At 65.3% G+C, this 53,845-nt stretch carries 47 protein-coding genes and 1 pseudogene (1 of these 48 running past the window's edge); 20 read left to right on the forward strand and 28 right to left on the reverse strand.

Annotated elements, in window-relative coordinates:
• The 14 genes from nuoC to cspD form a co-directional block, all read right to left on the reverse strand.
• Positions 1 to 1,606, reverse strand: the 5' portion of a protein-coding gene (gene nuoC, locus EV691_RS13420) for an NADH-quinone oxidoreductase subunit C/D (RefSeq protein ID WP_089168244.1). 176 nt of this gene lie to the left of the window's left edge; only the first 1,606 of its 1,782 coding nucleotides appear in the window; the start codon lies at positions 1,604 to 1,606; its stop codon lies off the left edge, out of view.
• A gap of 73 nt (positions 1,607 to 1,679) precedes the next feature.
• Positions 1,680 to 2,354 carry a NuoB/complex I 20 kDa subunit family protein gene (locus EV691_RS13425; protein ID WP_039803889.1) on the reverse strand — a complete coding sequence of 225 codons (675 nt, stop codon included), beginning with the start codon at positions 2,352 to 2,354 and terminating at the stop codon, positions 1,680 to 1,682.
• Between the two features lie 10 nt (positions 2,355 to 2,364).
• A complete protein-coding gene (locus EV691_RS13430; RefSeq protein WP_039803892.1) occupies positions 2,365 to 2,778 on the reverse strand; it encodes an NADH-quinone oxidoreductase subunit A in 414 nt (137 codons plus the stop codon).
• Positions 2,779 to 3,226: 448 nt separating this feature from the next.
• Positions 3,227 to 5,215 carry a PhoX family protein gene (locus EV691_RS13435; RefSeq protein WP_131297413.1) on the reverse strand — a complete coding sequence of 663 codons (1,989 nt, stop codon included), beginning with the start codon at positions 5,213 to 5,215 and terminating at the stop codon, positions 3,227 to 3,229.
• A 173-nt stretch (positions 5,216 to 5,388) separates the two neighbouring features.
• A complete protein-coding gene (locus tag EV691_RS13440) occupies positions 5,389 to 6,984 on the reverse strand; it encodes an isocitrate lyase (protein ID WP_131254017.1) in 1,596 nt (531 codons plus the stop codon).
• 282 nt (positions 6,985 to 7,266) lie between these two features.
• Complete coding sequence (locus tag EV691_RS13445) at positions 7,267 to 8,076, reverse strand: secretin N-terminal domain-containing protein (protein WP_131297414.1); 810 nt, start codon at positions 8,074 to 8,076, stop codon at positions 7,267 to 7,269.
• Between the two features lie 128 nt (positions 8,077 to 8,204).
• Complete coding sequence (locus EV691_RS13450) at positions 8,205 to 8,630, reverse strand: GNAT family N-acetyltransferase (RefSeq protein WP_089168240.1); 426 nt, start codon at positions 8,628 to 8,630, stop codon at positions 8,205 to 8,207.
• Positions 8,623 to 9,789, reverse strand: coding sequence for a ribosomal protein uL16 3-hydroxylase (locus EV691_RS13455; protein WP_089168239.1), 1,167 nt, complete (start codon positions 9,787 to 9,789; stop codon positions 8,623 to 8,625). The genes EV691_RS13450 and EV691_RS13455 overlap by 8 nt, the downstream gene beginning before the upstream one ends.
• Positions 9,790 to 9,867: 78 nt before the next feature.
• A complete protein-coding gene (gene purB, locus EV691_RS13460; RefSeq protein ID WP_131297415.1) occupies positions 9,868 to 11,238 on the reverse strand; it encodes an adenylosuccinate lyase in 1,371 nt (456 codons plus the stop codon).
• 95 nt (positions 11,239 to 11,333) lie between these two features.
• Entirely contained in the window at positions 11,334 to 11,957 is a 624-nt protein-coding gene (gene hflD, locus EV691_RS13465) for a high frequency lysogenization protein HflD (protein WP_039803906.1), read from the reverse strand.
• Positions 11,954 to 13,072 (reverse strand): tRNA 2-thiouridine(34) synthase MnmA, encoded by a 1,119-nt coding sequence (gene mnmA, locus EV691_RS13470; protein ID WP_131297416.1) that lies wholly within the window; start codon positions 13,070 to 13,072, stop codon positions 11,954 to 11,956. The genes hflD and mnmA overlap by 4 nt, the downstream gene beginning before the upstream one ends.
• Before the next feature lie 71 nt (positions 13,073 to 13,143).
• On the reverse strand, positions 13,144 to 13,578 hold the full coding sequence (locus tag EV691_RS13475; protein WP_131297417.1) for an NUDIX hydrolase: 435 nt from the start codon (positions 13,576 to 13,578) through the stop codon (positions 13,144 to 13,146).
• A gap of 244 nt (positions 13,579 to 13,822) precedes the next feature.
• The gene (locus EV691_RS13480; RefSeq protein WP_131297418.1) at positions 13,823 to 16,048 is read right to left on the reverse strand and encodes an NADP-dependent isocitrate dehydrogenase; all 2,226 of its coding nucleotides are present in this window, start codon (positions 16,046 to 16,048) and stop codon (positions 13,823 to 13,825) included.
• 591 nt (positions 16,049 to 16,639) lie between these two features.
• Positions 16,640 to 16,918 (reverse strand): cold shock domain-containing protein CspD, encoded by a 279-nt coding sequence (gene cspD, locus EV691_RS13485; RefSeq protein WP_039807723.1) that lies wholly within the window; start codon positions 16,916 to 16,918, stop codon positions 16,640 to 16,642.
• 227 nt (positions 16,919 to 17,145) lie between these two features.
• On the opposite strand from cspD, the gene clpS reads away from it, so the two are divergent.
• Together clpS and clpA are read left to right on the forward strand one after the other, a co-directional pair.
• Positions 17,146 to 17,508 (forward strand): ATP-dependent Clp protease adapter ClpS, encoded by a 363-nt coding sequence (gene clpS / locus EV691_RS13490; protein WP_039803910.1) that lies wholly within the window; start codon positions 17,146 to 17,148, stop codon positions 17,506 to 17,508.
• Between the two features lie 29 nt (positions 17,509 to 17,537).
• Entirely contained in the window at positions 17,538 to 19,808 is a 2,271-nt protein-coding gene (clpA, locus tag EV691_RS13495; protein ID WP_131297419.1) for an ATP-dependent Clp protease ATP-binding subunit ClpA, read from the forward strand.
• Positions 19,809 to 19,880: 72 nt separating this feature from the next.
• Here clpA and infA read toward each other — a convergent pair whose 3' ends face one another.
• From infA to trxB, 4 genes are all read right to left on the reverse strand, one after another.
• Complete coding sequence (infA, locus tag EV691_RS13500) at positions 19,881 to 20,099, reverse strand: translation initiation factor IF-1 (protein ID WP_002553999.1); 219 nt, start codon at positions 20,097 to 20,099, stop codon at positions 19,881 to 19,883.
• Positions 20,100 to 20,201: 102 nt separating this feature from the next.
• Entirely contained in the window at positions 20,202 to 20,909 is a 708-nt protein-coding gene (locus tag EV691_RS13505) for an arginyltransferase (RefSeq protein ID WP_039803915.1), read from the reverse strand.
• Positions 20,910 to 20,989: 80 nt separating this feature from the next.
• Positions 20,990 to 21,670: a leucyl/phenylalanyl-tRNA--protein transferase gene (aat, locus tag EV691_RS13510; protein WP_131297420.1), complete on the reverse strand. Its 681-nt coding sequence runs from the start codon at positions 21,668 to 21,670 to the stop codon at positions 20,990 to 20,992.
• Between the two features lie 54 nt (positions 21,671 to 21,724).
• Positions 21,725 to 22,672 carry a thioredoxin-disulfide reductase gene (gene trxB / locus EV691_RS13515; RefSeq protein WP_131297421.1) on the reverse strand — a complete coding sequence of 316 codons (948 nt, stop codon included), beginning with the start codon at positions 22,670 to 22,672 and terminating at the stop codon, positions 21,725 to 21,727.
• Positions 22,673 to 23,111: 439 nt separating this feature from the next.
• Here trxB and EV691_RS13520 point away from each other — a divergent pair, with 439 nt between their 5' ends.
• The 6 genes from EV691_RS13520 (at position 23,112) to cysG (ending at position 31,127) form a co-directional block, all read left to right on the forward strand.
• A complete protein-coding gene (locus EV691_RS13520) occupies positions 23,112 to 25,997 on the forward strand; it encodes a DNA translocase FtsK (protein ID WP_131297422.1) in 2,886 nt (961 codons plus the stop codon).
• A 27-nt stretch (positions 25,998 to 26,024) separates the two neighbouring features.
• On the forward strand, positions 26,025 to 26,648 hold the full coding sequence (gene lolA / locus EV691_RS13525) for an outer membrane lipoprotein periplasmic chaperone LolA (RefSeq protein ID WP_131297423.1): 624 nt from the start codon (positions 26,025 to 26,027) through the stop codon (positions 26,646 to 26,648).
• Positions 26,649 to 26,660: 12 nt separating this feature from the next.
• Complete coding sequence (locus EV691_RS13530) at positions 26,661 to 27,986, forward strand: replication-associated recombination protein A (RefSeq protein WP_131297424.1); 1,326 nt, start codon at positions 26,661 to 26,663, stop codon at positions 27,984 to 27,986.
• Positions 27,983 to 28,357, forward strand: coding sequence for a fluoride efflux transporter CrcB (gene crcB / locus EV691_RS13535; protein WP_039803926.1), 375 nt, complete (start codon positions 27,983 to 27,985; stop codon positions 28,355 to 28,357). Before EV691_RS13530 ends, crcB begins: the two co-directional genes overlap by 4 nt.
• 20 nt (positions 28,358 to 28,377) lie before the next feature.
• Positions 28,378 to 29,658 carry a serine--tRNA ligase gene (gene serS, locus EV691_RS13540; protein ID WP_131297425.1) on the forward strand — a complete coding sequence of 427 codons (1,281 nt, stop codon included), beginning with the start codon at positions 28,378 to 28,380 and terminating at the stop codon, positions 29,656 to 29,658.
• 74 nt (positions 29,659 to 29,732) lie between these two features.
• Entirely contained in the window at positions 29,733 to 31,127 is a 1,395-nt protein-coding gene (cysG, locus tag EV691_RS13545) for a siroheme synthase CysG (protein ID WP_131297426.1), read from the forward strand.
• A 36-nt stretch (positions 31,128 to 31,163) separates the two neighbouring features.
• Here the strand turns inward: cysG and EV691_RS13550 are convergent, their stop codons facing one another.
• The 7 genes from EV691_RS13550 to EV691_RS23370 all read right to left on the reverse strand — a co-directional run bounded on the left by EV691_RS13550 (position 31,164) and on the right by EV691_RS23370 (position 34,600).
• Positions 31,164 to 32,150 carry a glycosyl transferase family protein gene (locus EV691_RS13550; protein WP_131297427.1) on the reverse strand — a complete coding sequence of 329 codons (987 nt, stop codon included), beginning with the start codon at positions 32,148 to 32,150 and terminating at the stop codon, positions 31,164 to 31,166.
• Complete coding sequence (locus EV691_RS13555) at positions 32,147 to 32,482, reverse strand: TusE/DsrC/DsvC family sulfur relay protein (RefSeq protein ID WP_131297428.1); 336 nt, start codon at positions 32,480 to 32,482, stop codon at positions 32,147 to 32,149. Before EV691_RS13555 ends, EV691_RS13550 begins: the two co-directional genes overlap by 4 nt.
• The gene (gene tusB / locus EV691_RS13560) at positions 32,479 to 32,775 is read right to left on the reverse strand and encodes a sulfurtransferase complex subunit TusB (protein ID WP_131297429.1); all 297 of its coding nucleotides are present in this window, start codon (positions 32,773 to 32,775) and stop codon (positions 32,479 to 32,481) included. The genes EV691_RS13555 and tusB overlap by 4 nt, the downstream gene beginning before the upstream one ends.
• Entirely contained in the window at positions 32,775 to 33,134 is a 360-nt protein-coding gene (gene tusC, locus EV691_RS13565) for a sulfurtransferase complex subunit TusC (RefSeq protein ID WP_131297430.1), read from the reverse strand. Before tusC ends, tusB begins: the two co-directional genes overlap by 1 nt.
• Position 33,135: 1 nt before the next feature.
• Positions 33,136 to 33,528 carry a sulfurtransferase complex subunit TusD gene (gene tusD / locus EV691_RS13570; RefSeq protein ID WP_089168228.1) on the reverse strand — a complete coding sequence of 131 codons (393 nt, stop codon included), beginning with the start codon at positions 33,526 to 33,528 and terminating at the stop codon, positions 33,136 to 33,138.
• Positions 33,529 to 33,618: 90 nt separating this feature from the next.
• Complete coding sequence (locus EV691_RS13575) at positions 33,619 to 34,290, reverse strand: Bax inhibitor-1/YccA family protein (RefSeq protein WP_039803943.1); 672 nt, start codon at positions 34,288 to 34,290, stop codon at positions 33,619 to 33,621.
• Positions 34,291 to 34,438: 148 nt separating this feature from the next.
• The gene (locus EV691_RS23370) at positions 34,439 to 34,600 is read right to left on the reverse strand and encodes a hypothetical protein (protein ID WP_165493833.1); all 162 of its coding nucleotides are present in this window, start codon (positions 34,598 to 34,600) and stop codon (positions 34,439 to 34,441) included.
• Between the two features lie 221 nt (positions 34,601 to 34,821).
• Between EV691_RS23370 and EV691_RS13580 the strand changes: the two genes are divergently transcribed.
• From EV691_RS13580 to EV691_RS13595, 4 genes are all read left to right on the forward strand, one after another.
• On the forward strand, positions 34,822 to 36,840 hold the full coding sequence (locus EV691_RS13580; protein ID WP_131297431.1) for an alpha-1,4-glucan--maltose-1-phosphate maltosyltransferase: 2,019 nt from the start codon (positions 34,822 to 34,824) through the stop codon (positions 36,838 to 36,840).
• 27 nt (positions 36,841 to 36,867) lie between these two features.
• The gene (treS, locus tag EV691_RS13585) at positions 36,868 to 40,194 is read left to right on the forward strand and encodes a maltose alpha-D-glucosyltransferase (RefSeq protein ID WP_131297432.1); all 3,327 of its coding nucleotides are present in this window, start codon (positions 36,868 to 36,870) and stop codon (positions 40,192 to 40,194) included.
• On the forward strand, positions 40,191 to 42,398 hold the full coding sequence (gene glgB / locus EV691_RS13590) for a 1,4-alpha-glucan branching protein GlgB (RefSeq protein WP_131297433.1): 2,208 nt from the start codon (positions 40,191 to 40,193) through the stop codon (positions 42,396 to 42,398). Before treS ends, glgB begins: the two co-directional genes overlap by 4 nt.
• A 107-nt stretch (positions 42,399 to 42,505) precedes the next feature.
• Positions 42,506 to 43,045: a hemerythrin domain-containing protein gene (locus EV691_RS13595; protein WP_165496516.1), complete on the forward strand. Its 540-nt coding sequence runs from the start codon at positions 42,506 to 42,508 to the stop codon at positions 43,043 to 43,045.
• Between the two features lie 14 nt (positions 43,046 to 43,059).
• Here EV691_RS13595 and EV691_RS13600 read toward each other — a convergent pair whose 3' ends face one another.
• Both EV691_RS13600 and cadR read right to left on the reverse strand, forming a co-directional pair.
• The gene (locus EV691_RS13600; protein ID WP_131297435.1) at positions 43,060 to 43,755 is read right to left on the reverse strand and encodes a P-loop NTPase family protein; all 696 of its coding nucleotides are present in this window, start codon (positions 43,753 to 43,755) and stop codon (positions 43,060 to 43,062) included.
• Between the two features lie 94 nt (positions 43,756 to 43,849).
• Positions 43,850 to 44,272, reverse strand: coding sequence for a Cd(II)/Pb(II)-responsive transcriptional regulator (gene cadR / locus EV691_RS13605; protein WP_131297436.1), 423 nt, complete (start codon positions 44,270 to 44,272; stop codon positions 43,850 to 43,852).
• A 105-nt stretch (positions 44,273 to 44,377) separates the two neighbouring features.
• On the opposite strand from cadR, the gene EV691_RS13610 reads away from it, so the two are divergent.
• The 7 genes from EV691_RS13610 (at position 44,378) to EV691_RS13640 (ending at position 52,482) form a co-directional block, all read left to right on the forward strand.
• On the forward strand, positions 44,378 to 45,013 hold the full coding sequence (locus EV691_RS13610) for a cation efflux transmembrane domain-containing protein (RefSeq protein ID WP_131297437.1): 636 nt from the start codon (positions 44,378 to 44,380) through the stop codon (positions 45,011 to 45,013).
• Positions 45,014 to 45,143: 130 nt separating this feature from the next.
• Entirely contained in the window at positions 45,144 to 45,461 is a 318-nt protein-coding gene (locus tag EV691_RS13615) for a DUF6482 family protein (RefSeq protein ID WP_131297438.1), read from the forward strand.
• Positions 45,454 to 47,004, forward strand: a complete 1,551-nt coding sequence (locus EV691_RS13620) for a cryptochrome/photolyase family protein (protein WP_131297439.1) — start codon at positions 45,454 to 45,456, stop codon at positions 47,002 to 47,004. Before EV691_RS13615 ends, EV691_RS13620 begins: the two co-directional genes overlap by 8 nt.
• Complete coding sequence (locus tag EV691_RS13625; protein ID WP_131297440.1) at positions 47,001 to 47,120, forward strand: DUF2256 domain-containing protein; 120 nt, start codon at positions 47,001 to 47,003, stop codon at positions 47,118 to 47,120. Before EV691_RS13620 ends, EV691_RS13625 begins: the two co-directional genes overlap by 4 nt.
• 94 nt (positions 47,121 to 47,214) lie before the next feature.
• Positions 47,215 to 49,833 carry an ATP-binding protein gene (locus tag EV691_RS13630; protein ID WP_131297441.1) on the forward strand — a complete coding sequence of 873 codons (2,619 nt, stop codon included), beginning with the start codon at positions 47,215 to 47,217 and terminating at the stop codon, positions 49,831 to 49,833.
• A complete protein-coding gene (locus EV691_RS13635) occupies positions 49,830 to 50,528 on the forward strand; it encodes a response regulator (protein ID WP_131297442.1) in 699 nt (232 codons plus the stop codon). The genes EV691_RS13630 and EV691_RS13635 overlap by 4 nt, the downstream gene beginning before the upstream one ends.
• A 55-nt stretch (positions 50,529 to 50,583) precedes the next feature.
• A complete protein-coding gene (locus tag EV691_RS13640; protein ID WP_131297443.1) occupies positions 50,584 to 52,482 on the forward strand; it encodes a potassium transporter Kup in 1,899 nt (632 codons plus the stop codon).
• Between the two features lie 210 nt (positions 52,483 to 52,692).
• Here EV691_RS13640 and EV691_RS13645 read toward each other — a convergent pair whose 3' ends face one another.
• On the reverse strand, positions 52,693 to 53,553 hold the full coding sequence (locus tag EV691_RS13645) for a tetratricopeptide repeat protein (RefSeq protein ID WP_242672478.1): 861 nt from the start codon (positions 53,551 to 53,553) through the stop codon (positions 52,693 to 52,695).
• Positions 53,554 to 53,713: 160 nt separating this feature from the next.
• Here EV691_RS13645 and EV691_RS13650 point away from each other — a divergent pair.
• Positions 53,714 to 53,845: pseudogene (locus tag EV691_RS13650) on the forward strand (IS4 family transposase); the annotation flags it as partial.

Here is a 53,845-nt window from a genome sequence, read left to right on the forward strand (position 1 = left end):
TGCCCTTGGTCGCCTCGATCATCTGGAAGGACTCGTTGGCCGGCATCACCGGACCCCAGGACACCTGCAGGAAGTGGGTGATCAGGGTCTCGATGTGCTGCAGCGTGCGCTCTTTCGGTGGCGGCGTGGTCAGCGGATGGTCGGCCTTGTAGGGGCCTTCCGGCATGTTCTTCAGGCACTGCTCGATGATCCGCAGGCTCTGGCGCATCTCGCCCATCTTGACCATGCAGCGGTCGTAGGCATCGCCGTTGTGCGCCAGCGGGACCTCGAACTCGAAGTTTTCATAGCCGGAATAGGGGCGCGCCTTGCGCAGGTCGAAGTCGAGCCCGGTGGCGCGCAGACCGGCGCCGGTGACGCCCCACTCCAGTGCCTGCCTGGTGTCGTACTGGGCCACGCCCATGGTCCGGCCGCGCAGGATGCTGTTCTGCAGCGCCGCCTTCTCGTACTCGTCGAGGCGCTTGGGCATCCACTCGATGAACTCCCTGACCAGACCGTCCCAGCCGCGCGGCAGGTCGTGGGCGACCCCGCCGATGCGGTACCAGGCCGGGTGCAGGCGGAAGCCGGTGATGGCCTCGACCACCTTGTAGGCGCGCTGACGGTCGGTGAAGGTGAAGAACACCGGCGTCATGGCACCGACGTCCTGGATGTAGGTGCCGAGGTAGAGCAGGTGGTTCAGGATGCGGAAGAACTCCGCCATCATGATGCGGATGACGTCGACCCGTTGTGGCACCTTGATGCCGGCCAGCTTCTCGACTGCCAGCACGTAGGGCAGGTTATTCATCACCCCGCCGAGGTAGTCGATGCGGTCGGTGTAGGGGATGAAGCTGTGCCAGCTCTGCCGCTCGGCCATCTTCTCGGCGCCGCGGTGGTGGTAGCCGATCTCCGGCACGCAGTCGACGATTTCCTCGCCGTCCAGTTGCAGGATGATGCGGAAGGCACCGTGGGCGGAGGGGTGGTTGGGGCCGAGGTTGAGGAACATGAAGTCCTCGTGCTCGCCGCCGCGCTTCATGCCCCACTCCTCGGGCTTGAAGCGCAGGGCTTCCTGCTCAAGGTCCTGTTTGGCCGCCGACAGGCTGTAGGGATCGAATTCGGTGGCGCGGGCCGGGTAGTCCTTGCGCAGCGGATGGCCTTCCCAGGTCGGCGGCATCAGGATGCGGGTCAGGTGCGGGTGGCCGGCGAAATCGATGCCGTACATGTCCCAGACCTCGCGCTCGTGCCAGTTGGCGTTCGGCCAGATGCCGGTGGCGCTGGGCAGCCTGAGATCGCCTTCCTTCAAGGCGACTTTGATCATCACGTCGCTGTTTCGTTCGATCGACAGCAGGTGATAGAAGACGCTGAAGTCGGCTTCCGGCAGGCCGCGGCGCTGGGTGCGCAGGCGCTCGTCGACGCCATGCAGGTCATAGAGCATGACGTAGGGGCGCGGCAGATTGCGCAAGAAGCGCAGGACTTCGATGAGTTGTTCCCGTGCTACCCAAAGTACGGGCATACCCGTGCGGGTGCTTTGTACGGTGAAGGTTTCAGCACCAAAACGGGAATTGAGTTCGGCGACCACATCGTGGTCGTCGGCCTTGTACGGCGGAATGGACAGAACGCTGTCTGCAGTCATGGTCTCGGTCGCTTTCGGTCAACGGACAGAATGAGCCTGGGCTTGCCGCGCGGATGGGCGCGGAAAGGCCGGCTCAGACTTCGTCGGGGCTGCGCAGGTTGGTGACCTGGATACGCTGTTCGCGGCGCAGTTCCCGTTGCGAGGGCATCTCGGCACGATAGATGCCTTGGTCGCCGACGACCCAGGAAAGCGGCCGGCGCTCCTGGCCGATGGATTCCTGCAGCAGCATCAATCCCTGCAGGAAGGCTTCGGGGCGCGGGGGACAGCCGGGTATGTAGACGTCTACGGGGAGGAACTTGTCGACACCCTGGACCACGGAATAGATGTCATACATGCCGCCGGAGTTGGCGCAGGAACCCATGGAGATGACCCACTTGGGTTCAAGCATCTGCTCGTAGAGGCGCTGGATGATCGGCGCCATCTTGATGAAGCAGGTTCCGGCAATGACCATGAAGTCGGCCTGTCGCGGTGAAGCGCGAATCACTTCGGCACCGAAACGGGCGATATCGTGGGGAGCGGTGAAGGCGGTGGTCATCTCCACGTAGCAGCAGGAAAGGCCGAAGTTGTAGGGCCACAGGGAGTTCTTGCGTCCCCAGTTGACCGCACCACTCAGCACGTCTTCCAGCTTGCCCATGAAAATGCTGCGGTTGACCTGGCCCTCTGTCGGGTCGGTTACGGTCTCCCGCTCGCCGATCGGATATTGCTCGTAGGAGGCATCCGGATCGATCCTGGTGAGTTTGTATTGCATTGCCAAAGCCTCATTGTTTCAGCTTCGCCTGCCGATTGCGGCGGCCTTCCGGAGCCCAGTCGAGGGCTCCGATCCGCCAGAGATAGACAAGACCCGCCAACAGAATTGCTATGAAAATCGTTGCTTCGATGAAACCGGCCCAGCCGCTTTCGCGAACCGATACCGCCCATGCGAAGAGAAATAGGGCTTCGACGTCGAAGATCACGAAGAGCATCGCGACCAGATAGAATTTTGCCGAGAGGCGCAGACGCGCACCGCCGGTGGGAACGATGCCGGATTCGAAGGGCTCGTTCTTGCTGCGTCCGACTGCCTTGCTGCCGAGCAGGCGGGAAACGCCGAGCATGAAGGCGCACAGGCCTGCGACGCCTAGCAGGAAAACTGCAAATCCCCAGTTGTGAGACAGCGTGGCGACGGCTTCAGGCATGCCGGGACTCCTCGGTCGAACGGCTCAAAGGGCGGATGGCTGCGGCAAAATGTAGCAGCTGCTTTGGGTGGCTACTCTATATTTGGGTGACCTCGGAAATATTGCTCCAGATCAATTTTTTGTTACAAAAGCATCCGCCGCGCACTCTTTTGGCGTGATGCCAATCACTGTGCACGGTGATTCGATAGGCTTGCCGCGTCGTTTTGCCATTACGCAGAAGCGCCGAGGAGCGAGCCTCAATTTTCCGATGTGGCCGGCGCTTCCTGTTCAACGATAGCTCATCCATGGGAAATGCAAGTTCAAGCTGCTAGGCGTCCGAACGGGCGAACGCGGGATTCCCGCTTGTCATGATCGAGGCGGTTGGTTCGCTGTCGCTGACGGGGCTGCGCAATGAATGAAGGCATGACCGGACTGGGGCCGGTCATGCAGCCGTTGGCCCTGAAGGGGGTTACAGCACCTTGCGCCAGCCGTCACGGGTAATGACCACCGTCGCGGCGCGCGGACGCTTGCCCGGGCCGTCCGGCCAGGTGCTGAGCAGGTTGCTCGGAGTCGAGCCTTCGCCGGGGTGCTGGATGTTGACGAACAGCGTGCGGAAATCCGGAGTGGCGGTGATGCCGGTGACCTCGCAGCCGCTGGGGCCGACCAGGAAACGCTTCACTTCGCCGCTTTCGGGGTCGGCCACCAGCATCTGGTTGTTGCCGAAGGGACCTGAACTCAGCTGGCTGCCGCTCATGTCGGTCTGGATCCACAGACGTCCCTCGGGGTCGAACCAGAGGCCGTCCGGGCTGGCGTGGATGCTGTCGGCGGTGAGCGCTTCTCCGTCCGGTCCGCGGCTGTCGCTCTGCGGGCCGCCCAGGAGGAAGATATTCCAGCCGAAGCGGGTGCCGGAGTGGTCCTGGTTCTCTTCCTTCCAGCGGATGATGTGGCCGTAGGCGTTGTTGGTCCGCGGGTTGGCCGCATCGGCTTCGGTCCGGTTGGTGTTATTGGTGAGGGTGAAGTAGATCTCGCCGGTTTCCGGATGTACGGCGCCCCATTCCGGACGATCCATCTTGGTCGCGCCCACGGTGTCGGCGGCCGTGCGGGTGTTGATCAGGACGTCGCCCTGGTCGGCGAAGCTGATGCCCTTGGCGGTGCAGGCAGCCTGGAAGGCCGGGTCCTGGATGTCCAGGGGCAGCCAGTCGCCTGAGCCGTCGGCATTGAAGCGGGCGACATAGAGGATGCCCTCGTCGAGCAGGCGGCTGTTGTCGGGATGGCTCGGGCGGAACTTGTCGCGGCTGACGTATTTGTAGACGTATTCGTTGCGCGAGTCGTCGCCCGAGTAGCAGACCACGGGCTTGCCGGGCTGGGTGGGGGCAAAGATCACCCCCTCGTGGGCGAAGCGGCCGAGGGCGGTGTGCTTGACCGGCACGGACTTCGGATCGAAGGGGTCGATCTCGACGATCCAGCCAAAGTGGTTGGGTTCGTTGCGATAGTCGCCGCTGGCCATGCCGGCCTTGCGGGTGGCATCGAAGCGCTGGAATTCGTCGCCTTCCAGGGTTTCCCAGGCATAGCGGCTGTTGCTGCCCACACCATAGCGGCTCAGTTCGCGGGGTTTTTCGCTGTCCTTGCTGGCGAAATAGCCTGCCCAGTTCTCCTCGCAGGTCAGGTAGGTTCCCCAGGGGGTGAAGCCGTTGGCGCAGTTGTTCTGGGTGCCACGGGTGGCCGTGCCCTCGGGGCTGTAACGGGTGCTCAGCAGGGCATGGCCGCGTGCTGGGCCCTGGATCTCCATCGGGGTGGCGGCGGTGATGCGGCGGCCGAACTTCGAGTTGCCGACCACTTCCCAGTCACCATTGGGGTTGCGACGGATTTCCACCACCGAGACACCGTGGGCGTTGATTTCCTTGCGGACTTCTTCAGGCATCGTGCGCTTGCCATCGACCACGGTCGGGCCGTTGGGGTGCAGCAGCGGTGCGTCGATGTATTCGTGGTTGAGCACTAGCAGACCGTGCTCGCTGTTGTGACCTTTGCCGTTCTGGGCATCGATAGGGAAGTAGTGCATGCCGTCGTGGTGCATGCCGGTCTGTTCGGCCTGGTCCTGGGCGCTGTTGGTGCCGTCCTCGCGATAGGCCGGATAGCTGCCGCAAATTGGCGTGCCCCAGGGAATCAAGGCCCTGGCCTGGAAGCCCTCGGGCACGGTGACGGTATCGGCACGGGTCACAGCCACCGGAGTAAACGGCAGGCGTCCGGGGCGTTTCAGCAGGCCGTTGGCCTGACCGGCGAGGCCTGCGCCCGGCATGGTTACGCCGAGGAAGGCCAGCATGCCCATGGCCATTCCGCCGCCAATCACCTGGCGACGGCTGATGCCCTCGAGCAGGTCGTTGATGTGCGGATTGTCCGAGTGATTGCTGGGCAGTTCGTCGCCATTGCCAAACAGGGTGGTGTCTTTATCGGTTGTCACGGGAAGCTCCGTCTAAGGGGGGGCGAACGGAGATGAACCTAACGGCTGTGTGCGACAGGAGAGTGACACGCGTCGGGGGCGAGGCTCGGACTTTCGGCGTGTGTCGTGAAAAAAGACATCCCCCGGCAGGGCCGGGGGATGTCGGTGTTGTGCTAGCTGCGAACGGGTTCCAATCAGTGGAACTGGTTCATGGTGTTGTCCTTGCCACCCGCCTTCAGAGCGGCTTCACCAGCGAAGTATTCCTTGTGGTTGTCGCCGATGTCGGAGCCAGCCATGTTCTGGTGCTTGACGCAGGCGATGCCCTGACGGATTTCCTGACGCTGCACGCCCTTCACGTAGGCCAGCATGCCTTCTTCGGCGAAGTAGCCCTTGGCCAGGTTGTCGGTGGACAGCGCGGCGGTGTGGTAGGTCGGCAGGGTGATCAGGTGGTGGAAGATGCCAGCCTGAGCGGAACCGTCACGCTGGAAGGTACGGATCTTCTCGTCGGCGATCTGGGCCAGTTCGCTGTTGTCGTACTCGACGCTCATCAGCTTGGCGCGATCGTAGGCGGAAACGTCCTTGCCTTCGGCGGCCATGGTATCGAACACCTGCTGACGGAAGTTCAGGGTCCAGTTGAACGACGGGCTGTTGTTGTACACCAGCTTGGCGTTCGGGATCACCTTGCGAACTTCGTTCATCATGGCGGCGATCTGACCAACGTGCGGCTTCTCAGTTTCGATCCACAGCAGGTCGGCACCGTTCTGCAGCGAGGTGATGCTGTCCAGGACGCAGCGAGCTTCGCCAGTGCCCTTGCGGAACTGGAACAGGTTGCTCGGCAGACGCTTCGGACGCAGCAGTTTGCCTTCGCGCTTGATCACGACGTCACCGTTGCCCAGTTCGGCTTCGCTGATTTCTTCGCAATCCAGGAAGGCGTTGTACTGGTCGCCCAGGTCGCCCGGCTCGTTGGTCACGGCGATCTGCTTGGTCAGGCCGGCGCCCAGGGAGTCGGTGCGGGCAACGATCACGCCGTCGTCCACGCCCAGTTCGAGGAACGCGTAGCGCACGGCGTTGATCTTGGCGAGGAAGTCGGCGTGCGGAACGGTAACCTTGCCGTCCTGGTGGCCGCACTGCTTCTCATCGGAAACCTGGTTCTCGATCTGGATGCAGCAGGCACCGGCTTCGATCATCTTCTTGGCCAGCAGGTAGGTGGCTTCCGGGTTGCCGAAGCCGGCGTCGATGTCGGCGATGATCGGCACCACGTGGGTTTCGAAGTTGTCGATTTGAGCCTGAAGCTCGGCTTCCTTGGCCTTGTCGCCAGCAGCACGGGCAGCGTCCAGAGCGCTAAACAGCAGGTCCAGCTCACGGGCGTCAGCCTGGCGCAGGAAAGTGTACAGCTCTTCGATCAGACCGGAAACGGCGGTCTTCTCGTGCATGGACTGGTCCGGCAGCGGGCCGAAGTCGGAGCGCAAGGCAGCAACCATCCAGCCGGACAGGTACAGGTAGCGCTTGTTGGTGGTCTTCAGATGCTTCTTGATGGAGATCAGCTTCTGCTGGCCGATGAAGCCGTGCCAGCAGCCCAGGGACTGGGTGTAGACGGAGGAGTCGGCATCGTACTCGGCCATATCCTTGCGCATGATGGCTGCGGTGTACTTGGCAATGTCCAGACCGGTCTTGAAGCGGTTCTGGATGCGCATGCGAGCGGCGTATTCCGGGTTGATGGCGCTCCAGCTGCTGCCGTACTTCTCTTTCAGGGCAGCAACGGCCTTGATCTCGTTTTGGTAAGCGGACATGGTCAATCCTTAAGAGTTGAAAAATGGTTGAGCACTGACTTTTCCCACCTGAACCTGCGTGTAGTCGATGATCGATGCGGACAACACGCGGCAGAGCGTCGAACCTTGTGGGTAGTACAGGCACGGAACCGACTCGGCTGGTTGGCTGGAGCGGGCTCCGGAGACCCTTGCCAGGGCCCCTGGTTAGCGGGAGCGAGGCCATGATGCCTAGGGTGAAATTCGCAGTCAACGAATTTGTAGTGTGATTTTGTGTGCACTACACAAAAGTATGATGCCCACCATTCAGTCCAGTGCCTCTACCTTCAAGCGCATGGAAAGCTCTTCCTGGGTGGACTCGGAGCGCTGGCGCAGCAGTCCCTGTTGATCGCTCTGACGGCTTTTGCGGGCATTGCCGAGCTCGATCCATTCGCCCAGGTGTCCGCTGACCTGGGTGTCCAGGCGCTGGACATCGATCACGCCGGGATGGGAGCGATCCACTCGATCATTATTGCTACTGAGGGTGATGTGCACGATATCGCCAGAAATCCTCGCAATAATGTAGACACCATGGGTGACATCGCGGTAGTAGGTTTCACGATGGAGCCGCCCGTAGGGGGCGATGTGGGTACTGTGCAGCGGCACGCTCTGGCCGGTCTGGATCAGTGCCGGGTAGCCCTCGGTGGCCTGGATCTGCTGCAGGGCATCGCCCCGCCTGTCGGTACTGCGATTCAGGATGCGTATCCGGTTCTCGCCGTGAATGGGGCCGCGGCCTGCCTCGATCTCCACGTTACCGACATCGACCGAGCCATCCACGGCATAGCCACGCCGTTCGCCGGTTCTCGCTTCGCCGCTGTCGATGCTGATCAGCAGGCGTCTGGGGGGCGTGTCCAACTGCTCGAGCAATTCGCGCAGTTCTCGCAGTTGTGCCGCTGGGGCATTGACGATGAGCTGGTTGCCATGGGCATGAATCCGCCCGTCGTCACCGATCACCGATTGCGCCATGGGCAGCAGTTCGTCGGCCATCCGGTAATTCAGCTGGATGATCTCAGTGACGGCCAGTGCGTGGGTAGCGGAAAGCATCAGCGACACGGCGAGCAAGCTGCGGATCTTCATGGTGGGGACTCGGCAGGAAAACCATTCATGCCGACATTCTAGGGGGCAGGGCGGGTGGCGTCTGTGGAGTCGTGCAGGTCTACCCGGGACGTCCTGCCTCGGCAGGGGCAGGACGTCCGCAGGCTGGGTCAGCCGGCCTGACGCACCATCTCCACATGAGGAATGCCGGCATCGAGGTATTCGTCGCTGACGACCACGAACCCGAGGCGTTCGTAGAAGCGCGTGGCATGCACCTGGGCGCTCAGGACCAGGCGGTGGAGCCCGCGGCGCTCGGCCTCGGCGATCACCACACGCATCAGGGCGTCGCCGATCTTCAGGCCGCGCCAGTCCTTGAGGACGGCGACTCGGCCGATGTGTCCGTCGCGCAGCAGGCGAGCCGTGCCCGCGGCAAATCCTCCTTCGAAGGCAAGAAAGTGGATGGCCTCGGCATCCTCGCCATCCCATTCCAGTTCGGCAGGAACGGCCTGTTCGGCGATGAAGACGCTGTCGCGGATCCGCCGGATGTCGGCATTGTCCTTCTGCCAGTCGGCGATCCGCACATGGATTTCAGTCATCGGTGAACTCCAGGCTGCCCTGCACGAGCAGTTGCCAGAGAAGTCGACGGCCTTCCTCGTCGGCCAGCCAGGAGGCAAGGTTGTCGGTATGCAGGGCGTCGGCGCTGCAGATCAGCTTGAGCAGCTCGCGCAGGTGGCCAGGGAGCAGGCGGCTCTGACCGCTGGCGAACAGCACTAGATCCTCGCCGACCTCAGACCAGGCCAGGCGGGCACTGGGGTTGCGGACCAGCACGCCGCCTTCCTGCAGGCTGGCCAGGAAGTCCTGTTCGGGCATTTCCGCGCCGGCGACCAGCTCGGGGTAGCGCGGTTCGGTCATGAACTGACCGAACCAGGTTAGCAGCAGGCGTTCATCGCCCATGTGTTCCTGGATCAGGCCCTTGAGGCGCTCCAGGGCATCGAGCTGGATCTGGTGCGGATCCTCGCAGGGACGTATGTCCGGATCGCCGTAGCGCTCCTCGTCGGGGAGGAACTGGGCAAGGAAGTCGGTGAAATGGGTCAGCACCTCGGCCGCGCTGGGGGCACGGAAGCCCACCGAATAGGTCATGCAATCGTCGACCGCGGTACCAAAGTGGGCCAGGCGGGGCGGCAGATAGAGCATGTCGCCAGGCTCCAGCACCCAGTCCTCGCCGCTCTGGAACTCGGCGAGGATGCGCAGGTCGGCATGTTTCAGCAGGGGGCTGTCGCTGTCGCACATCTGGCCAATCCGCCAGCGCCGCTGGCCGTAGCCCTGCAGCAGGAACACGTCGTAGTTGTCATAGTGCGGACCCACGCCACCCCCGGGCGCGGCATAGCTGATCATCACGTCGTCGATGCGCCAGCTGGGTAGAAAGCGGAAGTTTTCCAGCAGTTCGGCGACTTCCGGAACGAACTGGTCGACGGCCTGGACCAGCAGGGTCCAGTCGCGTTCGGGCAGGTTCTGGTAGGTTTCCTCATCGAACGGGCCACGGCGTAGCTCCCACGGATGATTGCCATGCTCGACGATCAGGCGCGATTCGACTTCCTCCTCGAGCGACAGGCCAGCCAGCTCGTCCGGCGAGATGGGGCTTTCGAAGCCGGGGATGGCCTGACGGATCAGCAGGGGCTTCTTCTGCCAGTAGTCGCGCAGGAATTCGCGTGCGCTGATGCCGCCCAGGAATTGAAGAGGAATATCAGAAGTCATGGCTAAACCCTTGCTCTGTAATGAGAGCTGAAAATAAAAACGCCCGGCACAGCCGGGCGTGGGGATGACGGGACGAAATCAGATGCGCTTGGCCTGGGTGATCGCATTGCCGATGTAGGCGGCAGGGGTCAGCTTGTGCAGCTCGGCTTTGGCGGCAGCGGGGATGTCCAGGGTGTCGATGAAGGCCTTGAGCGCTTCCGGACCGATACCCTTGCCGCGGGTCAGCTCCTTGAGCTTCTCGTAGGGGTTCTCGATGCCATAGCGACGCATCACAGTCTGCACCGGCTCGGCCAGCACTTCCCAGCAGTTGTCGAGGTCTTCGGCCAGACGGGCGGCGTTCAGCTCCAGTTTGCCGATGCCCTTCAGGCTGGCCTCGTAGGCGATCAGGCTGTGGGCCAGGCCGACACCGAGGTTGCGCAGCACGGTGGAGTCGGTCAGGTCGCGCTGCCAGCGGGAGATTGGCAGCTTGCTGGCCAGGTGCTGGAGCAGGGCGTTGGCGATGCCGAGGTTGCCCTCGGAGTTCTCGAAGTCGATGGGGTTGACCTTGTGCGGCATGGTCGAGGAGCCGATCTCGCCGGCCACGGTCTTCTGCTTGAAGTAGCCGAGGGAGATATAGCCCCACACGTCGCGGTCGAAGTCGATCAGGATGGTGTTGAAGCGGGCGATGGCGTCGAACAGCTCGGCGATGTAGTCGTGCGGCTCGATCTGGGTGGTATAGGGGTTCCAGGTCAGGCCGAGGTCGCCTTCGATGAATTCGCGGGCGTAGGCTTCCCAGTCGACGTCCGGGTAGGCCGACAGGTGAGCGTTGTAGTTGCCCACGGCGCCGTTGATCTTGCCCAGCAGCGGCACGGCCGCTACCTGCGCGATCTGCCGTTCGAGGCGGTAGACCACGTTGGCCAGCTCCTTGCCCATGGTGGTCGGCGAGGCCGGCTGGCCGTGGGTGCGCGACAGCATCGGCACGTCGGCGAACTGCACGGCCAGGGCACGGATGGCCTCGGCCAGCTGGCGCATCAGCGGCAGCAGCACGGTATCGCGGCCTTCGCGCAGCATCAGGGCGTGGGACAGGTTGTTGATGTCCTCGCTGGTACAGGCGAAGTGGATGAATTCGCTCACCGCTACCAGTTCCGGCAGCTTGGCGGCCTGCTCCTTGAGTAGGTATTCCACGGCCTTGACGTCATGGTTGGTAGTGCGCTCGATTTCCTTGATGCGCAGGGCGTGCTCGAGCTGGAAGTTTTCCGCCAGCTCGTCGAGCAGCGCGTTGGCTTCGGCGGAGAACGGCGCGACCTCCGGGATGCCGGCGTGGGCGGCCAGGCGCTGCAGCCAGCGCACTTCCACCTGCACGCGGTAGCGGATCAGGCCGAATTCGCTGAAGATCGGGCGCAGGGCGGCGGTTTTGCCGGCGTAGCGGCCATCGACGGGGGACACCGCAGTGAGCGAGGAGAGCTGCATGGGGGAAGTCTCGGACAGTCGGGCTACAAAAAGGGCTGCAATGATACACGAAGGCGGAGGGCCGACCGAGCGCAATCTTCGGTTGGCCGGACTCCTCAGCTGCGTCGCATCAGCGGATAGAGCTCGTCGAGCAGTTTTCGGCGGCTGAACACCAGCTGCCAGCGATGTCCGCCGAGCTGGCGCCACAGGCGTGCCGAGCGGATGCCGGCCAGCAGGAGGGCGCGGACCTTGGTGGCATTGGCAGGATTCTGCAGGTGCCGCATCTCGCCATGCACCTGGATGCGCTGCCGGAAAGTGCTCAGCGTGTCTTCGTACAGGGAGGCGAAGGCGGCGATCACGCTTTCGTGGGTAAGGCCCAGATGCTGGACCTGCAGCTGGATCTGGTCCAGCCGTTGGCCCATGTGCTGCAACATGTCGCCGCGCTTGTCCAGCTGCCGCTCCAGAGTGACGAGCGCCAACGAGTAGCGCAGGGGTTCGCGCTGCAGGCTTTGCGGGTCGCGCTCGAGTGCGCTGGCCAGGGCGCGGTAGCCGTCACGCAGGTTGAGATCGTCGCCGCCGAATACCGCGAGGGTGTCCTCGGGATTGCGTACCAGCAGACTGCCGAGCATGCAGGCAAGATTGGCTTCGCCGGCCTGTCCGGTCTTGGCGATCCTGTCGACCAGGTAGGCCGATTCGAATACTCCACCGAGGGCGACCAGTTGTTCCTGTCTGGGGGTCATGGCTGCTTGTCCTCGCAGCTCCATGGCTCGGCGCTCTCGATGACGCCGCCACCCAGGCAGATCTCGCCGTCGTAGAGCACTACCGATTGGCCTGGCGTCACGGCTCGCTGGGGCTCGTCGAACAGGATTCGGAAGCCCTCGGCGGTCTTTTCCAGAGTGCAGGCCTGGTCGCTCTGTCGATAGCGAACCTTGGCGGTCAGGCGCTGCGGGAGTGGAAAGTCGAGCGGATTCACCCAGAACATCTCCGAGGCGAGCAGGGCGCGAGAGAACAGCCAGGGGTGCTGATTGCCCTGTCCGACGACCAGGACGTTGCGGGCCAGATCCTTGGCCAGCACATACCAGGGATCATCGGCAGCATTCTTCATTCCGCCGATGCCCAGTCCCTGGCGCTGGCCGATGGTGTGGTACATCAGACCGTGGTGCTGGCCGATGACCTTGCCGTCGGTGGTCTCGATGGGGCCTGGCTGGGCAGGCAGGTACTGCTTGAGAAAATCGCTGAAGCGGCGCTCGCCGATGAAGCAGATGCCGGTGGAGTCCTTCTTCCTGGCCGTGGCCAGGCTATGCAGCTCGGCAATGGCACGCACGGCCGGCTTCTCCAGTTCCCCGACCGGAAACAATGTCTTTGCGAATTGCTCGCCGCCCACGGCATGCAGGAAGTAGCTCTGATCCTTGTTGGGGTCCAGCCCCTTGAGCAATTCGGTCCGCTCCCCTGTATCGCGCCGGCGCACATAGTGGCCTGTGGCAATAAGGTCGGCGCCAAGCGACAGCGCATAGTCGAGGAAGGCCTTGAACTTGACCTCGCGGTTGCACAGGATGTCCGGGTTCGGCGTGCGTCCAGCCTTGTATTCGGCGAGAAAGTGTTCGAATACGTTGTCCCAGTATTCGGCGGCAAAATTGGCGGTATGCAGCTTGATGCCGATTCGGTCGCAGACGGCCTGTGCGTCCGCAAGATCCTCCTTGGCCGTGCAATATTCGGTGCCGTCGTCCTCTTCCCAGTTCTTCATGAACAGGCCCTCCACCTGATATCCCTGTTGCAGGAGCAGGAGGGCGGAAACGGAGGAGTCCACGCCGCCGGACATGCCGACGATCACGCGGGTATGGGCGGGATCATGCATAGGAAGAGTCGGGTCCTGAAAAAGGGAGATTCTATCAGGGTCGCAGGTCTGGCTGCGAAGGCGCGAGCTGTTCAGCGAATGAGGCTCAGCGGAAAGCGCTCTCCGGCCAGGTAGTCGTCGATACAGCGCAGCACGAGCGGGCTGCGCCAGCATTTCCGTTGCTCGAGCAATTGCTCGCGGCTCAGCCAGCGGGGAGCGATGATCCCTTCGTCGAGCTGGTATCCGTCGATTGGCTGCAGCGGACGCGCTGCAAAGCAGACGCGTTGATAGGTCACGCCGTTGGGGGCTGTATAGAGGTAGATACCGATCACGGCGGTGAGTTCTACTTGCCAGCCGGTTTCCTCCAGGGTTTCCCGCTGGGCAGCTTCGAGCAGGGTTTCGTTGGGTTCGAGGTGTCCGGCAGGCTGATTGAGAACTGTACGGCCATCCTGCAGCTCCTCTACCAGGAGGAAGAGACCGTTGTCTTCCACGATCGTGGCGACGGTGACGTGTGCCTGCCAATCCATAAAGTTCGTCCGGGTGTTTGCCGATAGCTGCGCATTATACGCGGCAGCGCCTGTTCACGGGGGCATGATGGAGGCTCCCTTGCCAGCCTCCGGTCGAGGTTGGGCGGGGCAACGATTTGCTTGTCGAGGAGGCTTGTCCACGGCGCGAGAGGGCCCATGAACAAGAAACCCCGGCTCCGGAGCCGGGGTTTCTTGTCAGGCGGGAGGCGACCTAAGCCGCTTCCCGTGTGGTTGGTGCGGCGCCTTATGCAAGCGCTGCCAGAGCCGCATTGAGGGTTGCGCTCGGGCGCATGGCCTTGCTGGTCAGCTCGACGTTCGGGTGGTAATAGCCCGCGATATCCACGGGCTTGCCCTGGGCTGCAGACAGCTCGCCAACGATCTTGGCTTCGTTGTCAGTCAGGGTCTTGGCGAGGTTGGTGAACTGGGCCTGCAGTTCCTTGTCCTCGGTTTGTGCTGCCAGAGCCTGGGCCCAATAGAGTGCCAGGTAGAAGTGGCTGCCGCGGTTGTCGATCTCGCCAACCTTGCGTGCCGGCGACTTGTTGTTGTCGAGAACCTTGCCGGTGGCCTGGTCCAGGGTGCTTGCCAGGACAAGAGCCTTCGGATTCTTGTAGGTGTTGCCCAGATGCTCCAGCGATGCGGCAAGAGCCAGGAACTCACCGAGCGAATCCCAGCGCAGGTAGCCTTCCTCGAGAAACTGCTGGACATGCTTGGGAGCCGAACCGCCCGCGCCGGTCTCGAACAGGCCGCCACCGCTCATCAGCGGGACGATCGACAGCATCTTGGCGCTGGTGCCCAGTTCCATGATCGGGAACAGGTCGGTCAGGTAGTCGCGCAGGACGTTGCCGGTAACGGAAATGGTGTCCTTGCCTTCGCGGATGCGAGCCAGCGTGAAGCGAGTCGCCTCGACCGGCGACATGATGAGGATCTCGAGGCCGCTGGTGTCGTGGTCCTTCAGATAGCGCTCGACCTTGGCGATCACCTGGGCGTCGTGGGCGCGGGCAGGATCCAGCCAGAACACCGCCGGGGTGTTGGTGGCGCGGGCGCGGTTGACGGCCAGCTTGACCCAGTCCTGGATCGGGGCGTCCTTCACCTGGCACATGCGCCAGATGTCGCCGGACTCGACGTTCTGTTCCATCAGAACCTTGCCACTTTCATCGGTCACACGTACTACGCCGTCTGCCGGAATCTGGAAGGTCTTGTCGTGGGAGCCGTATTCCTCGGCCTTCTGGGCCATCAGGCCGACGTTGGGCACGCTGCCCATGGTGGTGGGGTCGAAGGCGCCGTGCTGCTTGCAGTCCTCGATGACCACTTGATACACGCCGGCATAGCAACGGTCGGGGATGACGGCCTTGGTGTCATGCAGCTTGCCGTCGGCACCCCACATCTTGCCGGAGTCACGGATCATTGCCGGCATCGAGGCATCCACGATGACGTCGCTCGGCACGTGCAGGTTGGTGATGCCCTTGTCGGAATTCACCATTGCCAGTTGCGGGCGCTGGGCGTAAACCGCCTGGATGTCGGCCTCGATCTCCTTCTGCTTTTCCTCAGGAAGGGTCTTGATCCGAGCGTAGAGGTCGCCGATGCCGTTGTTGAGGTCGAAGCCGATCTGCTTCAGTACGTCGGCATGCTTGCTCAGGGCATCCTTGTAGAACTCGGATACAATCTGGCCAAACATGATGGGGTCGGACACCTTCATCATGGTGGCCTTCAGGTGTACGGACAGCAGTACGCCTTGCTTCTTGGCATCTTCGATTTCGGCGGCGATGAAGCTGCGCAGAGCATTCTTGCTCATTACCGAAGAATCGATGATTTCACCGGCCAGGACGGTGGTTTTTGCCTTCAGGACAGTGCTGCTGCCGTCTTTACCGAGCAGCTCGACTTTTACGCTACCAGCGGTGTCGATCAGGGCGGCTTTCTCGCTGCCGTAGAAGTCGCCGCTGTTCATGTGGGCCACATGCGACTTGGAGTCTGCGCTCCACGCACCCATCTTGTGGGGGTGCTTTCTGGCATAGTTCTTGACGGACAGCGGTGCGCGACGGTCGGAGTTGCCTTCACGCAGGACAGGGTTCACGGCGCTGCCCTTGATCTTGTCGTAGCGTGCCTTGACGTCCTTTTCCGTATCGGTTTTGGCCTCTTCAGGATAGTCGGGCAGCTTGTAGCCTTGCTGCTGCAGCTCCTTGATCGCAGCCTTGAGCTGCGGGACGGAGGCGCTGATGTTGGGCAGCTTGATGATGTTGGCTTCCGGAGTGGTCGCCAGTTTCCCCAGTTCGGCCAAGTCGTCGGCAATCTTCTGACTGTCGCTCAGGTATTCGGGAAAAGTTGCGATGATGCGGCCTGCAAGGGAGATATCGCGGGTTTCGACAGCGATACCTGAAGATTCGGTGAACGCTTTAACGATTGGAAGCAGAGAGTAGGTTGCCAGTGCGGGTGCTTCGTCGGTGAGCGTATAGATAATCTTCGATGTGGACATTTTTTACGTTAACCCCTCTGTATTGCTACATTTGCAAGTGCACAAACTCTTGATGCTCGCAGGGTAGGCGAAGCTGCCTAAAGGCATCAATGAGCGTAAAGTCGAGGTTCCTGGGGAGTTCCCGGATGCCTTGGGTTGAGATTTGCCAAGGGGGGGTGCCAGGTTCAAGTCTGCATGCTGCTTGGGTTTAGAGTGGCTCATTCCAGAGTGGCTCTGGATCCAATGTCCTGTCAGTTGCGCGGAGTATATCAGTACGACATGCCTTTTGCATTCGCCGGTTTTTGAGGGGGTGGTGACGGTGTGCCGGGGGCTTCTGTTTCTGGTGAGGCTGGCAGGGGGATGTGGGTAGGGCTGAAGATCTTCGTCGGGTGCCGCTTTGGGCTTTGGTGGGCTGGCGGGTGTCCCTGCTGGCCTTGCTGTTGAGAGGGGGTTTGGAGTCTTGAAATTGGATGTTGCTCAACGCTGTCGAGCGGCAGCCGGTCTTTGGCCAATCTGTGCGCTACTTGATCAAGTCGTGCCGGCTAGGGCTGGTCAGTAACCAGCCCGGCACGGACCAGGCCTATTTTGATCGGGAGTGCCTGACCTGCTGGCCTACAGGGTGCCAGCGATATCCGAAATGGATGACGGTTGTGTCAGGCTGAACTTGGCCGAACTCTCGATCTGGGCCGGGCAGGGGCGGATATTGATCGCGTGGAGGCCTTTAGGGCCTTGCAGCAGCTCGAAAGTCACCGCCTGGCCGGCTTTCAAGGTCTTGTAGCCATCCATTTGAATGGCCGAATAATGGGCGAACAAATCCTCATCGCGGCCATCTGCCACGATGAATCCATATCCCTTGGCGTTATTGAACCATTTGACCTTGCCGCTTAGCATGCCGACATCCCTCTGCAAAGACTCCGTCACTGGAGTATCATCCGCCTTGACCCCTCGCCACGCTCGACCCCGCGGCCGGGACATGACAGGACCCCTTAAACACCCTCTTGGGTACTATATGTTTTTATCATTGTTTGGCCGATAGTCAAGGCGGGGCTGTGCTTTGCTGCCCAAGCGTGCAAAATCCCTCTAGTATCCGTATTCGCTCAACCGGAAGCTTGTCCAGCATGTTCGCAAGCACTGAGATTCGACTAACATTCTGTCAGGACCGTCCAGAGCCGCACGAGGACGACTCTTATGGGCTGGTCGTGCAGGAATCCAAGCCTGCGCTGCAGGTTCCACCCATGTACAAGGTGGTGATGTTCAACGACGACTACACGCCGATGGATTTCGTGGTCGAAGTGCTGGAGAAATTTTTCAACCTTAACCGCGAGTTGGCAACGAAGGTCATGCTGACTGTCCATACAGAGGGGCGGGCAGTATGCGGGATGTTTACTCGTGACGTTGCGGAAACCAAGGCCATGCAGGTCAACCAATATGCAAAGGAATGCCAGCATCCGCTGCTCTGTGAGATCGAGAAGGACGGTTAATGCCGACCGCTTGGGTATGAGGTGAAGCTATGTTGAACCGTGAGCTCGAAGTCACTCTCAATCTTGCCTTCAAGGAGGCTCGCGCAAAACGTCATGAGTTCATGACGGTGGAGCATCTCCTTCTGGCGCTTCTGGACAACGAGGCCGCGGCTGCCGTACTGCGGGCCTGCGGTGCGAATATCGACAAGCTCCGGCACGACCTGCAGGAGTTCATCGACTCCACAACCCCACTGATTCCCCAGCATGACGAAGAGCGCGAGACCCAGCCGACCCTCGGCTTCCAGCGGGTGCTGCAGCGCGCGGTCTTCCATGTGCAGAGTTCCGGCAAGCGGGAGGTGACCGGGGCCAATGTGCTCGTGGCCATCTTCAGCGAACAGGAAAGTCAGGCCGTCTTTCTGCTCAAGCAGCAGAGCGTGGCTCGCATAGACGTGGTGAACTACATCGCCCATGGTATTTCCAAGGTGCCGGGTCATGGCGATCACCCCGACAGCGAGCACGAGATGCAGGACGAGGAGGGTGGAGAAGCTTCGGCTGCCGGTCATCCTCTGGAGGCCTATGCCAGTAATCTGAACGAGCTGGCTCGCCAGGGGCGAATCGATCCCCTGGTGGGGCGCGAGTTCGAGGTCGAGCGGGTCGCGCAGATTCTGGCGCGGAGACGCAAGAACAATCCCTTGCTGGTGGGCGAGGCAGGTGTGGGCAAGACGGCCATTGCCGAGGGGCTGGCAAAGCGCATCGTCGACAACCAGGTTCCGGATCTCTTGGCGCACAGTGTCGTGTACTCTCTCGACCTAGGGGCCTTGCTCGCCGGTACCAAGTATCGCGGTGATTTTGAAAAGCGTTTCAAGGCGCTGCTCAATGAATTGCGCAAGAAGCCTCACGCCATTCTGTTCATTGACGAGATCCATACCATCATCGGTGCCGGAGCGGCTTCCGGTGGCGTGATGGATGCCTCGAATCTGCTCAAGCCGCTGCTCTCGTCCGGCGAAATTCGTTGCATCGGCTCGACTACCTTCCAGGAGTTCCGGGGAATCTTCGAAAAGGACCGGGCTCTGGCTCGCCGCTTCCAGAAGGTCGATGTGGTCGAGCCTTCGGTCGAGGATACCGTAGGTATTCTTCGCGGGCTCAAGCCGCGCTTCGAGCAGCATCACGGCATCGAATACAGCGATGAGGCACTGCGTGCCGCGGCAGAGTTGTCTTCTCGTTATATCAATGATCGCCACATGCCGGACAAGGCGATCGATGTCATTGACGAGGCCGGGGCATTCCAGCGGCTCCAGCCGGAAGAAAGGCGCCTCAAGCTTATCGATGTGCCTCAGGTCGAGGATATTGTCGCCAAGATTGCCCGCATTCCGCCCAAGCATGTTTCTAGTTCGGACAAGGAATTGCTGCGTAATCTCGAGCGTGATCTCAAATTGACCGTGTTTGGTCAGGATGCAGCCATCGACTCGCTCGCCACGGCAATCAAGCTGTCGCGGGCTGGGTTGAAGTCGCCGGACAAGCCGGTCGGTTCCTTCCTCTTTGCTGGTCCTACGGGGGTGGGCAAGACCGAGGTTGCCCGGCAGTTGGCCAAGGCGCTGGGTGTGGAGCTGGTGCGCTTCGACATGTCCGAGTATATGGAGCGGCACACGGTTTCGCGTCTGATCGGTGCGCCTCCGGGGTATGTCGGTTTTGACCAGGGGGGACTGCTGACCGAGGCGATCACCAAGCAGCCGCACTGCGTATTGCTGCTGGACGAAATCGAGAAGGCGCATCCGGAAGTATTCAACCTGCTGCTGCAGGTCATGGATCATGGCACGCTGACCGACAACAACGGGCGCAAGGCCGATTTCCGCAGTGTCATCATCGTCATGACTACCAATGCTGGTGCGGAAACCGCAGCTCGTGCCTCTATCGGCTTCACTCTGCAAGATCACTCTTCCGATGCCATGGAAGTCATCAAGAAGAGCTTCACGCCCGAGTTCCGCAATCGTCTGGACACCATTATCCAGTTCGGCCGGCTGAGCCACGAGGTGATCAAGAGCATCGTCGACAAGTTCCTTACTGAACTGCAAGCGCAGTTGGAGGACAAGCACGTGCAGCTGGATGTTTCCGAGCAGGCGCGCGGTTGGCTTGCGGAGCATGGTTACGATGCGCAGATGGGCGCGCGGCCGATGGCTCGTCTGATTCAGGACAAGATCAAGCGTCCCCTGGCCGAAGAGATTCTTTTCGGCGAGCTGGCCGAGCATGGGGGAGTGGTGCATATCGACCTGAAGGGCGGGGAGCTGTCCTTCGAATTCGAAACGGCTGTCGAGGTGGCTTGAGTGCAGTAGTCTCAGGTCGGTCCATCAGAGCGAAAACGCCCGGCGATGCCGGGCGTTTTCATTGGATCCGTTTTAGCGGGCGCGATAGGTGATGCGTCCCTTGCTGAGGTCGTAAGGGGTCAGCTCGACGCGCACCTTGTCTCCGGTGAGGATGCGGATGTAGTTCTTGCGCATCTTGCCGGAGATATGCGCGGTAACGACGTGCCCGTTTTCCAACTCCACGCGGAACATGGTGTTGGGCAGGGTGTCGACGACAGTGCCTTCCATCTCGAAGCTGTCTTCTTTCGACATTCAATAAAACCCTCGGTATGCAGTGAATGGCCCAACGTAGCTGGCACGCCGAGCAAAACGGCGTGCATTGTGCCTGAAAATGGCTGCTGACGCCAAGGGTTCTCAGGTCAAAGTGACCCAGCGATGATTCACCAACAATTCGAGTGGGCGATATTGGGTCTTGTAGTTCATCTTGCGGCAGTTCTTGATCCAGTAGCCTAGATACACCGCCTGCAGGCCCAGGCGCGCTGCTTCGCCGATTTGCCAGAGAATCGCATAGCGGCCGAGGCTGCGTCGCTCTTCACTTGGATCGTAGAAGGTATAGACCGCTGACAGGCCGTTGGGGAGCACGTCGGTCACGGCGACGGCCAGCAGGCGTCCGGACAGGCGAAACTCATAGAAGCGGGAAAAGGGCAGGTCGCGGACCAAAAAAGTACAAAACTGGTCGCGGTTGGGAGGATACATGTCACCGTCAGCATGGCGCTGTTCGATATAGCGTGCATATAGTTTGTAATACTCTTCGTTGAAGCTGGGGCGTACGGCTTGTACCGAGAGGTCTGTGTTGCGTTTCAGAATGCGTCTTTGCTGGCGATTCGCCAGGAAGCTCTTGGCGGGGATGCGGGCCGGGATGCAGGCATTGCAGCCTTGGCAATGAGGGCGATATAGGTGGTCGCCGCTACGTCGGAAGCCGAGGTCCGAGAGTTCCGCATAGACGTGCATGTCCATCGGTTGACTGGGATCGAGGAACAGGGTCGTCGCCTGCTCGTTGGGCAGATAGCTGCAGGCGTGCGGTTGAGTGGCGTAGAACTTGAGACGAGCCAGCTCGGTCATGATCAACCCCCGGAAAGCTCTTAGCGGGCCGTGATTGTTCAGCGGCACTCATCAAGTGTATGCCAGGCTGTGGGCCTCTACTAGGCGATCCAGTCAGCCGTGCTCGGCTGGTCCAGATAACGCTTCAGATAGTCGGCGAACTCGCTACGGGAAATGCTGCGGGCACCGAGGCTTTGCAGGTGCTGGGTGGGCATCTGGCAGTCGATCAGCACGAAGCCCCACTGCTTGAGCCGCCTCACTAGGGTCGTGAAGCCGACCTTGGATGCGTTGTCGACATGGCTGAACATGGATTCGCCAAAGAATAGCTGGCCGATCGCCAAGCCATAGAGTCCGCCGACAAGGTTGTCGTTCTGCCAGACTTCGACCGAGTGGGCAATGCCGCGGCGTTGCAGTTCCCGATAGGCGGCCTGCATTTCCGGCGTTATCCAGGTGCCGTCGGCATAGTTGCGTGGGCCGGCGCAGGCCTGGATCACTGCGGAGAAATCGCGATCGAAGGTGACTTGGAAGCGCTCTTGGCGGAGGATTTTGCGCAGGCTGCGGGAAACATGCAGCTCTTGGGGGAGCAGCACGGTTCGTGGGTTCGGGGACCACCAGAGAATGGGCTGTCCTGCCTGGTACCAGGGGAAGCAGCCGTGCCGGTAAGCCTGGATCAGGCGCTCGGCGGAAAGATCGCCTCCTACGGCCAGCAGGCCGTTGGGTTCGCGTAGGGCTCTCTCCAGGGGAGGGAAGCTCAGGCTGTCGCGTTGCAGACAGGTCAGCATGTTGACGCCGCAGTATAAGTGGAGGGAGGCGGGCCGACGCCCGCCGGGAGTTGCTTAGTTGTCCAGATAGCGCTCGGCGTCCAGGGCGGCCATGCAGCCGGCGCCGGCCGAGGTGATGGCCTGGCGGTAGACATGGTCGGCCACATCGCCGGCCGCGAAAACGCCTTCGATGCTGGTGGCGGTGGCATCGCCCGCGCTGCCGCCCTTGATCGACAGATAGCCGTTGTGCATCTCGAGCTGCCCCTGGAAGAGTTCGGTGTTGGGCTTGTGACCGATCGCGATGAAGACGCCGGTCAGCGCCAGTGTTTCGGTAGCGCCATTCAGGGTGTCCTTCAGGCGCACGCCGGTCACTCCAGAGGCATCGCCAAGCACCTCGTCCGGCGTCTGGTTCCAGTGCAGGCGGATATTGCCGTTCCGTGCCTTCTCGAAGAGCTTGTCCTGGAGAATCTTTTCGGCCCGCAACTTGTCGCGGCGATGGATCAGGTGTACTTCCTTGGCAATGTTCGACAGATACAATGCCTCCTCCACAGCGGTATTGCCGCCACCGACCACGCAGACCACCTGATTGCGATAGAAGAAGCCATCGCAGGTGGCGCAGGCGGAAACGCCCTTGCCGGAGAAGGCCTCTTCCGAGGGCAGGCCGAGGTACTGGGCCGAGGCTCCTGTGGCAATGATCAGTGCGTCACAGGTATAGGTCGCGCTGTCGCCGATCAGGGTGAAGGGGCGCTGCTGCAACTTGGCAGTGTGGATGTGGTCGTAGGCGATCTCGGTATCGAAGCGTTCGGCGTGTTTCTGCATGCGCTCCATCAGGCCGGGGCCGGTCAGGCCTTCGACATCGCCAGGCCAGTTGTCCACTTCGGTGGTCGTGGTCAGTTGGCCGCCGGGCTGGATGCCGGTGATCAGCAGGGGCTTCAGATTGGCGCGTGCAGCATAGACGGCGGCAGTGTAGCCGGCCGGGCCGGAGCCCAGGATGATCAGCCGCGAATGCTTGACATCATTCATAAAAAGTCCCCGTAAGCCTTTGTCACAAAAGAAAATGCATGCTCCAATGGAGCAGCATGGGAATGATTGTCGACTATGCTACACCGAAGCATGAGAGGTCGGCAAAAAGGGGGAACAGGCCCGCCGCATGGCATTGGACAGGCAAAATCGTACAATAAGAGGTTCTCAAAGGGCTGGTCTCGCCGTTTCCTTGTGAGGAGCTGCCGAGCGCACCTGCGACTCGCTGGAGTCAAAGGCACAACCAAAGGCAGGATGAGACGGACGAGGTGAAATCAGGTGGAAGGCGTGGCATATGCCCATGGTAAATGGGTAGTCTGAGCTTGGTTTCAACGCTGCATGATTGAGCCTGCGGATCTCCAGCCGTCGCTGCCGCACTCTTGGCTCCCGACCGACACGTAACCTGGATGGAACGCGCCGTTGGCGCAGGAAAAGAAGCGTTTTGAAGAACTCCTCTACTAAAGTACGGCTCCCGGCGTGGCAGCAACAGTTGAGCTCCCGCCTCAAGGAAGGTGCCCTGATCGCCCTGAGTGCGTTGTGCCTGTACCTCTGGATGGCGCTGTTGACCTACGATCCGTCTGATCCCGGCTGGAGTCACAGCAGCAGCGTGGCGCAGGTGCAGAATGCTGCGGGCCGGGCAGGCGCCTGGTTCGCCGACATCCTGTTCATGGCTCTTGGCTATTTCGCCTATCTCTTTCCCCTGCTGCTGGTGATCAAGACGGCCCAGGTGTTCATGGCGCGTCACGACCCCTGGCCCTGGAGTGGCTGGCTGCTCTCCTGGCGTCTGACCGGTCTGGCGATCCTGATCCCGGCGGGCTCCGCGCTGGCTTACATTCATTTCCATTCGGCCACCGGTCTGCCGGCTTCGGCCGGTGGTGCCCTGGGCGAGGTTCTGGGCAAGCTTGCCCTGGACGCGCTCAATGTGCAGGGCAGCACGCTGGTGTTCCTCTCGCTGTTCCTTTTCGGGCTGACTGTGTTCGCCGATCTGTCCTGGTTCAGGGTCATGGATCTGACCGGCAAGATCACGCTCGACCTGCTCGAGCTGGTGCAGGGAGCCCTCGGACGCTGGTGGGGAGCCCTGGCCGAGCGCCGCCGACTGGTCGCCCGGTTGCGCGAAGCCGAGAGGCCGCTCAAGTCCCGCGCGGCCGAGGAGCCACGGGGCGAGCCATTCCGTGTCGCCGAGCCGCACATCGCCGAGCCGCCGATCGAGGTGCATGCCAAGCCGGTCAAGCCCGCTGTGCAGCGCCGCAGTGCAGCTGCTGCGGAGGTTCCGGCCAGGTTCCAACGTCCGCCGGAATCTGCCGTGCCGCGCAAGCCACGCATCGAGCCCATGACCGCACAGTCGAGGCCACGCATCGAGCCCGAGATCGCCGTGCCCAGGCCTCATGTCGAGCCTGAGCTTGCTTCGCCCGAACTCCGTATCGAGCCCGAGCTGGTCGCGCCCCAACCACGCGTCGAGCCGGAACTCGCCACGCCCAAGCCCCAGCTTCGCAACGAGCCCGAGACGGTCCCTGCCTGGTCCGAGGATTTCGACGAGTTCGACGACCTGCCGCTGGATTTCCAGGAACACGAAGCATTCGAGGCAAGGTTGCCGGCCAGCCTCCCACGCTTCGACGAGCCCAAGTTGCCGGTCACGGCACCCATACCGGCAGTCGATCCCCGGCCACGCAGCGAGCCGGAGCCGGTCGCGGCCAGACCTGTGAGCGAGCCGGAGCAGCGCCCGGCACCGGTCATCACACCGCTCTCGGAAACCCTGGCCATGGAGCCCAGGCCGCAACCTGTGCCCGTGTCCGCGTTCCGGGAAAGGCCCGCTTCGTTCGTCAACCCTGCCCTGGAAGGCACCCTGCCGCCGCTTTCCCTGCTGGATGCGCCCGAGCAGAAGTCGCAGAACTACTCGGTCGAATCGCTCGAGATGCTGTCGCGCCTGCTCGAGATCAAGCTCAAGGAGTTCGGCGTCGAGGTGACCGTCGAGTCCGTGCACCCTGGCCCGGTGATCACCCGTTTCGAGATCCAGCCGGCGCCGGGCGTCAAGGTCAGCCGGATTTCCAACCTGGCCAAGGACCTGGCGCGCTCGATGGCGATGATCAGCGTGAGGGTGGTGGAGGTCATTCCCGGCAGGACCACGGTAGGCATCGAGGTGCCCAACGAGGACCGGCAGATCGTGCGCTTCTCCGAGGTGCTGATGTCCACCGAGTACGAAGAAGCCAAGTCTCCGGTCACTCTGGCGCTGGGCCACGACATCGGTGGCAAGCCGGTCATCGCCGACCTGGCGAAGATGCCGCACCTGCTGGTGGCCGGCACCACCGGTTCCGGCAAGTCGGTGGGGGTCAACGCCATGATCCTGTCGGTCCTCTTCAAGTCGACACCCGAAGAGGCGCGCCTGATCATGATCGACCCGAAGATGCTCGAACTGTCGATCTACGAGGGCATTCCCCACCTGCTCTGCCCGGTGGTGACCGACATGAAGGAGGCAGCCAACGCCCTGCGCTGGAGCGTGGCCGAGATGGAGCGCCGCTACAAGCTGATGGCGGCCATGGGCGTGCGCAACCTGGCCGGCTTCAACCGCAAGGTGAAGGATGCTGAGGAGGTCGGCACGCCGCTCTACGATCCGTTGTACCGGCGCGAGAGCATGGACGATGAGCCGCCATTGCTGCGGCCGCTGCCGACCATCGTGGTGGTGGTCGACGAGTTCGCCGACATGATGATGATCGTCGGCAAGAAGGTCGAGGAGCTGATCGCGCGCATCGCCCAGAAGGCTCGCGCCGCAGGCATCCATCTGATCCTGGCGACCCAGCGCCCCTCGGTGGACGTGATCACCGGCCTGATCAAGGCGAACATCCCGACGCGTATGGCCTTCCAGGTGTCCAGCAAGATCGACTCGCGCACCATCCTCGACCAGGGTGGCGCCGAGCAGTTGCTCGGCCACGGCGACATGCTCTACCTGCCGCCCGGTACCGGGTTGCCGATCCGCGTGCACGGCGCCTTCGTCTCCGACGACGAGGTGCATCGCGTCGTCGAGGCCTGGAAGCAGCGCGGCGCGCCAGACTATGTCGAGGACATCCTCGCCGGCGCCGAGGAGGGTGGCGGCTTCGAGGGGGGCGGTGGTGACGGCGGCGAAGGCAGCGAGGAGGACCCGCTGTACGACGAGGCAGTGCGCTTCGTGACGGAAAGCCGGCGCGCCTCGATTTCCGCGGTACAGCGCAAGCTGAAGATTGGCTATAACCGCGCGGCACGGATGATCGAAGCCATGGAGATGGCGGGTGTGGTGTCCTCGATGAACACCAACGGCTCGCGGGAAGTGATCGCCCCCGCGCCGGTTCGCGACTGATTTCCCAAGGCTCCCATGAGGATTGTCATGCGCTTTTTCCGCATGCTGTTGCTGTCCGCTCTCACCCTCGTCCTCCTGCCGGTGCAGGCGGACGAGCGCTCCATCCAGCGCCTGACCCAGTTGCTCGACCAGGCGCAGACCCTGACCGCGCGCTTCTCCCAGCTCACCCTCGACGGTTCCGGCACCCAGCTGCAGGAAACCTCGGGCGAGATGGCGCTGAAGCGTCCGGGACTGTTCCGCTGGCACACCGACGCGCCGCTGGAGCAACTGCTGGTGTCCAACGGCGAGACGGTCTGGCTGTACGACCCGGACCTGGAGCAGGTGACCATCCGCAGCCTCGACCAGCGCCTGACCCACACCCCGGCGCTGCTGCTCTCCGGCGACATCTCGAAGATCGGCGAGAACTTCGATATCACTCACAAGGAAGCCGGCGGCGTGGTGGACTTCATCCTCAAGCCGAAGGCCAAGGACACCCTGTTCGACAACCTGCGCCTGTCCTTTCGCAATGGCGTGGTCAACGACATGCAGCTGATCGATGGCGTCGGCCAGCGCACCAACATCCTGTTCTTCGGCGTGAAGATGAACCAGTCGATCGATACCGCCCAGTTCAATTTCAAGGTGCCGGAAGGCACCGACGTCATCCAGGAGTGATCCGGCCAAACCATGGACCTGTTTCGCGCCGATCCTCCTGCCCAGCCCCTGGCCGCGCGCCTGCGCCCGGCCAGCCTGGACGAGTACGTCGGCCAGGAGCATCTGCTGGCCCGCGGCAAGCCGCTGCGCGAGGCGCTGGAGCAGGGAGCCCTGCACTCGATGATCTTCTGGGGCCCGCCCGGGGTCGGCAAGACCACCTTGGCGCGGCTGCTGGCGAAGGTCACCGACGCCCACTTCGAGACGATTTCCGCGGTGCTCGCCGGGGTCAGGGAGATTCGCCAGGCGGTCGAAGTCGCGCGCCAGCAGGCGGCCCAGTATGGCCGGCGGACCATCCTCTTCGTCGACGAGGTGCACCGCTTCAACAAGTCCCAGCAGGACGCCTTCCTGCCCTACGTGGAAGACGGTACCCTGATCTTCATCGGCGCCACCACCGAGAACCCTTCCTTCGAGCTGAACAACGCGCTGCTCTCGCGGGCGCGCGTCTACGTGCTGAAGAGCCTGGACGAGGCAGCCCTGCGCCTGCTGGTCGAGCGCGCTTTGGGCGAGGAGCGCGGACTGGGCGGACGCCGCCTGGGCCTGCCGGAGGAAAGCCTCAAGATGCTGCTGGCGGCAGCCGACGGCGACGGTCGGCGCCTGCTCAACCTGCTGGAGAACGCCGCCGACCTGGTCGAGGACGGCGAGGTGATCGGCGTCGAGCTGCTCGGCAATCTGCTGGGCGACAGCCGCCGGCGTTTCGACAAGGGCGGCGAGGCCTTCTACGACCAGATCTCCGCGCTGCACAAGTCGGTGCGCGGCTCGAATCCTGACGCCGCGCTCTACTGGTTCGCGCGGATGCTCGACGGCGGCTGCGATCCGCTGTACCTCGCCCGCCGCGTGGTGCGCATGGCCAGCGAGGACATCGGCAACGCCGATCCGCGGGCGTTGCCCCTGTGCCTGGCCGCCTGGGACGTGCAGGAGCGTCTGGGCAGCCCCGAGGGCGAGCTGGCGGTGGCCCAGGCCATCGTCTACCTGGCCTGTGCGCCGAAGAGCAACGCCGTCTACAGCGCCTTCAAGGCGGCCATGGCCGACGCTGCCCAGCAGGGTTCGCTGGAGGTGCCGCTGCACCTGCGCAACGCTCCGACCAGGCTGATGAAGCAGCTCGGCTACGGCGAGGAATACCGCTACGCCCACGACGAGCCGGAGGCCTATGCCGCCGGCGAGGACTACTTCCCGGAAAGCCTTGAGCCGCGCCGCTACTACCAGCCGGTGCCGCGCGGCCTGGAATTGAAGATCCGCGACAAGCTGCAGCATCTGGCCGAACTCGACCGCGCCAGTGCCTGGCAGAGGAGAAAGCCATGATCGGCGTGACCCTGGCAGTGGCGGCAGGCGGCGCGCTCGGCTGCCTGCTGCGCTTCGCCGCCAGCAACTGGGTATCCGCGCACTGGCCGCAGCATTTCTATGCGGCCACGCTGGCAGTCAACATTGCCGGCTGCCTGCTGATCGGCTATCTGTATGGCCAGTTCCTCCTGCGTCCCGAAGTGCCGCTGGCGCTGCGGGCCGGGGTGATCGTCGGTTTTCTCGGTGGCCTGACCACCTTTTCATCCTTTTCCCTCGACACGTTGCGCCTGCTGGAAAGCGGTCAGGCCCCGCTGGCCTTCGGCTACCTGGCGCTCAGCGTGCTGGGCGGTCTGCTCGCCACCTGGGCCGGCCTGACACTCACCAAGCTCTGATCGATAGACGAGAACATCCCATGCTCGACTCCAAACTGGTTCGTACCCAACTGCAGGAGATTGCGGACCGCCTGGCAACCCGTGGCTTCCAACTGGACGTGGCGCGTTTCGAAAGCCTCGAAGCCCAGCGCAAGGCCGTGCAAACCCGCACCGAACAGCTGCAGGCCGAGCGCAACGCCCGCTCCAAGGCCATCGGTCAGGCCAAGTCGCGCGGCGAGGACATTGCGCCGCTGCTGGCCGAAGTCGACCGCATGGGCAGCGACCTGGAGGCCGGCAAGCGCGAGCTGGAGGCCATCCAGGCTGAGCTGGACAGCCTGATGCTGAGCATTCCCAACCTGCCTCACGAATCGGTGCCGGTCGGCGCCGACGAAGAGCAAAATGTGGAAGTGCGTCGCTGGGGCACCCCGCGCGCCTTCGACTTCGAGATCAAGGATCACGTCGCCCTCGGCGAGCAGCATGGCTGGCTGGACTTCGAGACCGCCGCCAAGCTCTCCGGCGCCCGCTTCGCCCTGATGCGCGGTCCCATCGCCCGACTGCATCGGGCCCTGGCGCAGTTCATGCTCGACCTGCACACCGGCGAGCACGGCTACGAGGAGGCCTACACTCCCTATCTGGTGCAGGCTCCGGCCCTGCAGGGCACCGGCCAGCTGCCGAAGTTCGAGGAAGACCTGTTCAAGATCAGCCGCGAGGGCGAGGCCGACTTCTACCTGATCCCCACCGCCGAGGTGTCGCTGACCAACATCGTTTCCGGCGAGATCCTCGACGCCAGGCAACTGCCGCTGAAATTCGTCGCCCACACCCCGTGCTTTCGCAGCGAGGCCGGCGCCTCCGGGCGCGACACCCGCGGCATGATCCGCCAGCACCAGTTCGACAAGGTGGAGATGGTGCAGATCGTCGATCCGGCCAGGTCCTACGAGGCCCTGGAAGAGCTGACCGGCAACGCCGAGAAGGTCCTGCAGCGGCTCGAGCTGCCGTACCGCGTGCTGGCCCTGTGCACCGGCGACATGGGCTTCGGCGCGACCAAGACCTACGACCTGGAAGTCTGGGTGCCGAGCCAGGACAAGTACCGGGAGATCTCCTCCTGCTCCAACTGCGGCGACTTCCAGGCGCGGCGCATGCAGGCGCGCTGGCGCAACCCGGAAACCGGCAAGCCGGAGCTGGTGCATACTCTGAATGGTTCCGGTCTTGCGGTCGGCCGCACCCTGGTGGCGGTGCTGGAAAACTACCAGCAGGCCGACGGCTCGATCCGCGTGCCGGAAGTGCTCAAGCCCTACATGGGCGGCATCGAGGTCATCGGCTAGGCCGAACCGGGCGGCACCGAATGCGGGGTGGCCAGGGCCACCCCGTTTTGTTTTCATCCGTCGAGAATCGATCCATGGACTACCTTCCGCTGTTCCACAACCTCAAGGGCCGCAGCGTGCTGCTGGTCGGCGGCGGCGAGGTCGCCCTGCGCAAGGCGCGCCTGCTCGCCGATGCCGGCGCCGTGCTGCGGGTGGTGGCGCCGCAGATCGAGGCGGCGCTCGCCGAGCTGGTGCGGGAGAAGGGCGGGTACTGCCTGGTGCGGAGCTACGCAGCAGCGGATCTGGACGGCTGCGTACTGGCCATCGCCGCCACCGACGACCACGAAGTGAACGCCCGGATTTCCGCTGATGCCCAGGGCCGTGGTGTGCCGGTCAACGTGGTGGATTCGCCGGCCCTGTGCAGCGTGATCTTCCCGGCCATCGTCGACCGTTCGCCACTGCTGGTCGCGGTCTCCAGCGGTGGCGACGCGCCGGTGTTGGCGCGGCTGATGCGCGCGCGGATCGAAACCTGGATTCCGGCCAGCTACGGCCAGCTGGCCGGCTTGGCGAAGAAGTTCCGCGAGCAGGTCAAGCGCCTGCTGCCCAACGTCCAGCAGCGCCGGGTGTTCTGGGAGGAGGTGTTCCAGGGACCGATCGCCGAGCGGCTGCTGGCCGGGCAGGGCGCCGAGGCCGAGCGGCTGCTCGAGGCCAAGCTCGGCGGAGCGGCGCCCAAGGCGCTCGGCGAGGTCTATCTGGTCGGCGCCGGACCGGGCGATCCGGACCTTCTCACCTTCCGGGCCCTGCATCTGATGCAGCAGGCCGACGTGGTGCTCTATGACCGCCTGGTGGCCCCGGCGATCATCGAGTTGTGCCGGCGCGATGCCGAACGGATCTATGTCGGCAAGCGCCGCGCCGAGCATGCCTTGCCGCAGGAGCAGATCAATCAACTGTTGGTGAAGCTGGCCGCAGAGGGCAAGCGGGTGCTGCGCCTGAAGGGCGGCGATCCGTTCATCTTCGGTCGCGGCGGCGAGGAGATCGAGGAGCTGGCCGCCCACGGCATTCCCTTCCAGGTAGTGCCGGGGATCACCGCGGCGAGCGGCTGCGCCGCCTATGCGGGTATCCCGCTGACCCACCGCGACCATGCCCAGTCGGTGCGCTTCGTCACCGGCCACCTCAAGGACGGCAGTTTCGATCTGCCCTGGGCCGATCTGGTGGCGCCGGCCCAGACCCTGGTGTTCTACATGGGGCTGGTCGGCCTGTCGGTGATCTGCCAGCGGCTGATCGAGCACGGCCGCGCGGCGACGACCCCGGCGGCGCTGATCCAGCAGGGCACCACCCCCCAGCAGCGGGTGATCGTTTCCAGCCTGGCCGAGCTGCCCGCGCGGGTCGCGCAGGAGAATGTCACGGCGCCGACCCTGCTGATCGTCGGAGAAGTGGTGCAGCTGCGCGACAAGCTGGCCTGGTTCGAGGGCCGGCAGGCCGCCGACTGAGTCCCGTTCCCGGGCTCGGCCGGCGGCCTTCATCCGTCACTTCGAGCGGTCGCGCGCCTCCCAGTAACGCTGCGCCTGGGCGAGGGCTTCCTCGCGCGGCGTGCCGAGGGCGCGCAGGGCCAGGGCCATGGTGCCCAGCACCGCCAGGCGGCCATAGGCGTCCTCGCTCTCGCCGCGCCAGAAGGCCTGCAGCTGCGCCGGGTCGAGCCGTTCGGGCTTGACGTGGCGCTGGGGAGCCATGGCCGGCCATTCCTCGTCCCAGCTCTCGCCGCCGGCGGTGCCGTACAGGTGGCTGATGGCGTCCGGATTGATCTCGATCTCGCCGCCGTCGCCCTTGATCACCACGGCGGTGTCGCCGAGCAGACGGCTGCCCTCGCGGTGGATGGCCTGGTAGCCGGGATGGAAGATGCTCTGCAGGCTGCAGCGCGCGCCGAGCGGGTTGAGCATGCGCGCCAGGGAGTGGATCGGCGAGCGCAGGCCGAGGGTGTTGCGCAGCTCGATCATCCGCTGCAGGTGCGGCATCCAGGCACCGAGCGGGATGAACGCCAGGTTGCGGGCCTGCAGCGCCTGCTCGACCTCGCTCCAGTCATGGCACAGGGGAATCTCCAGCAGGCCGAGCAGCTGCTCGCTGTAGAGACGCCCGGCGGTATGCGCGCCGCCGCCATGCATGAGGATGCGCACGCCGTTCTGCGCCAGGCATTTCACCGCCAGCAGATACCAGGGCAGATGGCGCTTCTTGCCGGCGTAGCTCGGCCAGTCCAGGTCGACGGCGAGGCCCGCCGGGGTTTGCAGGCGGGCGCGCACGGCCTCGGTGAAGCCGGCCAGCTCCTCGGCGCTTTCCTCCTTGTGGCGCAGCAGCATCAGGAAGGCGCCGAGCTGGATTTCCTCGGCCTTGCCGTCGAGCAGCATGCCCATGGCTTCGCGGGCCTCCTCGCGGGTCAGGCTGCGCGCGCCGCGCTTGCCCTTGCCGAGGATGCGGACGAACTGGGCGAAGGGATGTTCTTCAGGGGTAACGGTAGTCATAGGCAATTCGTCGGTTTTGGCAGGCCGGCCAGCTTGGCGGCCAGTTTGGCGGGGGTACCCTTGAACAGGCGGTTCAGGTGCAGGCTGTTGCCCTTTTCCGGACCGAGTTTCAGGGCGACGTACTTGATCAATGGGCGGGTCGCCGGCGACAGCTGGAACTGTGCGTAGAAGTCCCGCAGCAGGCGGAGGATCTCCCAGTGTTCGGCGCTAAGCTCCAGCTCCTCGCGCCGGGCCAGGGCCTCGGCGACTTCCTCCGACCAGTCCTGAAGGTCGGTCAGGTAGCCGTCCTTGTCCAGCGCCAGGTTGCAGCCGGCGACGTTCAGCGTGTTCATAGCCAGCCGTTGACCTTGTCGTAGCGGGTGCACAGCTCGACGAAGCCGGGGTAGTCCACCACCTGCACGCGCTCCGGCGCCGCAAGGTTGCGCGCCTGCAGGTCTTCTTCGAGGGCATGGACGGCGACGGAGGCGGGCAGGTGCTCCAGCATTTCGAGTGGTGCACTGCCGGGCTGCAGCGCATGGCAGGCGTCGCCGCAGAGCAGCAGGCCGTCGCGAACCCCGAGCGGGCGCAGGGTGCTGTCCAGCGGACTGGTGAACGGCGATTGGGAAAGCAGGTGCAGGGTCGTCATCAGAGGGTGATCACCAGATCGTAACGGTCGAAGAGGTCGGCCAGCTCCGGCCCTTCCAGCGGAGTGGCCGGCAGGGCCAGGGGCTGGCCGTCCAGGCCGCGCAGGCGCAGGCTCTGGCGGCAGACGTAGAGGTCGTCCACGCCGAACAACGGCAGGGCCTGCAGGTTGGCGGCGAGGTCCTTCTGCTCGACGGCGGCGGGCTGCTGGCCGGGCAGCAGCTGGAACACCCCGTCGTCGAGGAACAGCATGCCGATGGGCAGCTCGAAGGCGCCGCCGGCCAGGGCGATGTCCAGCGCCTCGCGGGCGCCCAGACCGCTCCAGGGGCTGTGGCGGCTGACGATCAGCATCGCTTTGGCCATTTCAGACACCTCCGAAGCAGACCAGACGGTCGGCCTGCTGGGCGGCCTCGTGCAACTGGCCGAGGCCGGACAGCTCCCAGGGCGGCGTCACCGCGATCGCCGTGCGGCCATAGCGCTGTGCCTCCTGCGCATCCAGCACGCCGCGGCGCAGGGCGGCGGCGATGCACACCACCGCATCCAGCTTGTGCCGTTCGACGAAAGCGCGCCACTGGGCCGGCAGGTCTAGCTCGTCCTGGGGTGTGACGATGCTGCCGGAGGCGTTGTGCACGCCGTCCTGGTAGAAGAACAGCCGATTGATCTCGTGGCCGCCGGCGAGCACGGCCTCGGCAAAGCGCAGGGCGCGCCGCGAGGAGGGTGCATGGGGCGGGGCGAACAGGGCGATGGCGAATTTCATGGACGGCAGCCGCAGGGAGAAAAAGAAAAATGATACGCCAGAAAAGCGAAAGCCCGCATCGCGCGGGCTTTCGTGAGACCGGGACGGTGATCAGTCGTCGCTGCTCATGATGCCGAAGATCTGCAGCAGGCTGACGAACAGGTTGTAGATCGACACGTACAGGCTGATCGTCGCCATGATGTAGTTGCGCTCGCCGCCGTGGATGATCTCGCTGGTCTGATACAGGATGCAGACCGAGGAGAACAGCACGAAGCCGGCGCTGATCGCCAGTTGCAGGCCGCTGATCTCGAAGAACAGGCCAGCCAGGCTGGCGCCGAGCAGGACGAAGAAGCCGGCGGTGATGAAGCCGCCGAGGAAGCTCATGTCCTTGCGGGTGGTCAGCACGTAGGCGGACAGGCCGACGAACACCAGGGCGGTCATGGCGAATGCCGAGGACACCACCTCGCCGCCGTTGGGCATGCCCAGGTAGCGGTCGAGGATCGGGCCGAGGGTGTAGCCCATGAAGCCGGTCAGGGCGAAGGTGGAGAGCAGGCCCCAGGCCGAGTCGCGCAGCTTCACGGTGAGGAAGAACAGCCCGTAGAAGCCGATCAGGACGACGAAGATGTTCGGATAGGCCACCTTCATCTGTTGCGCCACATAGGCGACCACGCCGCTGAAGGCGAGGGTCATGGCCAGCAGGCCATAGGTGTTGCGCAGGACGCGGCTGACTTCCAGCTGCTCCGCCTGGGCGGTTTGGAGGACATAACTGTTGGGTTCGTGCATGGCACAGCTCCTTGGATCGAGGTTCCGTGATCGATGGCGGAGATCATAGCAAAGGACGCGGTGCTGCCGACCGTCAGAGTTTGACAGTGTGTGTCTTGCCCAGGCTCCCGGATGCCGGCGCGCGGAGGCGGGCGGGGCGCCCGCTCCCTCACTGCGGCTCCTGTTCCTCCTCGCCATGGGAGAGCTTGCCGTCGTTCGGCGGGGTGTACTTGACCTCCTCGGCCGGCTCGTATTCCGGCATTTGCGGGAAGTCTCCCGGATGGTTCCAGACCACCGGGTCGGGCTGGGGAATATCGGATCGCTGGCTCATGGCTCAATCCTCGCGTCAGGTCCAAGGTCGCCGCGCAAAAGTCCGTGACGGGCGGCATTTCTTCTATAACTCATGGATGGGGGCGCCGGCCGGAGAGTTCCGCCCACGGCCGCACACAGAACTTTTTCCACGCATCCGCCATCGGAAGAAGCATGGCCGGCCAACGCCGACCGTGCCAGTCGCCGGCTTTCCCATGGCTGTCCAGCAGAGGAACGAGCCCGATGTCCGATACCCGCTCCCATGAGACGCGCCAGCCCGGCGTGCATTGCGAGAACCACCGTCCGAACCTGGACGAGGCGCTGCGCCTGCCGCGGATCGCCATCGAACATACCGAGCCGACCCTCGACAACGGGCGCTTCGCCGTCAAGGCGATCGCCGGCCAGCCGGTGACGGTGACCAGCAGCATCTTCACCGACGGTCACGACCAGCTCGGCGCCGCCCTCTACTGGCGCGCCGACGGCGAGGCGGGCTGGCACCGCCAGCGCATGCGGTTTGTCGGCAACGACCGCTGGCAGGCCGAGTTCACCCCGCTGCGCGTCGCCCGGCATCTGTTCGTGATCGAGGCCTGGTGGGACGTCTACGCGACCTACCGGCACGAACTGCAGAAGAAGCACGCCGCCGGCGTGCCGCTCTCCCTCGAACTGCAGGAGGGCCGCCTGCACCTGCAGCGGGCCGTCGAGCACGGCCAGGGCGAGGTGCGCGCCACGCTGGAGGAGCTTTTGCGGCGGCTGGAGCGGGCCGCCCACACCGAGGCTGTGGAGCTGCTGCTGAGCGGCGAGGCCAGCGCCGCCATGAGCGCCGCCGACGCTCATCCCCATCGCACCTACAGCAATGCCTTTCCCCTGGACGTGGAGCGCGAGCGCGCCCTGTTCGCCAGCTGGTACGAGCTGTTTCCCCGCTCGCAGACCGACGATCCGCAGCGCCATGGGACCTTCAGGGACGTCATCGCCCGCCTGCCGGCGATCCACGACATGGGCTTCGACGTCCTCTACTTCCCGCCGATCCATCCGATCGGCCGGCGCTTCCGCAAGGGCCGCAACAACAGCCTGGAGGCCGGGCCGGACGATCCCGGCAGCCCCTACGCCATCGGCGGCGAGGAGGGCGGTCACGAGGCGATCCACCCGCAGCTGGGTTCGCGCGAGGAGTTCCGCGAGTTGGTCGCCGCCGCCGGCGAGTACGACTTGGAGATCGCCCTGGACTTCGCCATCCAGTGTTCCCAGGACCACCCCTGGCTGAAGCGGCATCCCGGCTGGTTCTCCTGGCGCCCGGACGGCAGCATCCGCTATGCCGAGAACCCGCCGAAGAAGTATCAGGACATCGTCAACGTCGACTTCTACGCCGAGGATGCCGTCCCCGGCCTCTGGGTGGCGCTGCGCGACGTGGTGCTCGGCTGGGTCGCCGAAGGGGTGAAGATCTTCCGCGTCGACAACCCGCACACCAAGCCGCTGCCGTTCTGGGAATGGCTGATCGGCGACGTGCGCGGCAAGCACCCCGAGGTGATCTTTCTCTCCGAGGCCTTTACCCGCCCGCCGATGATGCTGCGCTTGGGCAAGCTCGGCTTCTCGCAGAGCTATACCTACTTCACCTGGCGCAACACCAAGGAGGAGCTCGGCGCCTACTTCGCGGAGCTGAACGAGGCACCGGCGAAGTACTGCATGCGGCCGAACTTCTTCGTCAACACGCCGGACATCAACCCCGTCTTCCTGCACAACTCCGGGCGCGCCGGCTTTCTCATCCGCGCCGCGCTGGCGGCCATGGGCTCGGGGCTGTGGGGCATGTATTCGGGCTTCGAGCTGTGCGAGGCGGCGGCGCTGCCCGGCAAGGAGGAATACCTCGACTCGGAGAAGTACGAGATCCGCCCGCGGGACTACCTGGCGCCCGGCAACATCGTCGCCGAGATCGCCCAGCTCAACCGCATCCGCCGCTACAACCCGGCGCTGCAGACCCATCTGGGCCTGCAGCTCTACAACGCCTGGAACGACAACATCCTGCTGTTTGGCAAGCGCACGGCGGACCTGTCCAATTTCGTCCTGGTCGCCGTCAACCTCGATCCCTTCCACGCCCAGGAGGCCCATTTCGAGCTGCCGCTCTGGGAGTTCGGCCTGCCCGACCACGCCGCCATGCACGGCGAGGACCTGATGAACGGCCATCGCTGGACCTGGCACGGCAAGATCCAGTGGACGCGCCTCGATCCCGACTATCTGCCCTTCGGCATCTGGAAGCTGACCCCGCCGAACTGAACCGCTGGCATTCAGGAGCAGAGAACAATGGATCAATTGTCCAAGCCTGCCGCCTTCCTCGAAGACCCGCTCTGGTACAAGGACGCGGTGATCTACCAGGTGCACGTCAAGTCGTTCTTCGACTCCAACAACGACGGCATCGGCGACTTTCCCGGGCTGATCGCCAAGCTGGACTACATCGCCGACCTGGGCGTCAACACCCTCTGGCTGCTGCCGTTCTATCCCTCGCCGCGCCGCGACGACGGCTACGACATCGCCGAATACCGCGGCGTGCATCCCGACTACGGCAGTCTCGCCGACGTGCGCCGCTTCATCGCCGAGGCGCACCGGCGTGGGCTGCGGGTGATCACCGAGCTGGTGATCAACCACACCTCCGACCAGCATCCCTGGTTCCAGCGCGCGCGCAAGGCCAGGAAGGGCTCGGCGGCGCGCAACTTCTATGTCTGGTCGGACAGCGACGACAAGTACCCGGACACCCGGATCATCTTCCTCGACACCGAGAAGTCCAACTGGACCTGGGACCCGGTCGCAGGCCAGTACTTCTGGCACCGCTTCTACTCGCACCAGCCGGACCTCAACTTCGACAACCCGCAAGTGATGAAGGCGGTGCTCGGCATCATGCGCTACTGGCTCGACCTGGGCGTCGACGGCCTGCGCCTGGACGCCATTCCCTACCTGATCGAGCGCGACGGCACCAACAACGAGAACCTCCCCGAGACCCACCAGGTGCTCAAGCGCATCCGCGCCGAGCTGGATGCCGACTACCCGGACCGCATGCTGCTGGCCGAGGCCAACCAGTGGCCGGAGGACACCCAGTTGTACTTCGGCGGCACCCCGGAGGGCCGGGGCGACGAATGCCACATGGCCTTCCACTTCCCGCTGATGCCACGCATGTACATGGCCATCGCCCAGGAAGACCGCTTCCCGATGACCGACATCCTGCGCCAGACGCCGGACATCCCGACCGACTGCCAGTGGGCGGTCTTCCTGCGCAACCACGACGAGCTGACCCTGGAGATGGTCACTGACCGCGAGCGCGACTACCTGTGGAACTTCTACGCCGCCGACCGCCGCGCGCGGATCAACCTCGGCATCCGCCGGCGCCTGGCGCCGCTGCTGGAGCGCGACCGGCGGCGCATCGAGCTGCTCAACAGCCTCCTGCTGTCGATGCCGGGCACCCCGGTGATCTACTACGGCGACGAGATCGGCATGGGCGACAATATCTACCTGGGCGACCGCGACGGGGTGCGCACGCCCATGCAGTGGAGCATCGACCGCAACGGCGGCTTCTCCCGCGCCGATCCGGCCGGCCTGGTGCTGCCGCCGATCATGGACCCGCTGTACGGCTTCCAGACCGTGAATGTCGAGGCCCAGCAGCGCGACAGCTATTCACTGCTCAACTGGACCCGGCGCATGCTTACCGTGCGCAGGCAGCAGAAGGCCTTCGGCCGCGGCACGCTGAAGCTCTTGGCGCCGGCCAACCGGCGCATCTTCGCCTACCTGCGCGAATACCATGGGGCGGACGGCAGCGAGACCATCCTCTGCGTGGCCAACGTCTCGCGCTCGGCCCAGGCGGTGGAGCTGGAGCTGCCGCAGTTCGCCGGCATGGTGCCGGTGGAGATGACCGGCGGCAGCGCCTTCCCGCCGATCGGCCAGCTGCCCTACCTGCTGACCCTGCCGCCGTACGGTTTCTGCTGGTTCCTGCTGGCGCCCGAGTCGCAGATGCCCAGCTGGCACATCAAGCCGGCCGAGGGCATGCCCGAATTCCAGACCCTGGTGCTGCGCCGCCTCGACGACCTGCTGGTGGACCCCAACCGGCGCATCCTGGAGAAGGAAGTGCTGCCGGCCTACCTGCCCAAGCGCCGCTGGTTCGCCGGCAAGGGCGCGCCGCTGGGCAACGTGCGCATCATCTATACGGTGACCTTCGGCAATCTGCCGCGCCCCGTGCTGCTCAGCGAGATCGAGAGCGGCGTCGAGGGCAACCTGCAGCGCTACCAGCTGCCGCTGGGCTTTCTCCCCGAGGAGGAGTTCGGCAGCGTCCTGCCCCAGCAACTGGCCATGGCCCGGGTGCGCCGCGGCCGGCGGGTGGGCCTGTTGACCGATGCCTTCACCCTGGAGGGCTTCGTTCGTGCGGTGATCCAGGCGCTGCGCGAGCGCCGCGTGCTGGCCTTCGAGCAGGGCGAGCTGCGCTTCCTGCCCACCGCCCAGCTCGACCCGATCGAGCTGCCGGCCGATGCCGAGGTGCGCTACATCTCCGCCGAGCAGTCCAACAGCTCGGTGGTGATCGGCAATGCCCTGGTGCTCAAGCTGATCCGCCGGGTTTCGCCGGGCGTGCACCCCGAGCTGGAGATGGGCCTGTTCCTCACCCGTTGCGGCTTCGCCAACATCGCCAGCGTGCTCGGCGAGGTGTGCCGGGTCGATGGCTTGGGTGAATGCACCGCGCTGATGATCCTGCAGCGCTACCTGGAGAACCAGGGCGATGCCTGGGAGTGGACGCAGAACACCCTCGACCGCGCCATCCGCGACGAACTGGCCGGCGGCGAGTCGACCCTGGAGAGCCAGTACAGTGCGCTGCACGAGCTGGAGAACTTTTCCCGCCAGTTCGGCCAGCGCCTCGGCGAGATGCACATGGCCCTGGCCGGGCCCACCGACAACCGGGATTTCGCTCCCGAAACTGCCGGCCCCGCGGACGTCGCGCACTGGGCCGAGGGCGTCGGCGCCCAGCTGGAGCGGGCCCTGGTGATTCTTGCCGAGCGCCAGGCGACGCTGGACGAAGAGGCACGTGCCGCCGCCGGGCAGCTGTTGCTGCAGCGCGACGCTCTGCGGGCGAAGATCGGCCAGCTGGCCGAGGCCTGCGTCGGCAGCCTGCGTATCCGCGTGCACGGCGACCTGCACCTCGGCCAGGTGCTGGTGGTGCAGGGCGATGCCTATCTGATCGATTTCGAGGGCGAACCGTCGCGGCCGCTCGCCGAGCGCCGCGCCAGGCACAGCCCCTACAAGGACGTCAGCGGCGTGCTGCGCTCGATCGGCTACGCTGCCGAAATGGCCATGCGCAACGCGCAGAGCATCGACAGCTCGGAGGCGGCCGACCAGGCCCGCCAGCGCATCGCCTCGCTGTACCAGGACAAGGCCCGCCAGGCCTTCCTCGCCGCCTATCGCCAGGCCGCGGCCGACATCGGTCATGCCTGGGCCGTGCCGGGCGGCGAAGAGGCCGCCCTGGCGCTGTTCAGCCTGGAGAAGACGCTCTACGAAATCGCCTATGAAGCCGAACACCGACCCGCCTGGCTGGCCGTGCCGCTGCGGGGTCTGGTGAGCCTGGCGCAACAGCTACTGGATGGAGATGCATTGCGATGAGCCTACCGCTGTCCCAGCCTGCCTACGACGATTCCCTGCTGCCCGGCGAGAGCAACATCGATGCCCTGGTGCGCGGCGAGCATGCCGACCCCTTCGCGGTGCTCGGCCCCCACGACGACGGCGAAGGAACCGTGGTGCGCGTCTACCTGCCGCATGCCGTGGCCGTCGACCTGCTCGCCCGCGACAGCCAGGCCAGGCTGGCCGACATGCAGGCCAGCCGGGTGCCGGGCCTGTTCGTCTGCCGCCTCGCCGAGGCGCAGCCCTACCTGCTGCGCATCCGCTGGGCACAGGGCGAGCAGCTGACCGAGGATCCCTACAGCTTCGCTCCGCTGCTGGGGGAGATGGATCTCTACCTGTTCGCCGAAGGCAACCACCGCGACCTCGGCCGCTGCTTCGGCGCCCAGTGCCTGAGCGTGGACGGGGTGGCGGGGGTGCGCTTCGCGGTGTGGGCGCCGAATGCCCGACGCGTCTCGGTGGTCGGCCCGTTCAACGGCTGGGACGGCCGCCGCCATCCGATGCGCCTGCGTCACCCGGCCGGGGTCTGGGAAATCTTCATCCCGCGCCTCGCGCCGGGCGAAGTCTACAAGTACGAAGTGCTCGGCCCCCACGGCATCCTGCCGCTCAAGGCCGATCCCGTGGCGCTGGCCACCGAGACCCCGCCGAATACCGCCTCGATGGTCGCCGCGCCGCTGGCGCACCCCTGGCGGGACCCGGCGTGGATGGAACGGCGCACCGCCCGCCAGGCGGCGAACGCGCCGATGGCGATCTACGAACTGCATGTCGGCTCCTGGCGACGCGAGGAGGGCGGAGCGCTGCCCAGCTGGCGGCAGCTGACCGAGCGGCTGATTCCCTACGTGAAGGAAATGGGCTACACCCATGTGGAGCTGCTGCCGATCATGGAACACCCCTTTGGCGGCTCCTGGGGCTACCAGCCGTTGTCGCAGTTCGCCCCCAGCGCCCGCTACGGCAGGCGCGAGGATTTCGCCGCCTTCATCGATGCCTGCCACCAGGCCGACATCGGTGTGATCCTCGACTGGGTGCCGGCGCACTTTCCCACCGACACCCATGGCCTCGGCCGCTTCGACGGCACCGCCCTCTACGAGTACGACCACCCCTTCGAGGGCTTCCACCAGGACTGGGACACCTTCATCTACAACCTCGGGCGCACCGAGGTGCACGGGTTCATGATCGCCTCGGCGCTGCACTGGCTGCGCGAGTTCCACGTCGACGGCCTGCGCGTCGACGCGGTGGCCTCCATGCTCTACCGCGACTACTCGCGCAAGGATGGCGAGTGGATTCCCAACCGCCACGGCGGCCGCGAGAACCTCGAGGCCATCGACTTCCTCCGTCATCTCAACGAGGTGGTCAAGGCCGAGGCACCCGGCGCGATGATGATCGCCGAGGAGTCGACCGCCTGGCCGGGGGTCAGCAAGCCGGCCGCCGAGGGCGGGCTGGGCTTCGACTACAAGTGGAACATGGGCTGGATGCACGACACCCTGAAATACATGGCCGAGGACCCGATCCACCGCACCTACCACCACGACCGCATGACCTTCGGCCTGATCTACGCCTTCTCCGAGCGCTTCATCCTGCCGATCTCTCACGACGAGGTGGTGCACGGCAAGCGCTCGCTGATCGACAAGATGCCCGGCGACCGCTGGCAGAAGTTCGCCAACCTACGCGCCTACCTGGCCTTCATGTGGTGCATGCCGGGCAAGAAGCTGCTGTTCATGGGCTGCGAGTTCGGCCAGTGGCGCGAATGGAGCCACGACCACGAACTGGACTGGTACCTGCTCAACTACGCCGACCACCAGGGCGTGCAACAGCTGGTCAGGGACCTCAACCGGCTGTACCGCCATGAGCGGGCGCTGCATCAGCAGGACTGCGTGCCGGAGGGCTTCCAGTGGCTGATCGGCGACGACCGCCACAACAGCGTGTTCTCCTGGCTGCGCTGGAGCGGCAAGGGCGAACCGCTGCTGGTGGTCGCCAACTTCACCCCGGTGGTGCGCCACGGCTACCGGATCGGCGTGCCCTCCGGCGGCAACTGGCAGGAAGCCCTCAACAGCGACGCCGAGTGCTACGGCGGCTCCAACGTCGGCAACGCCGGCGGGGTGGTCGCCGACGAACTGGCCAGCCACGGTCAACCCTTCAGCCTCAACCTCAAGCTGCCGCCGCTGGGCGTGCTGATCATGCGGCCTGAATGAGCGCGTCTGCGTCCGGCGCGGGCCGGCGGGATGAGCGGCCCGGCGCTGGGGGAGGGGGTGCACTAGGCTGATGGCTGGCGATGTTGCCAGACCGCCAGGAGCCCCCCATGAGCCAGGCCCTCGACGCGCTGCGCCACGAGCACGACGCGATCCTTTCCACCCTGAAGATTCTCCGCTGCATGGCCGAGCGGGCCCTGCAGGGCAATGCCGATGCCGACGACATCGCCGCGCTGCTCGGCTTCCTGCAGGAGTTCGTCGACAAATGCCATCACGGCAAGGAGGAGGGGCTGCTGTTCCCGGCCCTGCAGCGGGTCGACCTCGCGCATCAGGGCGAACTGGTCGGCGAGCTGACTGCCGAGCACGAGCAGGGCCGCGCCCTGGTCGGTGCCCTGCGCCAGGCCAGCACGCCGGTCCTCGATGCCGAGGCGTTCGCCGCGGCCGCCGAGGCCTATGCGGTATTCCTCGAGCGGCACATCGACAAGGAGAACGACGTGCTTTTCCCCCAGGCCGAGCAGGCGCTCGGCGCGGACGAGCTGGAAGGACTGGGGCAGGCCTTCGCCGACTTCGAGCTGCAGGCCATCGGGCCGGGCCGGCACGAAGAGCTGCACGACCTGCTACACCGCTGGAAGGCCGCGTATGCCGGCTGAAGGCTGACGCTGCCTCAGACCTCCGCCGCCTCGAGCCCCTTGTAGGCATGCTGCAGCCAGATCTTCAGCCGCTGCCGTTCCAGCAGACTCAGGGCGTCGGGGCCGGCCGTGTCGCGGTTCTGCGCCGCCCAGAAGCTGTAGCCGTTGCGGTCGATCTTGTTCATCACCGGCGGGTGCAGGCGCTTCAGGTCGATGACGGCGGCATTCAGATCCTCGGCGCGCTGCTGCACCTCGGCGCTCTCCAGGGCCGTGAAGTCGTTGTCGCGCAGCTGGTTGCGGACCAGCACGTAGTCGAGGCGGGAGCCGAACTGTTCGAGCAGCCTTTCCAGCAGATCCACCGAATCCCTGCCCGAATCCATGACGTTCCAGTAGCGGATGGCGATGCCCAGCTCTTCGGCCAGCTCCAGCACGCCCGACTCTTCCATCCACTGGGTGAGCGGCCGGTGGGTCTGCGCGGCGAGGTCGACCAGGATGCGCTGCTCCGGCAGCTCGGTGGCGGTCTCGACGATAGCATCCAGGCTCTGGTAGCTGTCGATGATGGTGGGCGAGGCGTAGTCGCCGTAGTAGCGCAGCAGCGCGCCATGGGATCTGTCGGTGTCGAAGCCGATGAAAGGCAGGTCGCGATCGATCATGTACTGGGCCAGCAGACGGGCGACGACAGATTTGCCTACGCCACCTTTTTCGCCGCCAACCAGATGAATGGTCGTCATGTTTTCCTCTTGCGCGGGGTTGTTCATCGAGAAATTGTACAGGCGATCCTGACGCCTTTTCATGACCAACGGATAACGACCCCGTCTTTTCGGATCAGGGACGCTCCGGGCGCACCTCCTCCTGGGCGGCAGCGAGCAGTTCGCGCAGGATGCCGCAGTCGCCGGCCAGCCGTCCGGTGGCGCAGCGCCCGCGCAGGGCGGACAGCTGGCGCTCCAGCGCCTGCAGGCTCGCAAGGCGCGCGCGCACCCGTTCCAGCTGCGTTTCGATCAGCCGGTCGACGTCGGTGCAGTCGGTTTCCGGATGCAGCAGGAATTCCAGCAGGCACCTGATTTCGGCGAGGGGAATGTCCAGCGCCCGGCAGTGGCGGACAAAGGCCAGCCGCTCCAGGTGCTCCGTGCCGTAGATGCGGTAGCCGTTGCTGCCGCGCGCAGGGGCGGGGAGCAGGCCGGCCTTCTCGTAGTAGCGGATGGTTTCGGTGTCGACGCCGGTGGCCCTGGCCAGTTCGCCGATGCGCATGGGGTTTTCTCCACGAATAGGTTCCACAGGCTCGATGGTAGCCGTCTTGACCCTGGAGTCACTACAGGGTGTGCAATGCCGGAAAATTTCCCGAGGAGAACCGCCATGCCCTGCTGCACTTCCTGCTCGTCGACGCCCACGGCCGGCCCGCGCTTTCGCAGGGCCCTGTGGGTGGCCCTGTTCATCAACGTGGCGATGTTCGCCGTGGAAATCGGCGCCGGGATCAAGTCGGGCTCGGTGTCGCTGCTGGCCGATGCCGTGGACTTCGCCGGCGATGCCGCCAACTACGCCATCTCCCTCGCCGTGCTGGCCATGGGCCTGGCCTGGCGGTCGCGGGCGGCGCTGGTCAAGGGCCTGAGCATGGCGGCATTCGGCATCTTCGTGGTGGCCAAGGCCGGCTGGAGCGCCTTCGCCGGCATACCGCCCGAGCCGCTGACCATGGGCGTGGTCGCCAGCCTGGCGCTGCTCGCCAATGCCGGCGTGGCGCTGATGCTCTACGCCTTCCGCGACGGCGACGCCAACATGCGCTCGGTCTGGCTGTGCAGCCGCAACGACGCCATCGGCAACCTGGCGGTGATGATCGCCGCGGCCGGCGTGTTCGGCACCGGCTCGGGCTGGCCGGACCTCCTGGTGGCGTTGCTGATGGGCGCCCTGGCGCTCAGCGCGGGGGTCGCCGTAGTGCGTCAGGCGCGCCAGGAGCTGGGGTCGGTCTCTGTCCAGGTGCCGACGCAGATCCTGTGAGGAGGGCTGGCCATGGACGGCATGCCTGCGTGCCGCCGGCGCTTGCCGGATCGCCTTTCGGGAAGGCCGGGCAAACTTGTACAAAGGCTATATTCTGTAGCTGACTTGTATAAGTTTGCGAGGTGTCCAGATGAACATGCAGCAGCTTTTCGACCAGGCCCGGAACGGGCAGGTCGATGAACTCAACCTGATCTCCCTGGAAGGTGGCATCTATCTGCTGGAGGCGCATCAGGCCGGCCAGCGCCGCCTGCTGGTGGACGATGCCGGCACCACCCTGCATCTGCGCTCGGTCGAGCATGCCCGCGACCTGCTGCAGGGCCTGCCCAGCGTGCCTTTCTACCTGCTGCACACTGTGGTGCATTCGGAGATGTGCGGCTTCAGCGACGGTCCCCAGCAGCCCCTGCGCGTGCCGATCGCCCTGCAGTCGGCCTGGATGAGCGATGACTGACCAGCCTCCGCCCGCGCGGCGCCTCGCCCTGGTGCTGGGCGACCAGCTGTCCTTCGAGCTGGCCTCCCTGCGTGGCCTCGATCCGCGCCAGGATGCCGTGCTGCTCGCCGAGGTGCGGGAAGAGGTCACTCGTGTGCCTTATCACCCGAAGAAGATCGCGCTGATCTTCAGCGCCATGCGCCATTTCGCCGAGGCCCTGCGCCGGCGCGGCTTCCGCGTGCACTACGTGACCCTCGACGATCCGGACAACTGCGGTTCGCTGCCCGGCGAGCTGGTCCGCTGGGCCGACCGGCTGAGGACCGGCGAGGTGCATCTCACCGAGTGCGGCGACTGGCGCCTGGAGCAGTCGCTGCGCCACTGCGGCCTGCCGCTGGTCTGGCATGCCGATACGCGCTTTCTCTGCGGGCGTGCCGAATTCGCCCGCTGGGCCGTCGACCGCCAGCCGCTGCGCATGGAGTTCTTCTACCGGGAGATGCGCCGCAAGAGCGGCCTGCTGCTGGACGCCGACGGCGCGCCGCTGGGCGGCGGCTGGAACTACGATGGGCAGGGCCGCAAGCCCCTGCCGGCCGGCGTCGAGGCACCGATGGCGGTGCGCTTCGCCCCCGACGTCATCACCCGCGAGGTGCTGGCGCTGGTCGGCAGCCAGTTCGCCGGGCATCCCGGCGTCCTCGACGGCTTCGACTATCCGGTCAGCCACGGCGAGGCCCAGGCGCTCTGGCAGCACTTTCTCGACTTCGCCCTGCCGGCCTTTGGCGACTACCAGGACGCCATGGCCAGCGGCGAGCCCTTCCTGTTCCACGCGCGGATCGGCGCGGCGCTGAACCTCGGCCTGCTCGACCTGCGCCGGCTCTGCGCGGACGTCGAGGAGGCCTGCCGCTCGGGACGGGTGTCGCTGGGCGTCGCCGAAGGCTTCATCCGCCAGCTGATCGGCTGGCGCGAATACGTGCGCGGCATCTACTGGCTGCAGATGCCCGACTACGCGACGCGCAACGCCTTCGGCAACCGCCGGCCGCTGCCGGCCTTCTACTGGACCGGGCAGACGCGGATGAACTGCCTGCGCCAGACCATCGGCCAGACCCTCAAGCACGCCTACGCCCACCACATCCAGCGGCTGATGGTCACCGGCAACTTCGCCCTGCTCGCCGGCATCGTCCCGCGGCAGGTCTGCGACTGGTATCTGGCGATGTACCTGGACGCCTTCGACTGGGCCGCGCTGCCCAACACCCTGGGCCTGGCGATGCACGCCGACGGCGGCTACCTCGCCTCCAAGCCCTGCTGCGCCAGCGGCCAGTACATCCGTCGCATGTCCGACTATTGCGCGAGCTGTGCCTATCGGGTCAGCGAGAGCACCGGCGAGCAGGCCTGTCCGTTCAACGCCCTGTACTGGCACTTCCTCATGCGTCACCGCCGCCAGCTCGAGGCCAATCCGCGCCTGGGCATGGTCTACAGGACCCTCGCGCGGATGCCGGAAACCCGCCAGCAGGCGCTCTGGCGGCGCGGCGAAGATCTGCTGGCGCGGCTCGCGGCGGAGGACGGACTGTGAATAAGGCGGAGCTGCCGCTCGCCTGGCGCCGGAAGTGGGCGCGCTGCCGGGACGAGGTGCAGGTGCGCTACTGCTCGGAGCGCTGCCGGCGCCGGCGGACTGTGCTGGCGCGCTGAGCGGAGCTTTCCCAAGGTTTTTACGGCTTCTTTACGGCAGGGCGCCGGCGGACTGGCAATACTGGCGGCCAATCCGATCTACCCTTGCCTGCCTATGACCCCCACCACGAACGAAGCCGGCGATCTTGCCGCCCGGGCCGCCGGGACGGCTCCGGAACCCTTCCGCAGCAGCCGGCGCGGCCGGCTCAGGGTCTATCTCGGCGCGGCGCCCGGCGTGGGCAAGACCTTCGCCATGCTCCAGTCCGCCGCGGAGCTGCAGCGCCAGGGCATCGACCTGCGGGTCGGCAGCCTCGACTGCGCCGGCCGCACCGAGCCTCTGCAGGCGCGGCTCGCCGCGCTGCCGGGCGGCCGGGATGCGGCCGGCAAGCTGGACCTCGACGCGCTGCTGGCCCGTCCGCCGGCCCTGCTGCTGATCGACCGCCTGGCCGGCGCCAATCCGCCCGGCAGCCGCCATGCCCAGCGCTGGCAGGATGTGCAGGAGCTGCTCGCCGCCGGCATCGACGTGCATACCACCCTCGATGTGTTGCACCTGGAAAGCCTGAAGAACCGGGTCGAGGCCCTCACCGGGCAGCCGGTGACCGAGACGGTGCCCGACTGGCTGCTGGAGGAGGCCCATGAGGTATTGCTGATCGACTGCCTGCCGGCCGAGCTGCCGGACCATGTCTTCGATCTGACCACCCTGGCCGCGCTGCGCGCCCTGGCCCTGCAGGTGGTGGCCGGGCGCGCCGACAGCGAGGTGCAGCGCCGCTATCGGCCTTCCGGCCGCACGGCACCGGCGGTGCTCGGCCGCCTGCTGGTGGCGGTGGACGGCGACGAGCAGGCCGAACAGCTGGTGCGCCATGCCAGCCGGGTGGCACGGCGCCGCCAGCTGCCCTGGAGCCTGGTCCACGTGGACGACGGCCGCGCGCGCAGCGCGGAGTCCCGCCGGCTGCTGCAGGCGGCCCGGCAGCTGGCCGAGCGCCTCGGCGGCGAGGTGGTCGGCCTGCTTGGCGAGGAGGTCGCCAGCACCCTGCTGCGCCACGTCCGGGAGCGCCGCGCCAGCGTGCTGCTGGTCGGCCGCCGGCGCCGCGGCTGGTTCGGTCGGGGCGTGGTGGAGCGCCTGTTGCGCCAGGGACGCGGCCTGGAGATCGATGTGCTGGCCGCCGAGGAGGCGCCTGCCGCCCCGGCGTTCGCCACGCACGAGCACGCGGCCGGCCCGTTCGACTATGGCCTGGCGCTGCTCGCCACGCTGCTGGCCAGCCTTGCGGCCTGGGGCATCTCCCGGCTGCTGGCGCTGCCGAACATATCCCTGGTGTTCCTCGTCGCCGTCCTGCTGGTCGCCGTGCGCAGCGGCCTGGGCCCCGCGCTGTGCTGCGCGCTGCTGTCCTTCGTCGCCTACGACCTGCTGTTCGTCTCGCCGACCTTCTCGCTGACCGTGCAGCATCATGCGGATGTGCTGACCCTGTCGTTCTTCCTCTTCATGGCCATGCTGACGGGCAACCTGGCGACCCGCCAGCGCCGGCAGATGCAGGTGCTGCGCGAGACCCAGGCGGAAACCGCGGAGCTGCTCGAGCTGACCCGCAAGCTGAGCGCCGCCACCGACCGCCGCGCGGTGCTGGCGGTGGCCGTGGAGCAGTTTGCCGCCTGGCGCGATCTCGACGTCTGCCTGCTCGGCTCCGATGGCGCCGGCGGGCTGCGGGTCGAGGCGGGCGTCGCGGGCGGCCTCGGCGAAGCCGAACGGGCCGCCGCCGAGTGGGTCTGGCAGCACGAGCTGCCGGCCGGCCTCGGCACCGACACCCTGCCCGGCGGGCGCTGGTGGTGGTGGCCGCTGTCCGGCGAGGAGGGGCCGCTGGCCCTGCTCGGCATCGCGCCCAGGGACCGCCGGCCGCTGCCGGCGAGCCGCCGCGGCCTGCTGGTCGCCCTCTGCCAGCCACTGGCCCAGGCCCTGGCGCGGGCCCAACTGGCCGAGGAGCTGCAGGCCGCCCGCCTGCGCGGGGAAACCGAGCAGCTGCGCAGCGCCCTGCTGGCCTCGGTGTCCCACGACCTGCGCACGCCGCTCACCGTCATGCACGGCGCCATCGACAGCCTGCTGACCCTGGACGGGCAGATCGGCGCGGCGGACCGCCGCGAGCTCCTGGAGAGCACCCGCGACGAGGCCGCGCGGCTGGACCGCTACATCCAGAACCTGCTGGACATGACCCGCCTCGGCCACGGCGGTCTCAAGCTGGAGCGCGACTGGGTGGCACCGGCGGACATCGTCGCCAGCTCCCTGCAGCGCCTGCGCCCGCTGCTGGCGCCCTTCGTCCTGGAGACCCGCATCCCGGAGGAGCTGCCGCTGCTGCATGTGCATGCGGCACTCATCGAGCAGGCGCTGGTCAACGTGTTGGAGAACGCCGCGCGCTTCTCGCCCCCCGGCGGGCGGCTGCGGGTGGCGGTCGAGAGCGACGGCGCCGAGCTGCGCCTGTCGGTGAGCGACCAGGGGCCGGGCATTCCGCCGGCCGAGCGGGAGAAGATCTTCGACATGTTCTACACCGTCGCCCGCGGCGACCGCGGCGGCCCCGGCACCGGTCTGGGCCTGGCGATCTGCCAAGGCATCCTCGGCGCCCACGGCGGGCGGGTGACGGTGGGCGAGGGGCTGGACGGGCAGGGCGCCACCCTGAGCCTGCACCTGCCGCTGCCGCTGCAGCCGCCGGGCGATGCCGAGCATGAATACGAGCCGGTGACCGCGCCATGAACGGTGCCCAGCAGAGCATCCTGGTGGTCGAGGACGAGGCGCAGATCCGCAAGTTCCTGCGCATCAGCCTGGTCGCCCAGGGCTACCGGGTGCTGGAGGCCGGCTGCGGCCGCGAGGGACTGGCGCAGGCCCGCGAGGCGCGGCCCGACCTGCTGGTGCTCGACCTCGGCCTGCCGGACATGGATGGCCAGGAGCTGCTCGTCGAGCTGCGCCGGGACTCCCAGGTGCCGGTGCTGGTGCTTTCGGTGCGCGCCGGCGACGGCGAGAAGGTGCTGGCGCTGGACGGTGGTGCCAACGACTACGTGACCAAGCCCTTCAGCATCCGCGAGCTGCTCGCCCGGGTGCGCGTGCTGCTGCGCCGGACGTCTCCGCCCGGGCAGTCGCCGGGCACGGTGCAGTGCGGCCCGCTGACGGTGGACCTGGACGGCCGGCGGGTCGGCCTCGGCGGTCGGGACATCGCCCTGACCCGCAAGGAATACGACGTGCTGGCCGCGCTCGCCCGCCACCCGGGGCGGGTCGTCACCCAGCAGCAGCTGCTCCGCGACATCTGGGGACCGACCCATGTCGAGGACAGCCATTACCTTCGGGTGGTGGTCGGCCACCTGCGCCAGAAGCTCGGCGACGACCCCGCCGATCCCCGTTTCATCGTCACCGAGGCCGGCATCGGCTACCGCCTGCGCGAGCATGCCCCATGAGACGAGCGGTCTTCCCCTGTTCCGGCCCCGCCGGCCATTTTCCAGGAGTGCATTCATGAGCGAACTCGCCCTGCAGTCGGGCCATCCACCCCGGACCTCGTCCGGCCTGGGCCTGCTGGTCGCCGCCACCGGCGTGGTCTACGGCGACATCGGCACCAGCCCCCTGTACACCCTGAAGGAGGTCTTCGCCGGCCATTACGGGGTGCAGGTCAACCACGACGGCGTGCTCGGCATCCTCTCGCTGATCTTCTGGTCGCTGCTCTGGGTGGTGTCGATCAAGTACGTGCTGTTCATCCTGCGCGCCGACAACGAGGGCGAGGGCGGCGCGATGGCGCTGACCGCCCTGGCCCGCCGCGCCACCGCCGACCATCCGCGCCTGAGCCGGACCCTGGTGCTGCTCGGCCTGTTCGGCGTCGCGCTGTTCTATGGCGACAGCATGATCACTCCGGCGATCTCCGTGCTGTCGGCGGTCGAGGGGCTGGAGCTCGCCTTCGCCGGGGTGGAGCAGTGGGTGATCCCCCTGGCGCTCGTGGTGCTGGTCGCCCTGTTCCTGATCCAGCGCCACGGCACGGCGCGCATCGGCATCTTCTTCGGCCCGGTGATGGTGGCCTGGTTCGTCGTGCTCGGCCTGCTCGGCCTGTACGGCATCCTGCAGCAGCCCGAGGTGCTGCTGGCGCTGAACCCCTGGTGGGCGGCGAACTTCTTCATCGCCCATCCGGGCCTCGGCGTGGCGATTCTCGGCGCGGTGGTGCTGGCGCTGACCGGCGCCGAGGCGCTCTATGCCGACATGGGCCACTTCGGCCGCCGGCCCATCGCCCGCGCCTGGTTCCTGCTGGTGCTGCCGGGGCTGTTGCTCAACTACTTTGGTCAGGGCGCGCTGCTGCTGGCGGACCCGGAGGCGGCGCGCAACCCTTTCTACCTGCTGGCGCCGGAGTGGGCGCTGCTGCCGATGATCGCCCTGGCCACCCTGGCGACCATCATCGCCTCCCAGGCGGTGATTTCCGGGGCCTTCTCCCTGACCCGCCAGGCGATCCAGCTCGGCTATGTGCCGCGCATGCAGGTCCAGCACACCTCCAGCGCCGAGGAGGGGCAGATCTACATCGCCACGGTGAACTGGGCGCTGATGGTCGGCGTGGTGCTGCTGGTGATCGGCTTCGAGAACTCCGGGGCGCTGGCCTCGGCCTATGGCGTGGCAGTGACCGGCACCATGCTGATCACCACCCTGCTGGTGGCGGCGGTGATGCTGCTGCTGTGGAAGATGCCGCGCTGGCTGGCGATCCCGCTGCTGCTCGGCTTCCTGCTGGTCGACAGCCTGTTCTTCGCCGCCAACGTGCCGAAGATCTTCCAGGGCGGCGCCTTCCCGGTGATCGCCGGGATCGGCCTGTTCACCCTGATGAACACCTGGAAGCGCGGCAAGGAAACCCTCTTCGAGCGCTTGGGCGAAGCGGCTCTGCCGCTGCCGGCGTTCATCGACAGCGTGCGCCTGCAACCGCCGTACCGGGTGCAGGGCACCGCGGTGTTCCTTGCCGCACGGACGGACGTGGTGCCCCATGCGCTGCTGCACAACCTGCTGCACAACCAGGTGCTGCACGAGCGGGTGGTGCTGCTCACGGTGGTGTCCGAGGACACGCCGCGGGTGCCGGAGGAGCGGCGCTTCCAGGTCGACGGCTACGGCGAGGGCTTCTACCGCGTGGTGCTGCACTTTGGCTTCATGGACGAGCCGGACATTCCCCGCGCCCTGCGCCTGAGCCATCTCGAGGATCTCGACTTCAGCCCCATGCGCACCACCTATTTCCTCAGCCGGGAAACCGTGGTCCTGAGCAGGCGCATCGGCATGGCCCACTGGCGCGAGGCCCTGTTCGCCTTCCTGCAGAAGAACGCCAACAGCAGCATGCGTTACTTTCAGCTGCCGGTGAACCGGGTGATCGAGCTGGGCACGCAGGTGGAGATATAGGGCCGGCTCCCGGGTATGGGAGAGGGCGCTGAAGGCCAGCCCTTTCAAGGGCTTGCACTGCCCCATTGGGGGATAGCCCGGGAAGTAGGGGCGATGGCGCTCTGGTAGGAGCGAATTTGTTCACGATGCTTCTGGTTTTGCCAATGATCGCAGATAAATCTGCTCCACAGCCCTGCTGGCAAGCAGCCGAGCCTTTGAAAGGGCTGGCTCTCAGATGCCTTTGTCGAGCGGAACGAGGGGCCTCAAGGGCCTTGGCAACTGCTCGAGGGGACGCGGATTGAGGGTGTTGTCGCGAATGGTGTTCAGCACGCTTTTCTGCGGCTCGGTGGGGGCCGTGTCCAGTGCGACATCCATCAGGAGCAGGCCGCGTTCCCTTTCGCCTTTCAGGTAATGGGCCTGGCCCAGGCCCATGAGGAACTGCGCGTCCATGGCCTTGCGCAGGCCGGGAGAGGGCCAGCCCTTGTAGGTGGCGTTCTTCTCCAGCGCCACCTTCAGCAGCTCGATCGCCTCGTCGTGCTTGTGCTGGGCCATCTTCACATGGGCGAGCTGGCTGTAGACCGCGGGCACCGGCTCCTGGTCGCCTTCCAGGGCCAGTCTGGCATAGCGCTCGGCCTGGGCTAGGGCATTCGGGTCGGTCATCTGTCCGCCAGAGGAGGTGGCGGCCAGTCGCATGTAGGCAGTCGCCAGTTTGCTGTAGACGTTCGGCCTGTCGTGTGCGGGAAGATCGTTTTCGAGCGCTTCCTCGAAGGTGGCGATGGCCTCTGCGTCCAGGCCGCTGCGAAACAGGCTGGTGCCGAGGATGTCCAGCAGGCAGGGTGCGCGCCGGCCCTGGGCCAGCTTGTTCTCGAGGAAGTCGATGGCTTCGGCTTCGCGGCGCGTTTCCACCAGGCACCAGCCCTTGAGCGTCACATAGTCGCGCCAGTCGTTGCCGGAGAAGTCACCGGGCTCCTGAAGCGCATCGAGCTTCGGCTGGATCTGCGGGCAGGCCCTGGCCCAGCCTTCGCGCTTGACGACATCGGTCAGTGATTTCGGTGTGATATCGGCAGCCTGGGCGGGATGGTTGGTGGCCATGAGGGTACAGACTGCGAGAAGTGAAATGAGCGCGCTTCGGGCTTTCATAACCAGCCCTTTCAAGGTGTTTGCGTAAACTCCCCCGATAATCGATCGGGAGAACAAGACGATGTGGGATGCGGTTCTGGCGCGGTTCGAGAAGCAGGCACCGGCCAGCGTCATGGCGCGTCTGGCACTGGAGCGGGCGATGCCGGCGGCCTGGATCGACGAAGTGTTCGAGACTCACCGGCAACGCCAGTATCCACGCGAGCTGCTGTTTTCCACGGTGGTCGAGCTGATGTCGCTGGTTTCC

It is taken from the genome of Azotobacter chroococcum (assembly GCF_004339665.1).
GTDB classification, from domain to species: domain Bacteria; phylum Pseudomonadota; class Gammaproteobacteria; order Pseudomonadales; family Pseudomonadaceae; genus Azotobacter; species Azotobacter chroococcum.

Excerpts from the sequence above, each read along its gene's own strand:
- EV691_RS13425 (WP_039803889.1), bottom strand. The coding sequence starts at position 2,354 with ATGCAATACAAACTCACCAGGATCGATCCGGATGCCTCCTACGAGCAA.
- EV691_RS13430 (WP_039803892.1), bottom strand. The coding sequence starts at position 2,778 with ATGCCTGAAGCCGTCGCCACGCTGTCTCACAACTGGGGATTTGCAGTT.
- EV691_RS13440 (WP_131254017.1), bottom strand. The coding sequence starts at position 6,984 with ATGTCCGCTTACCAAAACGAGATCAAGGCCGTTGCTGCCCTGAAAGAG.
- EV691_RS13445 (WP_131297414.1), bottom strand. The coding sequence starts at position 8,076 with ATGAAGATCCGCAGCTTGCTCGCCGTGTCGCTGATGCTTTCCGCTACC.
- EV691_RS13450 (WP_089168240.1), bottom strand. The coding sequence starts at position 8,630 with ATGACTGAAATCCATGTGCGGATCGCCGACTGGCAGAAGGACAATGCC.
- EV691_RS13455 (WP_089168239.1), bottom strand. The coding sequence starts at position 9,789 with ATGACTTCTGATATTCCTCTTCAATTCCTGGGCGGCATCAGCGCACGC.
- purB (WP_131297415.1), bottom strand. The coding sequence starts at position 11,238 with ATGCAGCTCTCCTCGCTCACTGCGGTGTCCCCCGTCGATGGCCGCTAC.
- hflD (WP_039803906.1), bottom strand. The coding sequence starts at position 11,957 with ATGACCCCCAGACAGGAACAACTGGTCGCCCTCGGTGGAGTATTCGAA.
- mnmA (WP_131297416.1), bottom strand. The coding sequence starts at position 13,072 with ATGCATGATCCCGCCCATACCCGCGTGATCGTCGGCATGTCCGGCGGC.
- EV691_RS13475 (WP_131297417.1), bottom strand. The coding sequence starts at position 13,578 with ATGGATTGGCAGGCACACGTCACCGTCGCCACGATCGTGGAAGACAAC.
- EV691_RS13480 (WP_131297418.1), bottom strand. The coding sequence starts at position 16,048 with ATGTCCACATCGAAGATTATCTATACGCTCACCGACGAAGCACCCGCA.
- cspD (WP_039807723.1), bottom strand. The coding sequence starts at position 16,918 with ATGCTAAGCGGCAAGGTCAAATGGTTCAATAACGCCAAGGGATATGGA.
- clpS (WP_039803910.1), top strand. The coding sequence starts at position 17,146 with ATGTTCGCAAGCACTGAGATTCGACTAACATTCTGTCAGGACCGTCCA.
- clpA (WP_131297419.1), top strand. The coding sequence starts at position 17,538 with ATGTTGAACCGTGAGCTCGAAGTCACTCTCAATCTTGCCTTCAAGGAG.
- infA (WP_002553999.1), bottom strand. The coding sequence starts at position 20,099 with ATGTCGAAAGAAGACAGCTTCGAGATGGAAGGCACTGTCGTCGACACC.
- EV691_RS13505 (WP_039803915.1), bottom strand. The coding sequence starts at position 20,909 with ATGACCGAGCTGGCTCGTCTCAAGTTCTACGCCACTCAACCGCACGCC.
- aat (WP_131297420.1), bottom strand. The coding sequence starts at position 21,670 with ATGCTGACCTGTCTGCAACGCGACAGCCTGAGCTTCCCTCCCCTGGAG.
- trxB (WP_131297421.1), bottom strand. The coding sequence starts at position 22,672 with ATGAATGATGTCAAGCATTCGCGGCTGATCATCCTGGGCTCCGGCCCG.
- lolA (WP_131297423.1), top strand. The coding sequence starts at position 26,025 with ATGCGCTTTTTCCGCATGCTGTTGCTGTCCGCTCTCACCCTCGTCCTC.
- EV691_RS13530 (WP_131297424.1), top strand. The coding sequence starts at position 26,661 with ATGGACCTGTTTCGCGCCGATCCTCCTGCCCAGCCCCTGGCCGCGCGC.
- crcB (WP_039803926.1), top strand. The coding sequence starts at position 27,983 with ATGATCGGCGTGACCCTGGCAGTGGCGGCAGGCGGCGCGCTCGGCTGC.
- serS (WP_131297425.1), top strand. The coding sequence starts at position 28,378 with ATGCTCGACTCCAAACTGGTTCGTACCCAACTGCAGGAGATTGCGGAC.
- cysG (WP_131297426.1), top strand. The coding sequence starts at position 29,733 with ATGGACTACCTTCCGCTGTTCCACAACCTCAAGGGCCGCAGCGTGCTG.
- EV691_RS13550 (WP_131297427.1), bottom strand. The coding sequence starts at position 32,150 with ATGACTACCGTTACCCCTGAAGAACATCCCTTCGCCCAGTTCGTCCGC.
- EV691_RS13555 (WP_131297428.1), bottom strand. The coding sequence starts at position 32,482 with ATGAACACGCTGAACGTCGCCGGCTGCAACCTGGCGCTGGACAAGGAC.
- tusB (WP_131297429.1), bottom strand. The coding sequence starts at position 32,775 with ATGACGACCCTGCACCTGCTTTCCCAATCGCCGTTCACCAGTCCGCTG.
- tusC (WP_131297430.1), bottom strand. The coding sequence starts at position 33,134 with ATGGCCAAAGCGATGCTGATCGTCAGCCGCCACAGCCCCTGGAGCGGT.
- tusD (WP_089168228.1), bottom strand. The coding sequence starts at position 33,528 with ATGAAATTCGCCATCGCCCTGTTCGCCCCGCCCCATGCACCCTCCTCG.
- EV691_RS13575 (WP_039803943.1), bottom strand. The coding sequence starts at position 34,290 with ATGCACGAACCCAACAGTTATGTCCTCCAAACCGCCCAGGCGGAGCAG.
- EV691_RS23370 (WP_165493833.1), bottom strand. The coding sequence starts at position 34,600 with ATGAGCCAGCGATCCGATATTCCCCAGCCCGACCCGGTGGTCTGGAAC.
- EV691_RS13580 (WP_131297431.1), top strand. The coding sequence starts at position 34,822 with ATGTCCGATACCCGCTCCCATGAGACGCGCCAGCCCGGCGTGCATTGC.
- treS (WP_131297432.1), top strand. The coding sequence starts at position 36,868 with ATGGATCAATTGTCCAAGCCTGCCGCCTTCCTCGAAGACCCGCTCTGG.
- glgB (WP_131297433.1), top strand. The coding sequence starts at position 40,191 with ATGAGCCTACCGCTGTCCCAGCCTGCCTACGACGATTCCCTGCTGCCC.
- EV691_RS13595 (WP_165496516.1), top strand. The coding sequence starts at position 42,506 with ATGAGCCAGGCCCTCGACGCGCTGCGCCACGAGCACGACGCGATCCTT.
- EV691_RS13600 (WP_131297435.1), bottom strand. The coding sequence starts at position 43,755 with ATGACGACCATTCATCTGGTTGGCGGCGAAAAAGGTGGCGTAGGCAAA.
- cadR (WP_131297436.1), bottom strand. The coding sequence starts at position 44,272 with ATGCGCATCGGCGAACTGGCCAGGGCCACCGGCGTCGACACCGAAACC.
- EV691_RS13610 (WP_131297437.1), top strand. The coding sequence starts at position 44,378 with ATGCCCTGCTGCACTTCCTGCTCGTCGACGCCCACGGCCGGCCCGCGC.
- EV691_RS13615 (WP_131297438.1), top strand. The coding sequence starts at position 45,144 with ATGAACATGCAGCAGCTTTTCGACCAGGCCCGGAACGGGCAGGTCGAT.
- EV691_RS13620 (WP_131297439.1), top strand. The coding sequence starts at position 45,454 with ATGACTGACCAGCCTCCGCCCGCGCGGCGCCTCGCCCTGGTGCTGGGC.
- EV691_RS13630 (WP_131297441.1), top strand. The coding sequence starts at position 47,215 with ATGACCCCCACCACGAACGAAGCCGGCGATCTTGCCGCCCGGGCCGCC.
- EV691_RS13635 (WP_131297442.1), top strand. The coding sequence starts at position 49,830 with ATGAACGGTGCCCAGCAGAGCATCCTGGTGGTCGAGGACGAGGCGCAG.
- EV691_RS13640 (WP_131297443.1), top strand. The coding sequence starts at position 50,584 with ATGAGCGAACTCGCCCTGCAGTCGGGCCATCCACCCCGGACCTCGTCC.
- EV691_RS13645 (WP_242672478.1), bottom strand. The coding sequence starts at position 53,553 with ATGGCCACCAACCATCCCGCCCAGGCTGCCGATATCACACCGAAATCA.